Origin of the sequence: Flavobacterium sp. WG21 (genome assembly GCF_000335775.1) — a bacterium.
Taxonomy (GTDB): Bacteria; Bacteroidota; Bacteroidia; order Flavobacteriales; family Flavobacteriaceae; genus Flavobacterium; species Flavobacterium tructae.
Genome location: NZ_AMYW01000028.1, coordinates 1 through 57671, shown reverse-complemented (window position 1 = coordinate 57671; position 57671 = coordinate 1). Strand labels below are relative to the sequence as shown.

49 protein-coding genes (1 of these 49 running past the window's edge) are annotated in these 57671 nt (G+C 36.1%); 16 read left to right on the top strand and 33 right to left on the bottom strand.

All coding sequences use genetic code 11. The features are described 5' to 3' along the window. The 3 genes from C245_RS0117600 to C245_RS0117590 all read right to left on the bottom strand — a co-directional run. Positions 1-144 carry the beginning of a DUF4249 domain-containing protein gene (locus C245_RS0117600; protein WP_017497927.1) on the bottom strand. Its footprint begins 699 nt before the window's first position, so the window shows 144 of its 843 coding nt (coding positions 1-144); its start codon is at positions 142-144; its stop codon lies beyond the left edge, outside the window. Between the two features lie 5 nt (positions 145-149). Next, a complete protein-coding gene (locus tag C245_RS0117595) occupies positions 150-2429 on the bottom strand; it encodes a TonB-dependent receptor (protein WP_017497926.1) in 2280 nt (759 codons plus the stop codon). Positions 2430-2654: 225 nt separating this feature from the next. Next, complete coding sequence (locus tag C245_RS0117590) at positions 2655-3368, bottom strand: pyridoxine 5'-phosphate synthase (RefSeq protein WP_017497925.1); 714 nt, start codon at positions 3366-3368, stop codon at positions 2655-2657. Between the two features lie 116 nt (positions 3369-3484). Here C245_RS0117590 and C245_RS0117585 point away from each other — a divergent pair, with 116 nt between their 5' ends. The 8 genes from C245_RS0117585 to murI all read left to right on the top strand — a co-directional run bounded on the left by C245_RS0117585 (position 3485) and on the right by murI (position 12224). After that, complete coding sequence (locus C245_RS0117585; RefSeq protein WP_017497924.1) at positions 3485-4144, top strand: CBS domain-containing protein; 660 nt, start codon at positions 3485-3487, stop codon at positions 4142-4144. A gap of 95 nt (positions 4145-4239) precedes the next feature. Further along, positions 4240-5127, top strand: coding sequence for an NAD kinase (locus C245_RS0117580; RefSeq protein ID WP_017497923.1), 888 nt, complete (start codon positions 4240-4242; stop codon positions 5125-5127). Between the two features lie 173 nt (positions 5128-5300). After that, the gene (locus C245_RS0117575) at positions 5301-5990 is read left to right on the top strand and encodes a DUF6089 family protein (RefSeq protein ID WP_017497922.1); all 690 of its coding nucleotides are present in this window, start codon (positions 5301-5303) and stop codon (positions 5988-5990) included. 5 nt (positions 5991-5995) lie between these two features. Next, a complete protein-coding gene (locus C245_RS0117570; protein ID WP_017497921.1) occupies positions 5996-6736 on the top strand; it encodes an isoprenyl transferase in 741 nt (246 codons plus the stop codon). Then, a complete protein-coding gene (locus tag C245_RS0117565; RefSeq protein WP_017497920.1) occupies positions 6669-9416 on the top strand; it encodes an outer membrane protein assembly factor in 2748 nt (915 codons plus the stop codon). The genes C245_RS0117570 and C245_RS0117565 overlap by 68 nt, the downstream gene beginning before the upstream one ends. Before the next feature lie 44 nt (positions 9417-9460). Further along, a complete protein-coding gene (locus C245_RS0117560; protein ID WP_017497919.1) occupies positions 9461-10474 on the top strand; it encodes an OmpH family outer membrane protein in 1014 nt (337 codons plus the stop codon). 15 nt (positions 10475-10489) lie between these two features. Next, positions 10490-10993 carry an OmpH family outer membrane protein gene (locus C245_RS0117555; protein ID WP_017497918.1) on the top strand — a complete coding sequence of 168 codons (504 nt, stop codon included), beginning with the start codon at positions 10490-10492 and terminating at the stop codon, positions 10991-10993. Positions 10994-11447: 454 nt separating this feature from the next. Continuing rightward, positions 11448-12224 carry a glutamate racemase gene (murI, locus tag C245_RS0117550; RefSeq protein ID WP_017497917.1) on the top strand — a complete coding sequence of 259 codons (777 nt, stop codon included), beginning with the start codon at positions 11448-11450 and terminating at the stop codon, positions 12222-12224. A 4-nt stretch (positions 12225-12228) separates the two neighbouring features. Here murI and C245_RS0117545 read toward each other — a convergent pair whose 3' ends face one another. Next, entirely contained in the window at positions 12229-13464 is a 1236-nt protein-coding gene (locus tag C245_RS0117545) for a hypothetical protein (RefSeq protein WP_017497916.1), read from the bottom strand. Further along, positions 13465-14793, bottom strand: a complete 1329-nt coding sequence (locus tag C245_RS0117540; RefSeq protein WP_157495900.1) for a DUF4270 family protein — start codon at positions 14791-14793, stop codon at positions 13465-13467. 440 nt (positions 14794-15233) lie between these two features. Between C245_RS0117540 and C245_RS0117525 the strand changes: the two genes are divergently transcribed. The 4 genes from C245_RS0117525 to C245_RS0117510 all read left to right on the top strand — a co-directional run bounded on the left by C245_RS0117525 (position 15234) and on the right by C245_RS0117510 (position 18522). Further along, the gene (locus tag C245_RS0117525) at positions 15234-16238 is read left to right on the top strand and encodes a kelch repeat-containing protein (protein ID WP_017497913.1); all 1005 of its coding nucleotides are present in this window, start codon (positions 15234-15236) and stop codon (positions 16236-16238) included. Then, a complete protein-coding gene (locus C245_RS0117520) occupies positions 16228-16560 on the top strand; it encodes a DUF4907 domain-containing protein (RefSeq protein ID WP_017497912.1) in 333 nt (110 codons plus the stop codon). Before C245_RS0117525 ends, C245_RS0117520 begins: the two co-directional genes overlap by 11 nt. After that, positions 16561-17667, top strand: a complete 1107-nt coding sequence (locus tag C245_RS0117515; RefSeq protein ID WP_017497911.1) for a sensor histidine kinase — start codon at positions 16561-16563, stop codon at positions 17665-17667. Positions 17668-17805: 138 nt separating this feature from the next. Continuing rightward, positions 17806-18522 carry a LytTR family DNA-binding domain-containing protein gene (locus tag C245_RS0117510; protein WP_026110134.1) on the top strand — a complete coding sequence of 239 codons (717 nt, stop codon included), beginning with the start codon at positions 17806-17808 and terminating at the stop codon, positions 18520-18522. A gap of 81 nt (positions 18523-18603) precedes the next feature. Here the strand turns inward: C245_RS0117510 and C245_RS0117505 are convergent, their stop codons facing one another. Both C245_RS0117505 and C245_RS0117500 read right to left on the bottom strand, forming a co-directional pair. Then, positions 18604-19128: a gamma carbonic anhydrase family protein gene (locus tag C245_RS0117505; RefSeq protein ID WP_017497909.1), complete on the bottom strand. Its 525-nt coding sequence runs from the start codon at positions 19126-19128 to the stop codon at positions 18604-18606. A gap of 9 nt (positions 19129-19137) precedes the next feature. After that, a complete protein-coding gene (locus C245_RS0117500; protein WP_017497908.1) occupies positions 19138-20127 on the bottom strand; it encodes a type IX secretion system membrane protein PorP/SprF in 990 nt (329 codons plus the stop codon). A gap of 144 nt (positions 20128-20271) precedes the next feature. Here C245_RS0117500 and C245_RS0117495 point away from each other — a divergent pair, with 144 nt between their 5' ends. The 3 genes from C245_RS0117495 (at position 20272) to C245_RS0117485 (ending at position 22641) form a co-directional block, all read left to right on the top strand. Further along, a complete protein-coding gene (locus tag C245_RS0117495) occupies positions 20272-21171 on the top strand; it encodes a NifU N-terminal domain-containing protein (RefSeq protein ID WP_017497907.1) in 900 nt (299 codons plus the stop codon). Between the two features lie 162 nt (positions 21172-21333). Next, positions 21334-21741, top strand: a complete 408-nt coding sequence (locus C245_RS0117490) for a YtxH domain-containing protein (RefSeq protein ID WP_017497906.1) — start codon at positions 21334-21336, stop codon at positions 21739-21741. A gap of 87 nt (positions 21742-21828) precedes the next feature. Then, on the top strand, positions 21829-22641 hold the full coding sequence (locus C245_RS0117485) for a mechanosensitive ion channel family protein (protein WP_035746896.1): 813 nt from the start codon (positions 21829-21831) through the stop codon (positions 22639-22641). A 6-nt stretch (positions 22642-22647) separates the two neighbouring features. On the opposite strand, the gene tsaB is transcribed toward C245_RS0117485, so the two are convergent. The 7 genes from tsaB to C245_RS0117450 form a co-directional block, all read right to left on the bottom strand. Further along, the gene (gene tsaB / locus C245_RS0117480; protein WP_017497904.1) at positions 22648-23322 is read right to left on the bottom strand and encodes a tRNA (adenosine(37)-N6)-threonylcarbamoyltransferase complex dimerization subunit type 1 TsaB; all 675 of its coding nucleotides are present in this window, start codon (positions 23320-23322) and stop codon (positions 22648-22650) included. A 34-nt stretch (positions 23323-23356) separates the two neighbouring features. After that, the gene (locus C245_RS0117475; protein ID WP_017497903.1) at positions 23357-24649 is read right to left on the bottom strand and encodes an efflux RND transporter periplasmic adaptor subunit; all 1293 of its coding nucleotides are present in this window, start codon (positions 24647-24649) and stop codon (positions 23357-23359) included. A 6-nt stretch (positions 24650-24655) separates the two neighbouring features. Next, positions 24656-26038 (bottom strand): TolC family protein, encoded by a 1383-nt coding sequence (locus C245_RS0117470; RefSeq protein ID WP_017497902.1) that lies wholly within the window; start codon positions 26036-26038, stop codon positions 24656-24658. Between the two features lie 80 nt (positions 26039-26118). Continuing rightward, complete coding sequence (locus C245_RS0117465) at positions 26119-27231, bottom strand: efflux RND transporter periplasmic adaptor subunit (protein WP_017497901.1); 1113 nt, start codon at positions 27229-27231, stop codon at positions 26119-26121. A gap of 40 nt (positions 27232-27271) precedes the next feature. Further along, on the bottom strand, positions 27272-28537 hold the full coding sequence (locus C245_RS0117460; protein WP_017497900.1) for an ABC transporter permease: 1266 nt from the start codon (positions 28535-28537) through the stop codon (positions 27272-27274). Between the two features lie 2 nt (positions 28538-28539). Continuing rightward, positions 28540-29784 carry an ABC transporter permease gene (locus tag C245_RS0117455; protein WP_017497899.1) on the bottom strand — a complete coding sequence of 415 codons (1245 nt, stop codon included), beginning with the start codon at positions 29782-29784 and terminating at the stop codon, positions 28540-28542. Next, a complete protein-coding gene (locus tag C245_RS0117450; RefSeq protein WP_017497898.1) occupies positions 29777-30478 on the bottom strand; it encodes an ABC transporter ATP-binding protein in 702 nt (233 codons plus the stop codon). The genes C245_RS0117455 and C245_RS0117450 overlap by 8 nt, the downstream gene beginning before the upstream one ends. Positions 30479-30657: 179 nt before the next feature. On the opposite strand from C245_RS0117450, the gene C245_RS0117445 reads away from it, so the two are divergent. Further along, positions 30658-32064 carry a DUF4403 family protein gene (locus C245_RS0117445; RefSeq protein WP_017497897.1) on the top strand — a complete coding sequence of 469 codons (1407 nt, stop codon included), beginning with the start codon at positions 30658-30660 and terminating at the stop codon, positions 32062-32064. A 71-nt stretch (positions 32065-32135) separates the two neighbouring features. On the opposite strand, the gene C245_RS0117440 is transcribed toward C245_RS0117445, so the two are convergent. From C245_RS0117440 to C245_RS0117350, 19 genes are all read right to left on the bottom strand, one after another. After that, on the bottom strand, positions 32136-32438 hold the full coding sequence (locus tag C245_RS0117440; protein WP_017497896.1) for a hypothetical protein: 303 nt from the start codon (positions 32436-32438) through the stop codon (positions 32136-32138). Then, on the bottom strand, positions 32431-32970 hold the full coding sequence (locus C245_RS0117435; protein ID WP_017497895.1) for a DUF420 domain-containing protein: 540 nt from the start codon (positions 32968-32970) through the stop codon (positions 32431-32433). The genes C245_RS0117440 and C245_RS0117435 overlap by 8 nt, the downstream gene beginning before the upstream one ends. 2 nt (positions 32971-32972) lie before the next feature. Beyond that, complete coding sequence (locus tag C245_RS0117430; RefSeq protein WP_017497894.1) at positions 32973-33662, bottom strand: SCO family protein; 690 nt, start codon at positions 33660-33662, stop codon at positions 32973-32975. A 10-nt stretch (positions 33663-33672) separates the two neighbouring features. After that, a complete protein-coding gene (locus C245_RS0117425) occupies positions 33673-34314 on the bottom strand; it encodes a hypothetical protein (RefSeq protein WP_017497893.1) in 642 nt (213 codons plus the stop codon). A 78-nt stretch (positions 34315-34392) separates the two neighbouring features. After that, positions 34393-34743, bottom strand: coding sequence for a cytochrome C oxidase subunit IV family protein (locus C245_RS0117420; RefSeq protein ID WP_017497892.1), 351 nt, complete (start codon positions 34741-34743; stop codon positions 34393-34395). 18 nt (positions 34744-34761) lie between these two features. Further along, on the bottom strand, positions 34762-35748 hold the full coding sequence (locus C245_RS0117415) for a cytochrome c oxidase subunit 3 (RefSeq protein ID WP_017497891.1): 987 nt from the start codon (positions 35746-35748) through the stop codon (positions 34762-34764). A gap of 42 nt (positions 35749-35790) precedes the next feature. Continuing rightward, a complete protein-coding gene (locus C245_RS0117410; RefSeq protein WP_017497890.1) occupies positions 35791-36390 on the bottom strand; it encodes a cytochrome c oxidase subunit 3 in 600 nt (199 codons plus the stop codon). 2 nt (positions 36391-36392) lie between these two features. Beyond that, positions 36393-37295 (bottom strand): heme o synthase, encoded by a 903-nt coding sequence (cyoE, locus tag C245_RS0117405; protein ID WP_017497889.1) that lies wholly within the window; start codon positions 37293-37295, stop codon positions 36393-36395. Positions 37296-37454: 159 nt separating this feature from the next. Further along, on the bottom strand, positions 37455-39578 hold the full coding sequence (locus tag C245_RS0117400; RefSeq protein ID WP_017497888.1) for an energy transducer TonB: 2124 nt from the start codon (positions 39576-39578) through the stop codon (positions 37455-37457). A 14-nt stretch (positions 39579-39592) separates the two neighbouring features. Continuing rightward, positions 39593-40339 carry a deoxyribose-phosphate aldolase gene (deoC, locus tag C245_RS0117395; protein ID WP_017497887.1) on the bottom strand — a complete coding sequence of 249 codons (747 nt, stop codon included), beginning with the start codon at positions 40337-40339 and terminating at the stop codon, positions 39593-39595. 371 nt (positions 40340-40710) lie between these two features. Further along, entirely contained in the window at positions 40711-41082 is a 372-nt protein-coding gene (locus C245_RS0117390; protein ID WP_232424379.1) for a VanZ family protein, read from the bottom strand. Positions 41083-41086: 4 nt separating this feature from the next. Beyond that, a complete protein-coding gene (gene gcvH / locus C245_RS0117385; protein ID WP_026110132.1) occupies positions 41087-41467 on the bottom strand; it encodes a glycine cleavage system protein GcvH in 381 nt (126 codons plus the stop codon). Positions 41468-41555: 88 nt separating this feature from the next. Beyond that, a complete protein-coding gene (gene sprA / locus C245_RS0117380) occupies positions 41556-48779 on the bottom strand; it encodes a cell surface protein SprA (protein WP_017497884.1) in 7224 nt (2407 codons plus the stop codon). A 24-nt stretch (positions 48780-48803) separates the two neighbouring features. Continuing rightward, entirely contained in the window at positions 48804-49385 is a 582-nt protein-coding gene (ruvA, locus tag C245_RS0117375) for a Holliday junction branch migration protein RuvA (RefSeq protein WP_017497883.1), read from the bottom strand. Positions 49386-49462: 77 nt separating this feature from the next. Continuing rightward, a complete protein-coding gene (locus C245_RS0117370; RefSeq protein ID WP_017497882.1) occupies positions 49463-51754 on the bottom strand; it encodes an NADP-dependent malic enzyme in 2292 nt (763 codons plus the stop codon). A gap of 160 nt (positions 51755-51914) precedes the next feature. Further along, positions 51915-52340 (bottom strand): CBS domain-containing protein, encoded by a 426-nt coding sequence (locus C245_RS0117365; RefSeq protein ID WP_017497881.1) that lies wholly within the window; start codon positions 52338-52340, stop codon positions 51915-51917. Between the two features lie 470 nt (positions 52341-52810). Continuing rightward, positions 52811-54751, bottom strand: a complete 1941-nt coding sequence (locus tag C245_RS0117360) for an OmpA family protein (protein WP_017497880.1) — start codon at positions 54749-54751, stop codon at positions 52811-52813. 11 nt (positions 54752-54762) lie between these two features. Further along, positions 54763-55668, bottom strand: a complete 906-nt coding sequence (locus tag C245_RS0117355) for a type IX secretion system membrane protein PorP/SprF (protein ID WP_026110131.1) — start codon at positions 55666-55668, stop codon at positions 54763-54765. A gap of 49 nt (positions 55669-55717) precedes the next feature. Beyond that, on the bottom strand, positions 55718-57671 hold a 1954-nt coding region (locus C245_RS0117350), incomplete at its 5' end, for a gliding motility-associated C-terminal domain-containing protein (protein WP_017497878.1).

The window sequence follows — 57671 nt, the reverse complement described above, 5'->3', positions numbered from 1 at the left end:
GCTCGATAGCAAAACCTGAGCATAATCGCCTTCTTCAATCCAGCCTTCTACTACAATTTTAGATTCTGCTTTTCGGTCGCCAAAATCATCCTTAGAACAACTTGCCATTATCAAAACTACCAGAAATAATATATATTTTTTCATCTTTTTTAAAATTTAAACCTCCAGCTCACAGAAGGCAATATGCGATACAAAACCTTTTCTTCCTGTTTTACAATTACACTGTTTTTATCTTTATTCTCTTTAACACTCAGTACCACATAAATCGGATTTTTGATATTGAATGTATTGTAAATGGAGAAATTCAAAGCGCTTTCTTTTTTGTTTGTTCTTAAGAAAAAATAATTCACCGAAAGATCGGTTCGGATATAATTAGGCATTTGTGCATTGTTATATCCTGAATATTCTTTAACCGGATTATTATTGATGAAATACCAGGATGTTGGCATGGTAAAACGGTTTCCGGAACCAAACAGTTGTGTAACTCCGAAATTCCATTTAGCATTCAGATCATACATCCCGACAATTGACAAATTATGTCGTCTGTCGTATTTGGCAAAATAGGTTTTCCCGTTGTTGAGTTCCTCAAAATTTCGATCAGACCAACTCAGTGTATAACTCAGCCAGCCTGTAAACTTTCCATTGCTTTTACGAAGCATTACCTCCAATCCGTATGCTTTACCTTTTCCTGTCAACAAGTCGTTTTTGAATGTGGTTACCTCATTAAACTGTGTGATACCGTACGGATACTCCAGTAAATCTTTCATCGAACGATAAAAACCTCCCAAAGAAGTACTGAAATTTTTCGAAATATTCTGATTAGAACCGATCGAAAACTCGTCTGACGATTGCGGTTTTATACCGTCTGAACTGGCAATCCAAAAATCAGTTGGAATTCCAACACTTGAAGTAGTTATCAGGCTCAGATATTGATATTGTCTGTTATAAGATCCATAAAAAAAATATTTTTCGCTTAACTGATAATTCAATAATACTCTGGGCTGAAAATGCAAATAAGAATCACGGGAACCTGAAGTATAATAATTAACCCGAATACCCAATTCGGCACTTAAACGATCTGTAAATCTCGGCTTTACAGTCGTAAAAATAGCCGCCTCATTGGCATTAATTGTACTATTTTGAAAAGTATTATTAGCATCTGTCAAATTCTCGACATTCACTTTTTGAGGCTGTAAATTATGATGTACATATTGTATTCCGGATTCTACAGGAACATTTTTTATCTGATATTTAAAAGCGTTATTAAATCCAAAATCTTTTACATACGACGAAACTCCAAACTCAATTGTAGCCTGTTCCATATTCAGCTCATTAGAATATTGGCTGAAATATAGGGCATTTGACATACTTACATTTGGCGAAATTGCAGTAATCAAAGTTGGCGAAATGGTGACATTACTCCATTTTAAACTGGTTTGCAAAGCAAGGTTTCCGTCTTTGATTTTCAATTCATCCCCGCTAACAAAAGCATCGACAGAAAGCAGGTTATTTTTAGAAAGCTGAGAAATAAAAGTTAGATTTCCGTCTGAAAAACCGTATTTCATATTCTGAACATCATTGCTTTCTGAACCGGAACGCAATAATGGCGCAACAATTTCGTCTATATACGTTTTCCTTCCTGAAATGTACAAGCCTGAGTTTTTACCAACAGGAGCGGTCAATGTAAGCTGTGAAGCTAAAATTCCAACATTTCCCTGAATCCCCAATTCTGAAGGTATTTTTTTATTCGGTATCAAGAGTGTAGTTGAACTCAAACGTCCTCCATATTTTGCATTCGAACTTGATTTATCAAACTCGACACCCTTTATATGATCGGTATTGTAAAAAGGAAAAATCCCTAGCAAGTGTGACATTCCATATACAGGAGCTCCATCGTACAAAATGGCATTATGCCCCGGATCCCCACCTCTAACATACAAATATCCGTTTGCATCTCCTGAATTTTGCACTCCTGGTGTCAGCTGCAAAAGTTTTATAATATCAGTAGTTCCTAAAACAGTCGGAACTGAAGTCAATTCCTTTAAATTAAAGGCTAATTTCCCCCCTGATAAAGTGGTTATTGGGCTTTTTTTATCATTGTTCACTATAACTTCTTTCAGATGAGAAACATCTTTATCCAGCACTATTGAAAGCACCGTATCTTTTTCGAGGTTAAGATTAATGATTTTCGTAAGATAACCCAATTGGCTGATTGCTATTTCTACAGGTCCCGGCGACAGCTGTTGCGAGAAATTACCAACAGAGTCAGACAACGTATAATACTGTTGGATCGCTGTTTTTAGAGAAATACTTGCTCCAATGAGATTCTCACGTTCAGAAGATTTTAGATTTCCACTTATACTGACTTTAGATTGCGCAAATACATTGGAAAAACAGAATAAAAAAAGGAGGATAATTGGTTTTGGCACTTGATTTTAATAAGAAAAGTGCGAAAATAAGCAATTATAAAGTGTTTTTTGAGAGTATGCGCGATTTTATTTCAATTTGCGTACTGCTTTCTTGCGGTCTAATCTGAATCATTTTAGATCAATTTCAATCTGTTGCTTTTCTCAGCGATTAAAAACCTTCAAAGCTAGTTCCTTTTCTAAAATTCGTGACTAATCTTTACTATTAGTCACGAATTATTATCTCAATTACTTCAATTTATTCAGATACATGTTTACTACGTTATCCAAGCCCAGATAAAGAGCTTCTGAAATCAAAGCATGGCCAATAGACACTTCTAACAATCCCGGGATATTTTGTTTGAAGAACTGAATATTATCCAAACTTAAATCGTGACCTGCATTAATCCCTAAATCCAATTCATTAGCCAGTTTTGCCGCTTCAACATAAGGATCAATTCCGTTTTTATTCCCTAAACCGTATTGATGCGCAAAAGCTTCCGTATACAACTCAATGCGATCTGTTCCTGTTTTTTTTGCTCCTTCTATAACTTCCAGCACCGGATCGACAAAAATCGAAGTTCTGATTCCGTTTCGTTGAAACTCCTGAATAACTTCCGTCAGATACGATTGATTGGCTACAGTATCCCAACCTGCAGACGAGGTAATCGCTCCAATTGCATCAGGAACCAGAGTCACCTGTGTTGGTTTACATTCTAAAACCAAATCGATAAAATTATGCTGAGGATTTCCTTCAATATTATATTCGGTATATACAATTGCTTTTAAATCGCGTGCATCCTGATAGCGAATATGACGTTCGTCCGGACGCGGATGGATTGTGATTCCCTGGCTTCCGAAATTCTGAATATCTGTCGCAACTTTTAATAAATCAGGAACATTTCCGCCGCGTGCATTTCGCAACGTTGCAATTTTATTGATATTTACACTTAACTTTGTCATATAAATAGATAATTAATTCTGGTAACACTATATTTGTTACGACAAAAATACAAAGTAAAACGTAGCGTTTTTTGCTATTTTTTGATTATTTTGCATGAAATATCTTCAATAGATTTATGACAGAAATTACAAACTATATCACCAATGATTTCAGAGCGATTGATAGTCAGGAAACGATAGCATCGGTTCAGGACTTTTTTGCTGATTTGAGTTTTTCGCATTTTCCGGTTTTGGAAAACGGAATTTTTATTGGAAGTATCGCCGCCGATGATGTCGAAACTTTTGATACAGACAAAAAAGCCACTGACTACAAATATACTCTGGAACGTTTTTTTGCCCGAAAATCTATGATTTGGCTTGACGTTCTGGAAGTATTTGCTAAAAATCATACCAATACAATCCCCGTTCTTGACGAAAACAACACCTACGTTGGTTATTATGAAATGGAGGACATCATGAAGTTTTTTCAGGAAACTCCATTTTTAAAAGAGCAAGGCGGTATTATGATCGTTCAAAAAGGACTTTTAGATTACTCCATGGGTCAGGTTACTCAAATTATAGAAAGTAATAACGGTAAAATCCTGGGCTGTTTTGTCTCTGAAGCTGACTTAGAAAATGTTCAGATCACCATAAAAATTGGTGTAGGACCTATGAATGAAATCATCCAGACTTTTAGACGATACAATTATGAAATCATCTCCGAACATCAGGAAGATGCTTATATCAATAGCTTAAAAGAACGTTCTGATTATCTGGACAAATACCTTAACATATAAATTATTAATGTGTCAATAAGCAAATTAGTTGATTAGATAATCTTCGCATTGACAAATTATCCGATTAACACATTGACAAATTATCTAATTAACGAATGAAAGTAGCCATTTACGGGCAGTATTACCAAAACAGTACAGGCCCCATTATTAAAGACATTTTTATTTTTTTCAATTCCAATAATGTCGAAATGGTAATTGAAGAAGACTTTCTGAAAATGCTCTACGAAAAAGAACTCGTTAAAAAGGAATACAAAACCTTTTCTTCTTCTACTTCGTTAGACGATAGTTATGAAATGCTCATTAGTATTGGTGGTGACGGAACTATTTTAAGAGCCGCAACTCTGGTTCGCAACTCAGGAATTCCAATACTAGGTATCAACGCCGGAAGATTAGGGTTTCTGGCAACAGTTCCCAGAGAAAGTATCGATAATTTTTTACAATACATCATCGACAAAAATTACACGATCTCCGAAAGAACTTTATTAAGCTTGACCTGTGATCCTAAAAATGAAGCCATCGAAGACGACTTAAACTTTGCAATGAATGAAGTCACCGTCAGCCGAAAAGACACCACGTCTATGATTACAGTTGAAACGTATTTAAACAACGAATACTTAAATTCATACTGGGCAGATGGTCTAATCATTTCAACACCAACCGGCTCGACTGGCTACTCCTTAAGTTGCGGTGGTCCTATTCTGACCCCAAATGTTGAGAGCTTAGTGATCACTCCTATTGCGCCGCACAATTTAAATGCAAGGCCATTGGTTATCCCGGACAATACCGAAATAAAACTTCGCGTTACCGGAAGAGAAGACCAGTATTTAGTTTCTTTAGATTCCAGAATCACCTCTGTAAAAAATGACTCCGTTCTAAAAATTAAAAAAACTGATTTCAAAATAAAAATGGTGGAAATACCGGGCGAAACTTTCCTGAAAACACTAAGGAAAAAACTGCTCTGGGGAGAAGACAAGAGAAATTAAGCGCTTTTCTGAATTACCACTATACGATAATACTACATTTTCCCGTTCTGCATATAGCGAATCATTACCAAATAGCTCAAAATCATATTGTAAATTGAAAAAAAAGCACATTTAGCTAAACAAACTTTGATTCGAATCGATAATTATTATATTTGCACGCAATTTTGAATTAAATGAAGAAAATTTTTAATTTATTGTTATGTTTTTTCCCCTTTATCACACTAAATGCTCAAATCAATGAGATTGGTGTTTTTTTAGGTGGAAGCAACTTTGTAGGAGATGTAGGCAAAACTACCTATATTGCACCGGAAAAACTGGCTTTTGGCGTCTTGTACAAATGGAATAAAAGTCCGCGTCACTCCTATCGTTTCTCGTATACACAATCAACCGTTACAGGAAACGATTTCGATTCATCTGAAACAGGAAGAAACAGAAGAGGCTATAGCTTTAAAAATAATGTAAAAGAACTTTCAGCGGGTCTGGAATTCAATTTTTTCGACTTTAATCTGCATGATTATCACAGAAAAATAACTCCGTATATCTTCTCCGGGCTTAACTTTTTTATGTACGACAAATTGTATCGCTTTACATCAAGTCCAACCGTAACACAATCTATAAGTTCAAGTTCGTTTGCCATACCTATTATATTAGGTATAAAATCAAACATAACTCCAAGTATTGTTCTGGGAGCTGAAGTTGGAGCACGATATACTTTTACAGATGCTATGGATTCCAGTAATCCAAATACAAAAAACACAAACATATTACAGTTTGGAAATTTAAATAATAATGATTGGTATGTCTTCTCTGGTATTACTTTAACTTATACCTTTGGAGAAAAACCTTGCTATTGCGCAGAATAATAAAAATGAATTTACTAGAATCAATAGATAAAACAAATTTACCTCAACACCTGGCCATTATTATGGACGGGAATGGCCGTTGGGCAAAACAACAAGGTTTTTTAAGAGCATTTGGTCACGAAAACGGAACAAAATCTGTAAAAAACACCATAAAAACATGTGCCAAACTTGGTATTGAATACCTGACACTATACGCTTTTTCGACAGAAAACTGGAATCGTCCGAAACTGGAAGTCGAAGCACTGATGAAAATTTTGATCAATTCCTTAAAAAAAGAACTTGGAACCCTGCAGGAAAACAACATCAAACTTAATGCTATAGGGAACCTTGAAAAATTACCAAAATCAGCTCAAAAAGAGTTGTTGGATGTAATGGAAAAGACCAAAAATAATACCCGTCTGACCTTAACTTTAGCATTAAGTTACGGATCAAGAGAAGAATTGGTACAAGCCGTTAGAATCATCAGTGATAAAGTTAAAAATAATATAATTTCAATAGACTCTATTGACGATTCAATTATAAATGAGCATCTTTACACGCAAAATTTACCTGACGTAGATTTATTAATAAGAACAAGTGGAGAGCATAGAATAAGTAATTTTTTGCTATGGCAGATCGCCTATGCAGAACTATATTTTACTAATGTCTTATGGCCAGACTTTAAAGACCAAGATTTATATGAGGCTATTATTAGTTATCAAAAAAGAGAACGTAGATTTGGAAAAACCAGTGAACAAATTAAATAATTTTTTAGTGTTGCAAAAAAGAATACAAATAGTCTTTACCCTACTTCTTTTGGGTAGTTTTTCACAAATTAAAGCGCAGGAAAGAGTTCCTTTTGATCAGGGGAAAAAATATATTCTTGCCAAAGTTTCTGTTGTTGGTAAAATAAGCTTTAACGAACAAACAGTTGTTACTTTTTCCGGTCTTCAAAAAGGACAGGAAATTGCCGTTCCGGGTGAAGAAATTAGTGGGGCTATTAAAAAATTAGGCAAACTTGGCCTTTTTGACGAAATCTCTTTTTATGTTAACAAAATCGACAACGACAGTATCTATCTGGATCTGAACATTGTCGAACTCCCTAAATTAAACGAAGTTAAATTCGTTGGTATCAAAAAAAATAAAATCGAAGGGTTAATTAAGGACAATAATCTGACCAAAAACAAAATTGTCAACGAAAACTTAATCACGACAACTAAAAATTATATTGAAAATAAATATAAAAAGGAGGGATTTTACAACACTAAAGTTACCATTACCAATACTCCTGACAGTACTGCAGGCAATCATGTAAACATGCTTGTACGGGTAGATAAAGGAGACAAGGTCAAGATTAGCAGTATCGATTTCATCGGAAACAAACAGCTTAGTGGAAATCAGCTGCGAGCTGCTATGAAAGATACCAAACAAAAGAACGTACTCCGTATCTTAAAGTCTTCTAAATTCATCCCTGAAAAATACAAAACTGACTTAGAAAAAGTCGTTGCTGCTTATAAAGAAAAAGGATATCGTGATGCCCGTATTATTTCTGATTCTGTTAAATACGACAAGAAGAAAAATATGCTGGCCATCAAAATCAATGTGGAAGAAGGAAACAAATACTACTTCGGAAACATTAAATTCTTAGGAAATACAGTCTATTCAGATCAATTATTAAACCGTTATTTAGGAATCAAAAAGGGGGAAACTTACAACGGTGTTTTACTGGAAAAACGTATTGCCGACAAGACAAAACCTGATGCTGAAGACATCACAAACTTATACCAAAACAATGGTTATTTATTCTCTAACATCAATGCTGTAGAGGTAAAAACAGTAAACGACACCATTGATTTTGAGATCAGAGTTACAGAAGGTCCAATTGCTTACTTCAACAAAATATCAGTTGTAGGAAATGATAAAACAAACGATCACGTTATTTATCGTGAATTAAGAACTAAACCGGGAGAAAAATACAGCAAAGAACAGTTAGTTCGAACAATTCGTGAAATTGGACAATTAGGATTCTTTGATCCTGAAGCCATTGATCCAAAATTCAAAAATGTTGATGCTGCAGCAGGAACTGTTGACATTGAATACCACGTTGTAGAAAAAGGATCCAGCCAGGTAGAACTTCAGGGAGGTTACGGCGGTGGAGGTTTCATTGGAACCCTTGGATTATCATTCAACAACTTTTCAGCAAGAAACCTGTTCAATAAAGAATCTTATAAACCATTACCAATGGGTGACGGTCAAAAAGTAGCACTTCGTTTACAGGGAAGTACTTATTTCCAAACCTATAGTGTGTCATTTTCAGAACCATGGTTTGGAGGGAAAAAACCTGTACAATTTAGTTCTTCTATTTCATACAGTAAACAATTCCTAAACAATTTCGCGACCAGACGTGTAGATAAAAGCAAAAGTTTCAACATCCTGACTTTACAGGTTGGTTTAGCTAAAAGACTTACCGTGCCGGATGATTACTTCGTATTATCACAATCTGTAAGTTACCAACATTATGATTTGAACAATTATAACACAGGATTGTTTACCTTTGGTAACGGAGCGTCGAGAAACTTAGCGTATACTATTGGACTTTCCAGAAGTAATAAAGGGGTTAACCCAATATTCCCGACTTATGGTTCAGACTTTAGTATTTCAGCAAAAATAACTCCTCCATATTCATTGTTTAACGGAATTGATTACGGTGACCTACAAAATCAAAAAGAATATAAAACACAATATACAGGAGCTCCAAAATCTGGTGATGATGGCAAACCATTGAACACTGGAGATTACACTAAAACGGAAATCGTAAACGGAACACCAAGAGTTATAAGTGTTGGTTCTGATTACGCAAGTGCAGATGTTGACCAGGGGAAAGTGGATCAAAAAAGATACAATTGGCTGGAATATTATAAAATTAAGTTCAAAGGAGAGTGGTTTACCAAACTTTATGGTAAATTAGTACTACGTACGCTAACAGAGTTTGGATTCATGGGAGCCTACAATCAGTCGAGAGGCCTTGTACCGTTTGAGCGTTTCTATTTAGGTGGAGACGGAATGGCAAACTACTCGATGGATGGTAGAGAAACGGTACAGTTGAGAGGTTATGAAAACAACTCTTTAACTCCTGTAAATGCAAATGGAGAACAGATTGGAGCTACAATCTATAACAAATTCTCTATGGAGTTACGTTATCCGATTACATTAAAAGCTTCTGCATCGATTTATGCATTGGCGTTTTTAGAAGCTGGTTCATCATACCCAACTTTTAAAGCTTATAACCCATTTGATCTGAACCGTTCTGCGGGTGTTGGTTTACGTGTATTCATGCCGGCATTTGGATTATTGGGTATTGACTGGGGTTACGGTTTCGATCCTCAACCGGGAGAAACTAAGGCACATGGTAAAGAAATTCACTTTATCATCGGGCAACAATTCTAAAAAAAAACAATAGTTGGTTAAAAATTTTCAAATAAAGTAATGTTATGAGAAGACAATTTTTATTTATATTTTTAGCCCTGATTGTAGCAAATACAAGTCAGGCTCAAACAAGAACGACAAGGATTGGCTACATCGATATGGAGTATATTTTAGAAAATGTTTCCGATTACAAAGAGGCTAAGGCTCAATTAGAGTTAAAGGCTCAAAAGTGGAAACAGGAAATAGAAACCAAAAAACTGGACATCAATAACCTTAAAGAAAGCCTTAAAGCCGAAAGAGCTTTACTGACAAAAGAGCTTATTGATGAGAAAGAAACCGAGATTAAATTTCTCGAAACTGAAATGATGGATTATCAACAAAAGCAATTTGGTGTTGACGGAAATCTAATGCATCAGAAAGCAGGTTTGGCAAAGCCAATACAAGACCAGGTTTTTACTGCAGTTCAGGATATTGCCGAAGCAAAAAATTATGACTTTGTCTTTGACAAATCATCTGATTTAACCATGCTTTTTAGCAATAAGAAATTTGACATCAGCGATCAGGTAATTCGTATTTTAAACCGTACGGACAAACGAGAGCAACTGACTAAAAAACAATTAAAAGATCAGGAAGCCAAAGAAAAACTGGAAAATGCAATTGATGAAAATCCGGCAATGGCAGACCGACAAAAAGCTCTTGATGACAAAAAAGCCGCCAGAGCAAAACTAATTGAAGACAGAAGACTTGAGCAGGAAGCCAAGAAAAAAGAATACGAAGACAGAAGAAAAGCATTAGCCGCTGAAAGGGATGCTAAAAAAAATGGCACGGTTTCTGAACCTGCCAAAACAGAGCCTGCTAAAACGGATGGTACAACAGCTAAACCTGCTACCACCGTTACGCCAACTGAAGGAACAGCACCGGCTCAGCCTGCTGTAAATAAAGCCGAAGAAAGACAAAAGCTTTACGAACAGCGCAAAAAAGAATTAGAAGACAGAAGAAAGAAAATTTTAGAAGAAAGAGAAGCGGCGAAAAAAGCAAAAGAAGCCGAAACACAAAAATCAAATACGACCAATAATTAATTAATATTTTTAAAAATGATGAAACAAATCAAAACTTTACTAATTGCTGCAATACTAGTTTTAGGAGCAAGTAACACGATGAACGCGCAAGCTAAGGTAGCTCACGTTGATGTTAGCGAGATTATGTCGAAAATGCCTGCAATGCTAGACGCTCAAAACCAACTGCAAAAATTAAGTGGTACATATGATGCTGAATACAAAAAAATGGTTGACGAATATCAAGTAAAAATCAAAAAATACGAAGGTGAAGCTGCAACTGTAACTGACGCTGTAAACGGAGAACGTTCTAAAGAAGTTCAGGACATGCAAAAAAGAATTGTTGACTACAGAGACAACGCTCAAAAAGAATTACAACAAAAAGAAACTGACATCGTAAAACCATTAATGGAAAAAGTAAAAGCTTCTATCCAAAAAGTTGGAAAAGCTAAAGGTTTCCAATACATTTTAGACGGTTCTACTTTATTATTAGCTGATGGTCCAAACATTACTGCTGATGTAAAAAAAGATTTAGGATTCTAATAAACGAATTCCTTACATAAAAAACGGTCCGTACGATTTAAAGTACGGACCGTTTTTTTATACATCTCACCGAAATAGGATAAATGCTTCTCTTTAGAGATCAGGCTTGTGCCCTTTCAGGGCTTTTACTATGATTATCCATATTCATAGTGCATTGCACTATACTGTTGCTGGGGCTCTTTCAGAGCAATGAGTTTCGAATAATTCAATCTGAGAGTCAAACCATAAACCAAATGCTTTTTAAAAAGGATTCTGAAAAACTTCTCTTTCAATCACTCCGATATCTAACTCCCCATCCACAAAAACATGGCGAACCTTGCCGAAATCTTTACGGTCTTTGCGGTTAAACCGTCACAGTTTTACTTGAGTTAAAATGCCGTTAAAAAACAAAACATCCTACGATTTCCTTTCAATTGGGATATGCATTTATATCAAAAAACATTAAATTTGTCCTATGACAAACAACAATCCTATAGGCGTTTTTGATTCCGGTATTGGAGGAACTTCCATCTGGAACGCCATTCATGACCTGCTTCCTAACGAGAAGACTATTTATTTAGCCGATAGCAAAAATGCTCCTTACGGTCAAAGAACAAAAGAAGAGATTGTTGCTCTAAGCAAAAAAAATGTAGATTTTTTACTGGAACAAAACTGCAAACTAATTGTGGTTGCCTGTAATACTGCTACGACCAATGCGATTCGCGAACTTCGTGCTGATTATGATATTCCCTTTATCGGAATTGAACCGGCAATTAAACCGGCTGCCAACAATTCGAAAACGCAGGTTATTGGAATTTTGGCCACGCAAGGAACGCTGAACAGTGAACTGTTCAATAAAACTGCCGAAATGTTTCAGCATACCACTATTATCGAACAAGTAGGTCACGGGCTCGTTCAGCTTATTGAAGACGGGAACTTATATTCTCCGGAAATGACTCAGTTACTGGAATCCTATTTGCGACCTATGATTGAGGCCAATATCGATTATCTTGTTCTGGGATGCAGTCACTACCCCTACCTGATTCCGCAAATCAAAAAGATCCTTCCGGAACACATTCATATTATCGATTCAGGAGAAGCGGTTGCCAGACAAACGCAAAATATCCTGCGCGAAACTGTTGGTTTTACTGCTAATCCGAAAAGCGAACCCGTATTTTATGTCAATTCAAATCCCGAAGTTTTAAAATCAATTTTAGACCACAAATATCCTGTTATCGAGAAGGATTTTTAATTCTTTACTCAAATTTTCGCTTAACGAACCAAATTCCGTCTAAAGATAAATTAAGGGATATTTTATGATAATTTTCTTTGATCAGGTTATCCGAAACCCTTCCTCTTTGTCCGTAGGAATAGGAAATATTTAAAGACGAATAGGTATTTTCAAGAGGTAAATTAAGTCCTATTGAAATTGCGGCATTGTGGATTCTTTTACCATCAATTTCCAAATAACCGGTGTCAAAGTTTGCTCCGGCAGCATACTGAACTCTATCCCAATATTTACGGATATTTTTCCTTCCACTGTATGTAAATCCCAAGGCAAACCGATCCTGATTTACGAAATTGCCATACAATTCAGATTGATTGGTACTGCCCCACAAGCTTTTTTCATAATCCAGCGTCATGTTTAAGTTGTTCTTAAAACGTTTACTTATCCCGATCCCCATTTCCAAAGGCATATAATAATCGTCTGTATCTGAAGCCACATCAGACTCTATAGTTGTCACAACATCATCGGCAATAGTTTGAACGGTTTGAACTTTGGATGCTTTAATCTGGGTCGGCACTTTAAATGTTGTTGCAACGGTAAGAGTAGAATCAACTTGGTACTGTGCCCCTAATGTTGCCCGAAGACCGTTGTAATGTGTCTTTTTCTGAATGCTTGTAATGGAATTCATAATTAAGAAGCTTCTGTTGTCTTTTGTATTTCCAAACAACACAGCTGCTGAAGCTCCAACAGACCATTTCTTACCAAATCGGTAGCCGTAAGACAAATCCAGATTATTTAATCCTCCGGAACCAGTCGCCGTTAAATAGTAAAAATCCTGGCTGTTTTCGATAGGTAATTTTAAATTCGAGATTTTAAAAGCAGCACTCGAATAAGGGCGAATCGCAATACTAAATCCTGAATTCTTAGTAACCGGAAAGGCAAATGCCAAATGCGAAAACTGAAAATTATTGCGACTTTCGCTTCTTAAACTGCTTTGATAAGTAGTCGAAATAGATTTTCCTCCAATATCAAACATAAAATGATTCTGTGGCAAATATCCCAGTGATGCCGGATTTAGATTGTTGATAAAAGAGGCAGAAGGCAAAGCAATTCCTGAAGATCCAATGGAAGGAATGTTTCCAAAATCAGAATCATACACACTTCCTAAACCATACAGCGAGTAAGGTGAACTTGAAATGCTTTGAGAAAACGACGTTAGCGACATCAAAATGAAGCAGCTTAAACAGGCAATTTTACTTTTCATTTAATAAGAGATATAATAAATTTTAAGCTGGAGTTTATTGTTCAAATGTTTCTGATCGCCTAGAACAATCCGGTTAACTGTCTTAGAAATCCCGGGTAAAGAGAGAATAAGAGAAGATCTGGAACTAGATTGCTTCAGCATTTCTTTCTGCAGGAAATAACCAATCGGGACCGAGTATCCCACATTTTCATTGAATTCATCCTTCTTCTTGTTGAGAATACCAAATACGGCAGTTCCAGCCGAATTGACCAACGAAGTACTGATTCGGTTTAAATTATCGCTTACATAAACTTTTAAAGAATCTTCCAGAGGATATTTTTCTGAGTACGTATTGTTTACCGGCTTTAAAAACAATTGCGCGTCTACAATTGCCCCGTTAGCCGAAATACGTTTCAATTGTTTGATGTTCGGGAAATCAATCCGACAGGCAACTCCGGTACCGGACTGAATAAATCCCTGACGATTGGTTAGTACGCTGGAAAGCTTACTATTCGGAGCGGGTAGATTTTGAATTAGGGTTCCTGTCTTATCTAACGAGATGGAATTAAATTGCTTTTGGGCGTCCGAAATCTTGAAATCCATGATATACGGAACTTCTTCAGTATTTGCCTGATATTTGGAATAATACAACCGTACTTTACTCGATGCAACATGAAAGCCAATAACGTTTGCCGAATTTGAAACAGAAGGAACCACAACAAGCCCTTTTAAATATTCACTAAAACTATCAAAATCTGTGATTTCTCTTTTTTTGAGTTTCTGAAAAAGAGCTGCCCCGAAAGTACTGCTCATCTTAATATTAATAGAATCTTTCCCGGCTGGTCTGGGTTTATACGAAATGCTCCCCAGGCTCTCATCACTATAATTTAAAACCGAATTATTATAGAAGTTTTTGTCATTAGTATTCGGCTTTACTTTCTCTGTTAAGCGATGAATATCAAATGTCTGAACTTTCGTGGTATCTCCGTAATAATATTTATCATATTTCAGAATCATCGAAATAGAATCAAAAACATAATTGGTGGATTCTGTATCAGATCCGTCATTTTTTAAAGAATAAGAATCGGAAGCCAACTGAAAATAACTGTTCGATTTTACTTTTCCATAAATAGGATCTTCATAACTTCCAATTAAAATACGGTTTTTCCCAGAAGTAATCAAAGAGTCAAAATTTATGGTAGACATCTCCACAGTCATGGTATCAATCAAAATAACTTTATTGCCTACAGCCAGATAATCAGACCCCACTACAAACTCACCCGCATCTGAGTCGGTTCCGCATGAAAACAGGGTCATTGCCAAAAATAACATTCCTATATACTTGTGCATATTCTAATTTTTTGAGCAAATATAAATGGCACTCTTTCGCGCCACATCATAACATATACCGTCATGCATTTTTACACTATAAACAGCCAAAAAATATCTATAACAGATCTACAGCATCAAATACCCCGTTCGGCTTTGAAATCGGCTGTTTAGTCTATCAAAAATCGCCATACATATATCTTCTTTTTTTTAAAACCACTAGCCTCCTACTTTTGAACCCATAAATAAGTAATGAAAATAAGGATGCTAATTCGTGCGGTTTTTTTGATTTCGTTTTTCAACAATATTCGTAACACTTTCAATCTGACCAATAGTTTCAACAGTAATTTTTATCATCTGGATGATGCAAAACAATCATAAAGCCTATGATTTTGATACCGGTAACAGCTATGTCTTAGGAATTGGCATCAAATACAAACAATAAATAAACTCAATACATTATGAATAATTTAAAAAAAGGAATACTATTCGTGACGCTGTTTTCAGGTCTCTTTTTTATAAGCTGTAGCAATGACAGCAGCGAGGAGCTAATAGGAAACTGGGTTAAAAAATCGGCATTCGACGGACCAGCAAGATCCAGTGCTACCAGTTTTGTCATTGGCGATTATGCTTATGTTGCAACAGGTTATACCGGAGATGTTTATCTGAAAGATTTATGGTCGTATAATTCAACGGGAGATTACTGGGAGCAAAAAGCGGATCTTCCGGGTATCGGAAGAAGTTCTGCCTCGGCTTTTGCCTTAAATCAAAAAGGATATCTTGGCTTGGGTTATGATGGAACTAATAAATTAAAAGATTTTTATCAGTACGATCCGAGCAGCAATACCTGGGCCCAAAAGACTGATTTTGCCGGAACAGGTCGCTACGCAGCGGTAGGTTTTCAGGCGGGTGGAAAAGCCTATTTTGGAACCGGTTATGATGGAAATTACCTAAAAGATTTCTATCAGTACAACGATCAAGCCAATAGCTGGACGCTTGTAAATGGTTTTAGCGGAAATAAAAGACGTAATGCCACTGCTTTTGTAATTGCCGATAAAGTTTATTTGGGAACGGGAATTAATAACGGAGTATATCAGGAGGATTTTTGGGAATTTGATCCCGCCACTGAGGCATGGACCAGAAAACGAGACATTGATAAAGATACCGAAGACGACAGCTCCTACAATGATGATTATGCCGTTGTTCGTTCAAATGCCTCTGCTTTTGCCATGAATGGTTTGGGCTATGTTGTGGGAGGAGATAATATCAAAACCATCTGGGAATATAACCCCACCACCGATTTATGGTCAGAAAAAACACCAATGGAAGGTGCAACCAGAACAGATGCCGTTGGCTTTGCCATCAACAATCGTGGCTTTTATATGCTGGGAAGAACGGGTTCAACCTATTTTGATGATGCGTGGGAATTTAAACCGTTAGAAGCACAAACAAGTAATGACAACTAAAATAAAAATACCGTTCTTCTGGAATAAAATCCGGAAGAATGTATTGCTTACGGCACTTATTTTACAATTTTTAGCCTGCGCGAAAAATGAAACTTTTAAAATCGAAGCCTTCAAAACTACGTCAGGTTGGGGTTATTCGATTGCTACAAAGAACAAAATCATTATCAAGCAGGCTATTATTCCCGTCATAAACGACTCTAAAAGTTTTGCCTCAGAAAGAGATGCTTTAAAAGTGGCACATTTAGTCGTTACCAGACTCGATCAAAATAGATCGCCAACAGTAACCAAAAATGATTTAATTTTATTAAAAATAAAATTATAGATGAAACTCGATACGATTAGAAATACAAGTTCAAACAAAATTTTACTGCACACTATCATCTGGGTTTTCTTTATTCTGACTTCATTAATTCAATTTTACGAAAGTCCGTTTAAGGTTAGCGCCGATTTTTATGTACAATGGAGCACAGGAATTGTTTTGTTTTATCTGAACTTTTTCTATCTGGTTCCTGTCTTGCTTTTGGAGAAAAAATACTGGCTTTATTTTGTATTTGTATTTGCCCTTATTTTACTTTTTATGATTATCAGAATCAATTATTTTATTCCTGATTTTAGTCAGGCAAGGCCTTTAAAAAATTTACCGCCACCGGAAGATCTTAAGTTAATGTATAAAGGAACAAGAGTAAGGGCTGTTTTAGCAACAAGACAGCCTTTATTTTTTAAAATTGGCCCTTCGTTTTTCTATATTTTAATCATTACCATCAGTGCTATTATCAGAACGCTAACCGAATTTTACAACAATCAGCAAAACAAATTAATCGCCGAAACACACCGAACCAATACAGAGCTGATCTATCTGCGCAAACAAACCAATCCGCATTTTTTATTCAATTCATTAAATAGTATATATTCTCTGGCACACAAAAAATCAGATTTAGTTCCCGATGCCATCGTAACCTTATCAGAATTGATGCGCTATATGCTGTATGAAACGGATAATAAAACGGTCGATTTAGAAAAAGAAATCAATTACATCCAGAACTACATTGAATTGCAAAAACTCAGATTAAACAATATTGAAGACATCGTAATCAATGTTCATGGAGACACCAGAAACAAATTTATTGAGCCTTTATTATTGATTTCGTTTGTTGAAAATGCGTTCAAATACGGAACCGATTACAAAGGTGCCGCTCACGTAAAAATTAAGATATTCATTCTAAACAGCAGTCTGGATTTCTGGATTGAAAATACGATTGAAGACTATAGTAAAGATCCTGACAACTCAGGAATTGGGCTGGTCAACATTCAAAACCGACTGGATTTGCTTTATCCCAATGCGCATAAACTTGATATCACACAAGACGACGAATTTTTTCGCGTGCATTTGAATTTGGAATTGGATAAAATTCAAACCGCGATAGATTAGACCTTTTTACCTAAGGTTACTTTACAATAAAAGCCGAAAAGTTCTTCTACGTATTTTTATGATAATTTTAAAACTTATTTTATTGGTTTAAAAGTACTTTTGACGCTAAACAAAACTTTAAAATTAAAACTTCAACAGATGAAATGTGTAATTATAGACGATGAACCTTTAGCAGTTGAATTACTGGAAGATTTTGTTCAAAAAGTAGATTCTCTCGAATTGATCCATACTTTTAACAATGCCATTGATGCCATTTCTTTCATCAATCAGAACAATGTTGATTTGATTTTTCTGGACATCCAGATGCCGCATTTCTCAGGAATTGATTTCTTAAATACGATCGAGAAAAAACCATTAGTTATTTTTACAACTGCTTTTTCTGATTATGCCGTTGAAGGTTTTAACCTCGGAGCAGTGGATTATTTGGTTAAACCTATTCCGTTTCACCGGTTTTTGAAATCGGTCGTGCGAGCACAACAAGTATTAAATCCGACCACAACGGTTCAGGCTATTTCAGAACACACTACCGCACCAGAACTGGAACAGGATTTTATGTTCGTAAGAGCGGAATACGAAAATGTAAAAATGAATTTCTCTGATATTCTATTTATTGAAGGACTAAAAGATTACGTAAAAATTTATACTATTGATAACAAATTTACTCTCACACTAATCAGTTTAATTAAGCTAGAAAATCTGCTTTCGAACAAAGGATTCTCCCGAATTCACCGCTCTTATATCATCAATATAAAACACGTGAAATCCATTCAGAAGAATAAAGTTTTGATTAGCGATAAACGCATTCCTATTAGTGAAAGTTATAAGACTTCTTTCTTCGAAAGAATCAACCTTTAGATTCAATTTCAAAAATCGAAATTCCAAATTCCAATATGTTGCGTAAAACTTTTGGAATTTGGAATTTGAAACTTCTAATATTTACAACGTTTCTTCATTTTTAAACCAGCCGGAATACATGACGTAATTGTTTGAAATACGCTCAATTTCGCCTGCAAAATCAGACTGATCAATGTCTTTTACTTTTTTAGCCGGGACACCTGCATAAATACTTCCCGAAGTTATGACCGTATTCTGAGTAACGACAGCACCGGCTGCAATAATCGAGTTGCTTTCAACCACACAGTTATCCATAACAATAGCGCCCATACCAATCAAAACATTATCGTGAATCGTGCAGCCGTGAACAATGGCATTGTGTCCTATAGAAACATTGCTGCCTATAATAGTAGGGTGTTTTTGATAGGTACAATGGATGATGGCACCGTCCTGAATGTTCACCTTATTTCCAATAGTAATAAAGTTAACATCACCACGAATAACGGCATTGAACCAAACACTGCAGGAATCTCCAAAAGTCACATCACCCACAATGGTAGCATTTTCGGCCACATAGCAATCTTCTGGAATCAAAGGTGCTTTTCCGTTTACAGATTTAATCAGCATAATATTTTTTTAATTAATGGCAGGACAATTACAGTCGTAACGTTCCTTTTTACAAAATAAATTAATTCCGAGGGTAATTTGGTGATAGCCACCTGTGTCAAATTTCACATCACCTGTAACCTGAGAATAGGTATAAGCAAACATGAAATTTTTATAGTTCACCCCAACGATTGGCGTAATATACTGTAGTTTTTGCGCGGCTACTCCACTATTAGTGCCGTACTGAGTACCATTAAAACCTTTTCGATAAGACAAGGCAGCCCACAGACTTCCAAAATCCATATTTTTATAGGCTTTAAGGTTTAAATCGATAGTTTTTTCTTTGGTTTTATCGAACACTTGAAACATTACGGAAGGTTCCCAGGTGATCTTACTTTTTTTCCCAAAAACATATCCTGCACTTAAAAGTAATTTTCTTAGATTATTACTTTCATATTCGGTGTACAATTCTCTTCTGGTTTCCAAAACGCCCTGAACTGTTGCATGGGCATAAAAATCAAGATAATTGTAGGACGCCCCGATATCAAGATTAAAATAAGAATCTTTTTGAATAGAGCCAAAGACGATAGGATCAAAAGTGGTTCCAAATTTAGTTTCATCCAATTGACTCTGAATCACTCCCCCGCTAATACCAAATGAAAGCTGATTTAAATCGAGTTCATCTCTGGAAAACAAGATATGATGCGCATAGGTAAGTTTTACCCCTTTTTGAGAATGATAACCGTTTTTATCATTAAAAATAATAATTCCGGCTCCTGACCGCTCTCCTATTCTGCCATTAAAAGTCAACGTTTGCAAAAACGGAGCATCCTCCTGTCCAAACCATTGTTTTCTCGCAGTCAGTCTTATCTTGGCACAATTCGCCGCTCCCGCCATCGACGGATGAATTAAGTAATAATTATCTGACAGATAATCAGAATAAACCGGTATCCCTTCTTGTGAATAAGAGTATGCTGATACAATTAAAAAAAACAATAAAACTCTGATTCTAAATTTCATAGGAATAACATATTGATCATAAATTTAAGGCGCTACAAATTTAATAAGATTTATTGGAAAAGAGTCTTAATTCTTTTATTAAAAAATCGAATAGTAGGTATACGCAAAAAATAACTTTACTAAATTTGTAAAAAATTACAAATCATGACAAAAATCACCATAAAAGAAACTCAAAATCCAACGATATTAAAGTTCGAATTCGAGGATTTCATCACTCAGAATCAAAGTTTCGAATTCAAAAATATTGACGAAGCACAAGCCTCTCCTTTAGCACAACAATTGTTCTATTTACCGTTTGTAAAAACCGTTTATATTTCAGGAAACTTTATCGCAATCGAAAGATATAGTATTGTAGAATGGGATGATGTGAAAGATGCGGTTGCGGAACAAATTACTTCATTTGTAGACAAGGGAGGCGTAATCATTAAAGTTGAAGAAACCCAAGCCAAAAAACAACCTATTACGGTTTATGGAGAAACCACTCCTAATCCTGCAGCTCTAAAATTTGTAGTGAGTAGAATGCTGACCAGAAATGCTGTTGAGTATAAAAACATCGATCAGACTGCTTCTTCTCCATTAGCCAAAGAATTATTCAAATTTCCTTATGTAAAAGAAGTTTTTATCGATGAAAACTACATTTCGGTAACCAAATACGACATCAATGACTGGCAGGAAATCACACTTGAAGTACGAACTTTTATCAAGCAATTTATTGAAAACGGAGGAACTGTTTTAGATGAAAGTCTAATTGAAGTGGCTACAAAAAATGACATCACAAAAGACGAAGCATTTGACAAACTGGATGTTACTTCGCAGCAAATCATTAACATTCTTGAAGAATACGTAAAACCTGCAGTTGCTGCTGACGGTGGAAATATTGCTTTTGACTCTTATAATGAAGAGGATAAAACAGTAAAGGTAATTCTACAAGGAGCTTGTAGTGGCTGCCCATCCTCAACTTTTACTTTAAAAAGCGGAATCGAAAATATGCTAAAAAGCATGTTAAATGACGAAGCCATTAAAGTAGAGGCTGTAAACGCTTAATTTTTTTATCCTTTATAAAATACAGAAAGCGTCTGCCATTGGCAGGTGCTTTTTTCATTAAAACACATATCTCACTAATTATCAGTAAATTATTAATCAAATAACGTTGTACTATTTTAAAAATAGTTAATATTGTATTCTAAACCAATCAATATCAAGACTATGGGATTATCTTCATTCTTTAAGAACTTATTTGGCACAGCCAAAGATTCTGCTACTGATCTGGCACATCAGGCCGAAACCACTTTTGAACAAGCCAAAGAGGCCGCTGCTCCTTATATTGATAAAGCAGAAACCTTCGCCGAAGAAACTTTCGCAAAAGCCAAAGAAGCATCAGAACCGCTGATTGAAACAGCAACGGATTATGCACATCAGGCGAAAGACATCGTTAGCGAATATGTTGAAAAAGCATCTGATTCTATAAGCGATGTGATTGATTCAGTAAAAGAAAAAACCAGCGAACTAACCGGAGAAACTAAGGCAATTGTTTCAGAAACCGTAACTGATATCAGCGAAAAAACGGTTACTAAAGCTGATGATGTTATTGATGGGACTACTAACAAGGAATAAAACTCCTTTTTCTTATCCCGGGAATTATTTTTATATTTGCACAACTAATATACCTTCTCTTTGGGAAGGTTTTTTTATTCTAAAAATATGTACAATTCAGAACAGATTAGCAATTATGCTACTAAATTTATTAACGTATTAATTGATTATTCTCCAAAATTAATCTCGGCATTCATCATTTTATTTGTCGGAATCTATGCCATCCGATTAATCAGCAGAATCATCACAAAAATAATGATCCAAAGAAATCTGGATCCCACATTGACCCGATTCCTCTCTGACATTTTGATTTGGGCACTTCGAATTTTATTGTTTGTGACTTTTATTTCAAAATTGGGTATCGAAACATCATCCTTTGTTGCCATATTAGGAGCAATGGGTCTTGCCGTAGGTTTGTCTTTACAGGGCTCTCTATCTAATTTTGCAGGAGGAATGCTAATTATTGTATTCAAACCTTTCAAAGTAGGCGATACGATCGAGACCGCAGGAGGAGTTATTGCAACAGTTGTAGAAATTCAGATTTTTGTAACAAAGATGTTAACCGCTAACAATCAAACTGTTTTTGTTCCAAATGGAGCTTTATCAAACGGTACTATTATCAATTATTCAATGCAGGGAGAACGAAGAGCCGATTTGACTTTTGCTGTTTCGTATGATTCTGATATAAAAAAGGCAAAAGACATTCTTTTGAACGTTTTAAACAACAATCCAAAAGTACTTAAAAAACCTGCTCCTGAGGTTTTTGTAAAAAACTTAACCGCAAGTTCTGTAGAGTTTGCTGTACGTCCGTGGGCAAAAAACGCTAATTACGGAGCTGTTTTTTCTGAGACTTTAGAGAATTGTAAAGCAGCATTAGATGAAGCCGGAATTTCGGTTCAGCCGTATACTCTTCAAAAATAAAAAGTTTTATGCTTTTTTTGATGGAGGAGCCATCATAAAATCTTTTAAATAATAAGGTTCAAAATAAGCGACATCAACAGTGTCGCTTTTTTGATATTTATCATAACTGATTTTACTCATTGCAGCAGCCGAAGGATATTTGATCTCTTCTAAAAACACAAAATTTGATTGGGTTAAAACTGTTTTACATTTTTCGGCACAATCACCTACAAAATACACAGTCTCTGCATACCCCTTAAAAGAATCCTCCGTAATAATTTCAGCCTGAATGGTTCTTTCCACTTTTAAATCAGCTGTAAATACTTCGCTATACACTTCCATTCTTCTGGCATCCAGCATCGGAATAATTTTCCCTTCGGAAACCTTAGCCTGTGAAGCTAATGTTTGCAAAGTATCAACTGCAATCAAAGGAATGTTTAAGGCAAAACACAATCCTTTAGCGGCCGAAACCCCAATACGCAGACCGGTATAAGACCCCGGTCCCTGACTCACGGCAACAGCCACTAAATCCTCAATCGCTACACCAGCTTCAGCAATTACCTCTTCGATAAAAACATGCAGTTTTTCAGCATGTGAATAACCTTCTTCGGCAATTTCCCTGCATATAATGGTTTCTCCGTTTTTAGCAATGGATACGGAGCAATTTTTGGTAGCGGTTTCAATATTGAGAATAAAAGACAATGTATGTAATTTTAAATTTTTATTAGGATGCAAATTATTTCTTAGAAGTATCTGCTTTTTTGAGTTTTACTTTATCTCCGGAATTCAAATCTTTAGAGACAGTGGTATAAGGTCCTGTGATGACAACATCTCCTGCTTTCAATCCTGACATTACTTCAATATTCGTATCGTCCTGTATACCTGTTTTGATAATTTTAATTTTGGCTTTGTTTCCTACTTTCACAAAAACGCACTCAAACTTTTTATCGCTTTTCGGAGCTGCTTTTTTGTCTTCGTTTGGATCTTCTACCTTAAAGTCTTTTACTGCAGCGGTATCTGACTTAACCACAACTGAGCTGATTGGCACTGCCAAAACATTATTCTTAGTTTTGGTACGAATATCAACCGTAGCCGTCATTCCGGGTCTGAAAGGAGAATAAGTACTTGGTTGCCCTTCCAGTAAATCCTGATAAGATTCTTTTAAGATACGTACCTTAACTTTAAAATTTGTTACCTGATCAGAAGTCAGTGCTGTACTGGCCGAATTAGAGATACTGGTTACAATACCTTTAAATTTCTTTTTCAGATAAGCATCAACTTCAACGTTAGCTTCGTCACCAATTTTTACTTTAACGATGTCATTTTCGTTTACGTCAACTTCAACTTCCATATTGTTTAAGTTGGCTACACGCAAAAGTTCTGTTCCGGCCATTTGCTGCGTTCCTAAAACACGCTCTCCCAGCTCTACATTTAAAACCGAAATGGTTCCGTCAGCAGGAGCATAAATTAACGTACGCCCTAAGTTGTCTCTGGCCTCTGTAACCGATGCCGAAGCACTTTTAACATTGTAATATGCATTTTGCTTGGTGGCCTTGGCTACTTCGTAAGTCGAAATGGCCTTATCCCAATCTGATTTTGAAATTACTCCTTTTTCGTATAACGTTTTGTTACGGTCGTAATTTGCTTTTGCTTCATTAAAACTAGCCTCAGACTGCGTTAAACCGGCCTTAGTTCCTGACAGATTAGCCACAGAACGATCTAAACCGGAGGTGTACAAATCAGGATTTATTTTTACCAATAAATCTCCTTTTTTAACCACCTGGCCTTCTTTTACATTTAACGCAATAATTTCTCCCGAAACCATTGACGAAAGCTTCACTTCAATTTCAGGCTGGATTTTTCCGGTTGCCGAAACTGTTTCAACAATTGTTGAAGCTATTACTTTTGAAATTTCTACTTCTGTTCCTTCATCCTTATTCCCAATGACTCCTGCTTTCGAAAGACCAACTAAAACTGCTATAAGCACTACTGCGCCACCTACTAAAAGATAAATCGTTTTTTTAGACATAATAAATTATTTTGTAACAATTGGAACAATTGGAATTCCAAAGTAGAATTCTAATATTTTTATTTTAAATATGTAATCGTATTTTGTTCGGATCACATCGGACTGCGCATTTGTTAACAATGTTTGTGCCTGAGTAAAATCAAAAGAATTCATTAAACCTACATCATACTTTTCTTTCGCGTAGTTATAGGCCTGCTGTCTTGCTTCTAATGTTACGGTAGACGATTCGTAAGTATTTAAAGCTCCTTTCGCATTTGTAAAAGCGGTATAAACATTACGTTGCAAATCTAAACTTTTTTGCTCTAAATCTATTTTAGATTTTTCTAAACTTACTTTACTGCGCTCTACATTATTTCGAACTGAAAAACCATTAAAAATTGGCACATCTAAACGAAAACCAAAATTATGTCCTTTATTATCACTGAACTGTTTAAATATCGGATCCGGCCCTACAGAATAGGGTTTATTATTTTCATCCAGTCTGGTTCGGTCACTGTAACTCGCTCTGGTATCGAATCCATAAAACCCTCTTAATGTTGGCTGATAAGCTCCTTTTGCAATAGTAACACTTTTCTGTGCAATTTCAAGATTGGTTTGCGCCAGTTTTAGTTCAGTTCTTGTTTCTTTTGCTTTGTTGTAAATCTCATCCGGAGTTTGAGCCATAATGTTATTTTCATCTTTTGCGTTAGTATCATCTACCACATCAAAATCTGTAAATTCTTTTAGTTGTAAAAGTTGGGCCAAACTCAATTTTGAGATTAAGAAATTATTTTCTGAAACGGTGATATTTTGTTTATCAGTTGCGACAGTTGCTTTTAAATCAAACAAATCACCTCTGGGAATAGTCCCGGCATTAACCATTTCTTCTGAACGAGCCAAACGTTTTTCATCAATGGTTAGCTGTTCTTGTTTTATTTTTAAATCTTCTTTATTCGAAAGGATCTGAAGGAAGGCATTGGCCACATTCAGTGAAATATCTTCCTGCATTTTCAGCAATTGATATTGTGAAGCGATGATGGCAAGTTTTGTTCTTCTATACGTATTTTGAATTTGCAAACCTTTATAAATATCAACTCCCGCACTTAAACCTACAGAAGAGTACTGCGTTGTTTGATTACGCAAAAGACCGGTTGTAAGATCCTGATTCAAACCAATGTTCCAGGAATGTGATGCATTACCACTTACTGACGGAAGATAACTTCCAAAGGCAGCCCTTTTGTCAATCGCTGCATTTTGAACATCCAGTTCTGACAACTTTATCGTAATATTATTTTCTAATGCATAACGAACACATTCTTCCAAAGTCCATTTCTTTGTTTGCGCCTGACCCGATAAGCCAAACCCGAATAACACTGCAAAAACCAGACTATTACATTTATTTATTTTCATATATTTTGAATGAAAGCATAGTAACCCTACTACGCAAATTTAACATTTTTTAAAAACCAAAAATTCTTTATTTGCTCAAATTACTTCTTTTCTTCACTGATCAAACCCTGATTCCAAATTTTAATTTTATCCGAAGCTTTGATTCCGCTTTTTACCTGAACGTAAATTCCGTCACTTACTCCTAAAACTAAATCTTTTCTTTGAAATTTCTGAGGATTAATTTCAATCTCAACATAAGGCTTTTGTGTCTTTTTATCAAACTGTACCAGTGATTCTTTTATTGCCAGAACTTTATCTGCTTTTTCTAAGATAATTGAAGCGTTTGCACTCAAACCTGCTCTGATAAAAGTAGCATCTCTATTCACTAAAGCTGCTTTAATTTCAAACTGAATTGCTCCGTTTTCTACAACACCTTTAGGCGCAATATCGGTCAGAGCAGCTTCAAATTTTTTATTCTCGATCGCTCCTACGGTGATTTCAATTGGCATTTTTTCTTTGATTTTCCCTACTTCAGATTCATCAATTTTTCCAATAAAAATCATTCTTCCCACATCCGCTACGCTCGCAATAGTAGTTCCTTCATTAAAATTATTACTCTCAATAACCTGATTTCCTACTTTAACCGGAACTGCCAGTACCATTCCGTTTACTGTGGAACGGATTAACGTATTGGCATAATTCCCAAGTGAAGTTGTTGTTCCTGTTTTAACAATATCTAAACTTTGCTTTGCTGCCAGATAGTTTTGTTTGGCTTGTTTGTACGCTAATTGTGCTGCATCAAAATCATTTGCTGAAATTACGTCTTTATCGAACAATGTTTTTTGTCTTTGATATATTTTTTCCTGATTGTCTAAAGCAATTTTGGCAGTCTGTACCTGATTCTGGGTACTGCTTACATTAGAAACATTGGCGACAACTCTAATTTTGGCAATCATATCGCCGGCTTTAATTTTCTCTCCCGCTTTGATATACACTTCTTCGATAATCCCTGAGATGTTTGGTTTGATTAGGACCTCTTCATTAGGCTGAATATTACCGGTTGCAATGGTATTCTTGACGATAGTTTTAATCTCTGCTTTCTCCGTTTTAAATACAATTGGAGACTCTTGATTCTTAGCGTACAAGTAATACAGTGCGCCAAAGAAAACTATAGCAATAAAGATTAAAATGGTTACGGTTACTCCTTTTTTCATTGTGTTTTCAGTTTAATTCGATTATATTCTGATTGATAATTTATTCTGTTCGTAAAGCATCTACCGGCTTCACATTAATTGCGGTTTGTGCCGGAATAAACCCTGCCAGCAAACCTGATCCTACTAATATTATTAAAGCCACAAATACTACTCTCAAATCGACACTTGGATTTGCAAACATGGTATTGCTATCCGGCGGCATTGAAGCTAATGCCATGTTTAAAAGTGCAATAATTCCGGTCGCTACAGCAATACCCAACATTCCTGAAATAATGGTCAAAAATATAGACTCTGCTAAAATTTGTCCCCGAATAGCAGCTGGTGTCGCTCCTAAAGCTCTGCGGATACCTATTTCTTTGGTACGTTCTTTCACTACAATAAGCATGATATTTGAAATACCGATCACTCCTGAAATCAGCACTAAAGTCCCCACGAAATAAGCAATGATTTTTAAGATACTGAACAAACTCTGTACTTTGTTGAACTGCTCGTATAAATCAAAATTACCTACAGCACGCTCATCTGTTGGATTTATAGAATGCAGTCCTTTAATAATCTCGAGGATTTTTGGTTTTAAATCGGTAATAGACGTTTCATCTTTTGCAGTAAGTGCCATCCATCCCACTTTATCTCCGTAATTGAAAGCCTGTTGAAAAGTGGTAAATGGAATAAATATATTCTTTTGCTCCTGCTCTGCATTTCCTCCCTGTTGTTTTGAATTGTAAACTCCTACCACCATAAAATTGATTCCGTTGATTTTCACATAAGTTCCAATCGCTTCTTCCTCTTTTCCATAAAGTTCACTGATAACACCTTTACCTACCACGGCAACTTTTCGTCTTTCAAGGATGTCCTGCTGATTTACAAATCGCCCTTTAATAATATCCATCGGCTGCTGCTTGATCAGCTCCGGGTAATCTCCATAAATAGTAAATGCCGAAGTTTTGGTCCCTCGAACCACATTATTAGTCCCATTAAAATCACCCAGTTGATTTCGAGGCGACACATATAACAAATCCGGCAAAGCTGCTTTTAAAGCTCCGACATCACTGTTTCTAAAATCATAACGACGTGTTTTAGGCAAACCCTTGTAGGCTTTCGATGTGGTCTGACTCCACATAAACATGGTGTTTGTGGCAATTCCGTCAAAACCTTTCTTAACTCCGTTCTCTAAACCGTTTCCGGCAGCCAGCAATATCACCAAAATAAAGATACCCCAAAATACACCAAACGCTGTTAGCACCGTTCTAAAAACGTTGGCTGTTAAAGCCTGTAAAATCTCGTCCCAATTATCTTTCTTAAACATAATTATTCGTCTCTAAGTGCTACAATAGGTCTAATTTTTGCCGCATGATAAGCCGGAAAAAATCCTGCCAAAGCACCTGCAAATATGAGCAGCGCCAGTGTAGTTAAAGCCACACTAAAATCGACTTCAGGATTTCTAAAATACTCGCTTTGTACCATCGGCCCAACAAATTCCAATAACGCTAAACTAGCCAGTAAACCAGTGAATCCGGCAATAGTGGTTATAAAAATAGATTCATGCAGAATCATCGAAATGATGGAAAACGGAGAGGCTCCGAGTGCTTTTCGTATTCCAATTTCCTTTGTTCTTTCTTTTACAATAATCAACATGATATTACTTACCCCAACAACTCCCGCAATGATGGTACAAATACCTACCCACCAAAAGAACAATCTTATGTATAAGTTTAAATCATAAAACTGTTTTGCATCTTTAACGGAATTGTAAACTCCAACTCCACTGTCATCATTCGGAGCAATTACATTTTTACTTTTCAAAAGGTCTTTTAAATCTTGTGTGAATTTTTCAGATTGCGCCAAAGCTTCATTGTAATCATTCGTTTTCTTTAACGTAAAAAACAGATTACTGATTTTATCCCCTCCGCCGTAAGCTCTCTGAACAGTAGTTTTAGGCAGATAAGCTCTGGTTTCTTCTCTTTCTCCTCCCGGATCAGTAAAAACTCCTACTACTTTAAAATTGATATTATTGATCGAAATTTCTTTTCCCAAAGGATCTTTGTCCTTAAACAAATCTGTTTTGACTTTCATTCCAATGCAAGCTACTTTTTCATTATTCGCCAAATCATTACTGTTTATGTATCTTCCCTGAACAACAGTAAGATTCTCGATTCCTGAATAATCCGGATCAACTCCTCTGTATTGATAACTTCCGGATTCTTTTCCATAGGCAAAGGTTCCTCCCCAATAATTTTGTGTTGCGGCCTTCAAGTCCAGTTTATCATTAAATTTCTGTACCGATTGTGAATAATCACTATTTCTAAACTGAATTTGTCTTCCCGGATTCAGCCCTTTATATTCTTTTGTTGTTGTTCCCGACCAAACCTCAATAATCCCAGCAGCATCACGTTCAAATTGTTTCTCAATTCCGTTTTGAAGTCCTTTACCTGCTCCAAGCAAAATCACCAAAATAAAAATCCCAGACGCTACAGAAACTCCGGTTAGAAATGTTCTCAATCGGTTTTTAGAGATTGCCTCAAATATTTCCTGCCAACGCTCAATATTAAACATAAGATGAAGCTCTAACTTGTTCTACCTTTTTATCATCGATAATTAATCCGTCTTTCAGGACCACATTTCTTTTGCACATTGCGGCAATATCAGGTTCGTGAGTTACGATCAGGATTGTTTTACCTTCATCGTTAATCCCCTGAATCAGTTCCATAACCTCATAAGAAGTTTTAGTGTCCAATGCTCCTGTTGGCTCATCTGCCAATAAAACTTTTGGATTCGAAGCCAGAGCTCTTGCAATGGCAACACGCTGTTTCTGACCTCCTGAAAGTTCATTCGGTAAGTGATGAGAATGCGAGCCAAGTCCTACTTTCTCTAAATATTTCATAGCGATATCGTAACGCTCCTTTCTCTTGATTCCCTGATAATACAAAGGCATTGCAACGTTATCGAGAGCGGTTTTATAATTGATCAGATTGAAAGACTGAAATACAAATCCCAAAAATTTATTGCGGTATTTAGACGCTATTGTTTCGTTTAACTTTTTGATCGGGGTTTTATCTAAAATATAACTACCGGAATCAGCCTCGTCGAGAATTCCTAAAATATTCAAAAGTGTTGATTTCCCAGATCCTGATGATCCCATAATTGCAACCAACTCACCTTCTTCAATATTAAAATTAATTCCCTTTAACACGTGTAACTCCGAACTACCCATTTTATAGGATTTGTGCAAATCTTTGATCTCAATCATTGTGGTAATTGTTAAATTTTAAAACAATAATAACGTTTTTCTTAACTTTTTTATGATAAGAAAACGTTAATAATTATCCCTTCTTCTTTGAATAAGACTCACTTTCTTGCTAATTGTTACACATTTTTACAATAATATAATTGTTTTATTAATTTTGTCAGACTAAAAAAATCATACCGATGAAGTTTTCTTCCATTATCTCCTCATTCACGCTACTTGCTGTACTTGCAGGCTGCTCTACAGCCCAAAAACTGGAAACCCTAAAACCGGAGCCTGATGACGCAAGTCCGTTAGTTTACGAAGCAAACCCCTCTTTTATCAATTTACCAATTACAGTAAAACTTAGCGATATTGAAAATCAGACCAATGCCCTTTTAACCGGATTGATTTATGAAGACAATACGATCGACGACGACGATATCGAAATGAAAATCTGGAAGCAGGCTCCTATAAAAATTCAGAATGACCCTGCAAGCCCAGACAAGAAAATAAAAACGATCCTACCTTTAAAAGCCACTATTAAATACAGAATCGGAACCAAAAGACTAGGTGTTGAACTTTACGACACCAGAGAGTTTAATCTGAATGGTGTAATTACCCTTTCCAGTGAAGTGGCGCTGACAAATTGGAAATTAAACACTAAAACGGAGTTTAAATCATTAGACTGGAGCGAAAGTCCGACCATGCAGGTTTTTGGTAAAAACATGCCTATTACTTATCTGATAAACCCGGCTATTTCTATTTTTAAATCAAAAATTGAAAAGAAAATAGACGAGGCTATCGAAAAATCGATGGATTTTAAACCTAATGTTTTAACTGCTTTAGAGAAGATATGCACTCCCTTCCAACTAAGTGACACTTATGAAAGCTGGCTTAGAATTGTTCCTGTTGAAGTGTATTCAACCAATGCTAAATTAAAAAATGATCAGTTTTTACTGGACATGGGAATGAAATGCAACATGGAAACCATCGTAGGCAAACAACCCGAATCTAAATTCAGTGCCAATAAAATTATACTGAAACCTGTCGCTAAAATTCCTAATCAGATTTCAGCAAACATTGCTGCCATATCTACCTATGTTGATGCTTCAAAGATTATGACGAAGAATTTTGCAGGTCAGGAATTTGGTTCGGGCAGCAAAAAAGTGACGGTAAAAAATGTATCCATCTGGCATAAAAACGGAAAGATGGTTATTGCTCTTGATGTTTTAGGTTCTGTAAACGGAACACTTTATTTAAACGGATTTCCTCAATACAATCCTCAGACTAAAGAAATTTACTTCGAAAAACTGGATTATGTTTTAGATACCAAAAGCAGGTTAATGCGCACTGCAAGCTGGCTGGGGCAGGGTTATGTTTTAAGAAAAATGGAAGAGAGCTGTCGTTATTCGATACAACCCAATTTAGAGGAAGGCAAGAAAAACATGGCGGCTTATCTTAAAAACTATTCTCCAATGCCGGGTGTTTTTGTCAATGGAAAAATGGAAGACATTCAGTTTGATAAAATTCAGCTAACCAATCAGGCCATTATTGCTTTTATCAAAATAAACGGAACTGTGAATGTCTCGGTTAACGGTTTGAAATAATAACTAGGTAATGAGATAATTAGAAAATTAGATAATGAATGAATTGCCACATTATCTAATTTTCTAATTGACTAATTGTCTGACTTTTTCTTTTTTGACTGGTACATTCTGTATATCAGAACACCTATTACTGCCACCAGTAAATACGGAATAACCATTAAATATACGATTCCATTGTTTACTGCTTCTGCTTTTTTAACATTTGAATCTCCACCAAGCGCTGCACGACACATCGCACATTGCGCATTCGCGTTTAGAGAAAAGAGAATAGACGCCAGAATATAAAAGCATTTCGTTGACAAAAAATTCAAAAACCTACTTCTATTTACTTTTCTATTTTCTTTATTCTTTAATCTATTTTCCATTTTAAGCATAATAAGGAGAAATCATTAGGTAAACCACAACACCGGTAACCGCAACATACAACCAAAGCGGGAATGTTATTTTAGCAATTTTTTTATGTCGGTCAAAGCGTTTTGCCAATGCACGTACATACGTAATTAATACCAATGGAATAATGGCAATAGACAATAAAATATGAGTCACCAAAATAAAGAAATAGATATAACGAATTGCTCCTTCACCACCAAATTTAGTAGAATCAGAGGTCATGTGATACGCCACGTACATAACTAAAAAAGCTACCGAAAGTCCAATCGCTAAAGTCATTAAGCGTTCATGGAGCTTACGTTTTCCATTTTTAATGGCCAATACAGCCCAAACTAAAACTACAGCGGTAATACCATTTGTTGTTGCGTAAATTGGAGGCAGAAACGAAAGCGGTTCTACTTCAATCCCTAAGTCTTTCAATTTTACTCCAAATAAAATGGCAACCACAAGTGGAATTACAATTGAAACCGCAACAATAAACTTACTGAATTTTTTCTCTAATGAATGATCTTCCATTTCTATTCTTCTAATAATATTTTAATATCTTCCTGTATGTCTCTAACTCCTTTTTTATCTAATCCGTCATAATAGATATTTGGGTTTCCGAATTCATCTTTTCTGCAACGAATATTTCCTTCTTTATCAATTAAAGCGAACAAACCTGAGTGTTCAAAACCACCGCTCACTTTTTCATTCTCTCCGGCATATAAATTGAATCCTTTATTAGACAATTCCATGATCGTATTTTTATCCCCCGTTAAGAAATTCCAGGTAGAAGATTTTACTCCTAATAACTTCGCATGTTCTTTTAAAACCTGTGGTGTATCATGTTTAGGATCGATTGTGATGGATACGATTCCGAAATTTGGATTTCCGAAAAAAGTCTTTTCGATCTCCAGCATGCTTAAATTCATTTTCGGGCAAATTGACGGGCAGGTTGTGAAGAAAAACTCTAACACATACACTTTTCCTTTGTAAGTATCATTCGAAACTTTAGCATTGTCCTGATTGGTTAATTCAAATTTCGGCGCTGGTCCAATTTTCATTAATTTACCATCCGATTTTGAAGTTTTCAATCCTACATTGTCCAGACGGTTTCCTTTTACAATGTCTCCGTTTTTAACTCTGTCAACAATTTTAGGAACTGCATAAATTCCAAAAATTAAAATGATAAACGAAATACCGATATATGATTTATTCTTAAACATGATAGAAAGATTAAAGTTGTTTAGTTGCGTTGTGATTCTTTTTTAGAGCAGCACGATATTCGTATAGAATGATTTTAAAATCATCCAGCATTTCATTGCTTAGCTCTGAAGGATGAAAAGTGTCATATCCTTCTTTATATTCAGCTGCATCTTTTCTTCCTCTAAGATTTCTTTCTTTATCGACGATAAAAACATTCGGAGTTCCAAGATTCTGATCTAATTTTCCTTTTAACTTTAGCTGATTGTAGAATGTTTGAATTTCTTCCGGTGAAGCGAAGACGAAGTTCCAGCCTTTCACGTCTGTAAAAGGTTTAAGAGCATCTACTACTTTTTGCGCATCGGCTTCAGTTCCCAACGGGCAAAGTATTACAAACTGAAGATCTTCAAAACCATTATAGCGTTTGTAAATTTTTTCGTTTAAGTTAAAATAATTCCCGCGATTGCTTAAAATTTCAGATCCTGAAAAACCAAGAACCGTGATCTTTTTATCCAGCAAAACTTTCTTTCCGTTCAGGGATTTCCAATCACCGAAATCTTTAATTTTTGGTGTTATAACAGGAAGTGTAGTAAAGCTGTTAACCCCTGAAGCAAAAAACAAATAGGCTACAATTGGCAAAACAAAAAGAGCAAAAAGAACTATATTTTTTTTCATTATATCTGTACAAGTTATTGAGGTACAAAAATAAAAAAATCCCGATGTTATCGGGACTCTTTTCGAATTAATATCATGTTAAAAATTCCATTTAATAGTAGAATCTTTAAAAACCCCATAAATATAATGTCCTTCTGTTAACAGAATAAACAATAAATATAATACCAGGAAAATAACCGGTGCTACAACAGACCATCTAAGGCTGCTTTTTTCACCTTCCATGTGCATAAATGCCCATACTATATAATATGCTTTGAATATTGTAAGGATGTAAAAAATCCAGTTCAATAAATTCAAGCCAACAAAATGATTAAACTCTAATGATGCAGGTTTGTAGATACCTAAAATAACCTCTACTGTAGTTACTACTGATAGTAATGCAAAAACAAACCAGATTCTTTTTGTATTTGATACGTGCTCGTGTGACATAATAATTAAAATCTAAAATTAAACTAAGTAGAAAACTGTAAATACAAATACCCAAACTAAATCGACAAAGTGCCAGTATAAACCAACTTTCTCTACCATTTCGTAGCTTCTTCTTTTCTCGTAAGTACCTAATAATACATTAAAGAAGATAATGATATTAATGATAACTCCTGAAAATACGTGGAATCCGTGGAATCCTGTGATGAAGAAAAAGAAATCAGCAAATAATTTATTTCCGTATTCGTTTCTAATCAAATTAGCACCTTCCACAACATATTTAGCACTTGCTAAACGAGCTTCAGACTCTTCTCTTGATAAAACTGTTTTTTTCTTTTTGTCTGTAAGATGTTCTGTTCTGATTAAAACTTCAGGATGAGCTTTAAAACCTGCCTGAATTTCTGCAACTGTATAGGTTGGCTGTGCCTGAGCATCTTCCATAAACCATGTTGAATGGCTTCTTGTTAAAGCTTCTCTTTGTTCCGGTAATTTAACCGCAAAATCAGCAAGAGCAACTCTTTTACCATCTTTATCAACAAACTGCAATAAACTTCCACCTGCTGTTTCAACTGCTCCATACTCTCCTTTAATGAAGTTTTTCCACTCCCAGGCCTGAGACCCCACGAAGATTAAACCTCCAATAATAGTTAAGAACATATAAATTGCAACCTTTGTTTTTTTCAATTGGTGACCTGCATCAACGGCCAAAACCATTGTTACAGATGAGAAAATCAAAATAAAAGTCATTAAGGCTACATAATACATTGGTGCCGCAACGCCATGCATAAAAGGAAAGTGAGTAAACACTTCATCAGCCAAAGGCCAGGTTTCAATAAATTTAAATCTTGAAAAACCATAAGCAGCAAGGAATCCAGAGAATGTTAAGGCATCTGATACGATAAAAAACCACATCATCATTTTACCATAACTTGCTCCTAATGGCTGGATCTCATGACCGCCTCCCCAAGTTTTTTCGTCGTTGTTTGCAGTAGTAACTGTCGCTCCCATAAAAGATATTCGTTAAAAAGTTCCCAAATTTACGTTTTTTTCTTATTTAAAGAAATATAAAAATAAAAATAAATACAACCATAATAAATCCAAAAAGTGCCAATACATCGCACCTAGTTCTATACCAAGAGTTTGAGTCGAATTGTATTTTTGTTTAAAATGATTATAAATTATAATTAAAAGTGAAATTAATCCTCCAGCCAAGTGTAACAAGTGTGTAACGGTTACTACATACAAAAATGTTGTAGTAATTGAGCTACCTTCTCCTGTAAAATAATACCCGCTTTCAACGATTTGCCCAAAACCTGCAAATTGCAGTACTACAAACAAAATCCCTAAAGCTAAAGTTCCCAAAAGTAAAGCTGTAGTAGCACTTCTATTGTCTTTCTGAATGGCTTTTTTAGCCAGGTAAAAAGTAACACTACAAGCCAAAATAACCGCTGTACTATAATAAAATGCCGTTGGCAATTCAAAGTTTTTCAACCAGTCGGCTCTTGATTTACTTACCACAAAAGCACTTGTAAGTCCGGCAAACATCATGGTCATACTTACCATTGCAAACAAGAGGATAAGTTTTGCCGATTTGGCTTTCCTTAGCTTCTCTTCAGCCGCCGTTTCTGTTTTTGTCATTGTCATTTCCATAACTATCTTAAAAATTTATCTACTATAAATACGATTTGCAGTAACGAGATATACGAAACACTTACCAGCATTAAAGTTCTCGCTGCTTTTGGTGTTCTTAACTGATACAAACGTACTGCATAAAACAACATCCATAAACCTAACAAAAACACTAAAATTGCTGCTATTGGCGAGATAAACAATTGCCCTGTATATCCTAAAACCGGTAATAACGAAGCAACAATCAACCAAACTGTATATAAAATAACCTGCAAAGCGGTTCCTTTATCTTTTTTTCCTGTTGGCAACATGAAGATTCCGGCTTTCTCATAATCTTCATACAAAAACCAGCCAATTGCCCAAAAGTGAGGAAATTGCCAGAAAAACTGAATTAAAAACAGTGTTCCGGCTTCTATACCAAATTCTCCTGTAGCAGCAACCCAGCCTAACATGAAAGGAATTGCTCCCGGAAAAGCGCCTACAAAAACAGACAATGAAGTTACCGTTTTCAAAGGGGTATAAATACTGGTGTATAAGAATATGGAGATTGCGGCAAACATAGCCGACTTAGCATTTATAGTGTAAAGCAAGGCGATACCAATAATAGTAAGCAAACTTGCTACAAACAAAGCCATTTTTGGAGACATGCGTCCTGAAGGAACCGGGCGATTTTTGGTTCGATCCATTAAAGCATCGATATCTTTTTCGATCACCTGATTAAATGCATTCGAAGCTCCAACCATGCAATATCCACCGATTGCCAAAACTGCCAAAACACTCCATTTAAAAGGATGTTCCTCATTAACTCCCAATAAATATCCGGCTACGGAAGAGAACAATACACTGATTGCTAAACCAGCTTTGGTAATCTCTTTGAAATCGGTAAATATTGATTTTAGTGAAAATGTATTTTTAGTCGCGTTCAATACAGTAATTATTTGTATGTTTTTTTTGAGTGGTGCAAATGTACAAATTAGATTGTAGAATTTAGACCTATAAAATTAGATTTTTTTCAATAAAACCTTTACAAAATAAGGACTTGCAAATCTTTAACACTATTATATCAAAAAATCTTATTAAAAACACTAGTAATCAAAATACCAATTGAAGATATCGGAACGCAATCCGATAGAAAACCAGGTAGTACTTTGCTTAAAAGTTGTTGGTGTATTTTTCGTAGGATCAAAATTTCGATATAAAAAACTTCCGAACAGTTTCAGATTCGTCATCGGATTTATCAGGTATCCTCCTTGTATATCTGCTATAAAAACGTTTGTTTTATTTCCCTGCCCTACTTTTACACCTTTATCATACGGTCGTTTCTCATCATAATTCTTATAGATGTTACTTCCGTAATTAAAACTATCTTCAGCGGTATCAAAGTCTAAACCTCTTTTTCCAACGGTAAATTTCGCATCAGCAAAATAACGTCCTTTATGGTAACGTCCGATTGCAACCAGTTCCGAAAAATTACCTCCCCATTGATGCCCTATACTCTGATTGTTGTGCCCGTAATTGGTAATCACCGCACTGTGTGCATATACATACGGACGTACATGATTGTATTCCAGCTGCAGCAGCAAATCTTTCACTTCAAATGCATTGAAATATTTTGCTCCCAATTGGTATCCAAATTTATTTTTCCAACTGCCGTCTCCGCTTTTCATATCTCCTAATGAGAATTCATCCAATAAAAACTGAGCATACAAATTAATATTATTGCTCCACTTGTATTTAGACGTTACTCCCAATAATGCATTTCCACTTCTTGATGACGATGCAAACTCGACAGAACGGTAGAAAATAATTGGATTCACAAAATTAATATCAAAACCTCTGTTGTTATTATCTGTCCAGACTACTGATTCAAAAAAACCTAAGTTCAGTTTGTTAGACACGTTCCAGCTTAGGTAATGATTGGCCATGAATTTTGTGGCATAAGTTCTTTCCAATGTTACATCTGGACGAACATCTTTGAGCCACATATATGTATTGGTGTATTTTATTTTCCAGAAGGTCGTATTGATTTTAAAATACGGATACGGACTTGCTCCGTCACTTTCAAGCAATGAGCGGTATCCATCACCAATAAAATTTCTTCCATAACCCAATTGTAAATCAAAAAATTTACTTGGTGCGTAGGTAATATTTGCTTCTGCTAAAGGGAAATCATAAGCATCTGTTTTAAATCGTTTCGCAATTCCCATTCCCGGAAGAATGGCCGGATTTCCTCCTGACGGCTTTAAGGTTTCGGCAAAATCATTATAATAACCCGCAAATCGTCCCTGACTTTCAAAGATCGTTGTGGTAAAATTGATTTGTTTTCCTAATCCTCCTCTAAAATTTAAGGCACGTGTATTTACGTAGGTATAGGAAGCATCCAGATCTGAGGCTTTCCCCATTTGTAAATCCACAATAGGATTTAAGGACAGCCAATAATCTTCTCCCTGAATCTGAACCATATTTTCATTCCAGAATTTTCTCCCCAGCCAAGTGGAAACATTTTTCTGAAGGGATTGATTTACTGCTTTTAAATTATAATACTTTGAAACTTCAGCATACGTATACGGCTTTGATGCGGTATGGTTATTACTTCCCACCTGATTCATTGCTTTATCAAACTGTGCATAATAACTGTGTGAAAACGGAATATTCAAATGACTTTCAAATTCCGGATTGTTGTATTTTTTATATACAATACTATCCAATTCTGTCATTGGTTTTTCGATAGGCTTTAAAATTTGGGCAGCAGCCAATGCTTCCTGAGCAATCTGATCGGCACTTTTTAAAGGAATATCGATCGAAATTGTGTATTTGGAATAAGTTGGTTTTCCGTTATAGGTAGAAGGTTTTATTTTGGGAAACTTCTTAAAAACACGTTTAGCTTCTTCTGATAACGCATCGTTTAACGCGTTTACATAAATTACTTTGAACTCGCCATTTGCATCTACTTCGAATAACACTTTTACTTCTCCTTTATAGTTGGCTTGTTTTAGATTTTCAGGTACCTGATAATTCTGAAATACAAAATCCTGCACTTCTTTATAAAAACAATTTTCAAGTTGTTTGGATTGAAGATTTTCACAGTTTGGAAAAACCGGAAACTGTTCGGCAGTAAAACCAGGTTTGATTGAAGTATTGTTACTTTCCTGCGAAAAAGCAAACAAAGCGGTTAAGGTTAAAATAAAAGACAGGGCAATCTTATTCACGTAAATTTAGGTTTTTATTTAATATTGATTGAGGTATTCCCTCCATCCGCAATTGTTTTTGCAGCAGAGGTTCCGATTCGTTTTACACCTAATCGAATCATTTCTATGGCATCCTGATAAGACCGAACTCCTCCGGCAGCTTTAACTGGCAGAGGTGATGCGTTTTCCAGCATCATTATAATTGTTGGAAGGGTAGCTCCGTTTGGCAAATCGTTTTCGGTTTTATAAAATCCGGTGGATGACTTCACGAAAACTGAACCGTAGTTTTCTTCTTTAAAATGAGACATCACTACATTTTTAATCAATGCCGAAAGCTGAATGATCTGTGTATCATTTAAGGCAGCAACTTCAATAATCCATTTCACTGTTTTATTGCTTGCAAGACCAATTTGTGTTCCCACTAAAATTTCCTGTTTGACCAGATCCACATCCCCTTCTTTGAATGCCTTATAATTGCAAACAAAATCCAGATCATCTGCTCCGTCTTCTATTGCTTTGTTGGCTTCTTTTAATTTAGACTCTAAATCTGAGTCTCCTTCAGGAAAGTCAATGACTGTACCTATCAGCAAAGTCGAATTGGCTTTATGAATCATTTCTTTTGCCAAAACTACCTGTTCGGGCCGAATCATGATGAGTTTAAAACCTTCGCGAATTGCCTCTTCAATAGCATTTTTAACCACAAGGGTATTTTCTGCTTCCGAAAGTCCTGCCTGGGAGGCTGTTTTTAAATACGTAGAGTCCAGATATTGCTTAACATTCATGATTTGTGCGTGTTCTGAGAATTCTGCAAAAATACATTTAAAATTAGAATGAATCACAAAGGCTGGGAAGATTTACGTAAAGTAGCCAGGGGTTTCTTTTAAAACAAAGCAACATGAAAAATAATCTGACAATGTGCTATCATTAAACTAATAGATTTTTGAATGCAGAGTAACGATTGCTACTTTTTAATTTGATGTTTCTTAATGATACGATCGTCGGTTTTATAACATTTGAAATCAAAAATCGTTAATCTTTTTATCCATTTTTTCCGGACAAAATAACATTGCTCGCAAAGTCACAAAGTTTTAACCAACCTTGAAAGCGTTAAGATTAGAGCACAAAAAAACCCACCGAAGTGGGTTTTATATTCTTAAATTTTATCGATTTGTTTTTTAAAAACTATAGCGGCAAAAATACCAAAAATAGCTCCAAGTGCATTGGCTAAAACATCTGTTACATCTGATGCTCGTGTAACCGTTAAAACACCTTGCAGAATTTCGATTGTAATTCCGAAAAAAACAGAAAATATAAATGAAATTAAATAGGCCTTGTAATCGTCTGGTGCTTTTCCTTTCAGCTCTTTTTTGAAAAACAAAATCCAGGAAATTGTAAATCCAAAATGAAAACAAAAATGGACAATCTTATCAATACTCGGAAAATTTACGGCCGGAATATTACTGGAATCTGTTAAACAAAAATAAGTAATGATTCCTGAGCAGATAATTGCCCAGATTAAAAGCAATTGTTTAGGCACCTATAAGTTCTTTATAAGCATCAGCAGACAATAAAGAATCAATTTCTGATGCATCAGCAATTTTAATTTTAATCATCCATCCATCTCCGTAAGGATCAGAATTCACAGTTTCAGGCTCGCTTTCAAGATTTTCATTGAAGGCAATGATTTCTCCTGTTAATGGTAAAAACAAATCTGATACTGTCTTTACAGCTTCAACTGTTCCAAAAACCTCGTCTCTGTCAAGTTTTTGATCTAAAGTTTCTACTTCAACATACACGATATCCCCTAACTCTTTTTGTGCAAAATGAGTAATTCCTACTGTTGCAACATCTCCTTCGATGCTAACCCATTCGTGATCTTTTGTGTACTTTAAATTTGCTGGTATGCTCATAATAGTTGTGTGTTTGAAAATTGATAGTTTAATAATTGAGGCACAAATGTAATAATCTTCTAATAAAATCCTCTTTAGAAATTCAAAATTAATTCCCAAAATTATATCGAAGTGTAAATCCTGATCTAATATTCGTTAAAGGGAATGCTGTCGAGATTACCGCTTTCGAAAACGAATGATCGTAATAGAATATCGCGGTCAGGTTTTTACTGAATGCATAGTCTGCCGTAAGTTTTAACGACCATATATTTTGTCCTGCTGCTAATTGGTTGTTGTCATAATCTAAATAACGCACTAAGGTTTCATTATTTCGATACGAAAAGTCACACTTAATATTGATATCACTTTTTATAATTCCCGTTGGAGAATCAGCAAGTCTTGATGAGAAAATTACATCTTTAAAACGATAGCCCAGACCTACAACATATTCCATCCCTTTTACTTCGGTCAATAAATTATTATCAAAACTCATAGACAAAGCTCTGTCTTTTTTAATCTCTGTCAATACACGTAATGAGCTTTTCAATTCAAAATCCATTCGGATTAACGGACTGAATTGCTCCACGAGGTTAATATTAGACATGATGGTTTTGTTAAAGAAATTGGTATTCACATCCTGTCCGTTAGGCTTCTCTATATAGTCAAAATTAGATCTGAACTGGTTGATGGTATACGATGCTCTATAATTATGCTGTAAAGAAAAACGCTTGAATTTGTCTTTAAAATATTTGTAACGCATTAAACCGTTGTACTTAATACTCCAGTTTGGAATTGGGAAGCTTCTGAAAATATCTGTCGAGCTGCTTGATGCACTACTTCCTGTATAAGCTGCTAAAAATGCAGGCAATAAAACCGCCTGATTGCTTTTGGTAAATCCTATCGGATACCCTTCATTAGCCGTATATACTTTATAATTAGGATCTGTAGGAGCCGGAATTGGGTTATTAGCATCTCCATATCTCGGAATTGGTGCTCCTGCACCATAACGCTCCTCTGCCAGACGGTTTGCTATAATCATACGGTTGTTTCTGAAATCATCAAATGCGGCAGACTCTGTTGCAGTGCTGGTCGAAAATGCTGTTTTTATAAGCACTGTTGAAATAGAGAACATCCCATAATTATAAGGTGACAAAGCCTTATAATCTAAATCTCCGGTCACATTATTTTTAACAACACTATACTGCTCTGAATTATTTTCAGAATAATTGCGATCCATGTTCAGATCAATTTTCAAATCAGGCAATAAGTCAATGTTCGCCGTTACTTTCAGGAGCTTATTGGTTACCTGAGTAAAACTTTGATTAAAATCCTGGTAAGAGGTTAACCATCCTCTTTTCGCCGCTTCAAAACGAATGTCATCCTGACTTCCGAAAACAAATCCCAAAGTAGGTCTCGATGTTCCGAAGAAACCAACACCCGGTGTATACCCCGGTAAAACGGTTCCACTATTCACGGTATAATTGACCTGAACATTTTTTATACTGGTCAGAATACCAATCATGCCATCATAGAATGGACTGCTAGTAGTAGCCGGTTTTGCCGTATTTACAATTTTCTCTCCCGGTTTTGGCGGTGCAGCAGCTTTAGGTTTTGCTCCTGTTTTTGAACCTGGTGTTAATCCTAAATACTTGTACAACGTGTTCATATTAAGCGTTGTCGTAAATGTATTCGAATTGGCATTCTGAATAGTGTTTCCTAAATCAAACGTACTTCCGCTGACAGGATCAACATATTCAGATAATGCAGTCGAAGCACGCTGCCAGCTATAATCGGCGGTATACGAATAATTTGCTTTGATGAAGCTCAGTACCGGAATTTTATGAATTGGAATATCATAGTTCAACACTAACTGTTGTACGTGCTGATTTGGCGTTCCAATATCAAAATAATCGTCCCAGATATTAAAATCCTGTTTTGGTGTATTGTCATCATTTAGAAAATTCCTTACGATATTATTGGATGCAGCTGTATAGTTAATTTTTAAAGATTTCGTTAAATTGAAACCAAAACCGTACTGATAATTAAAGGCAAAGTTTCTTCTGTACAACGGATCAAGACCAATTCCTTGTACCTCCACTTCTCTAAATTGCTGACGGTTACTTTGTCTCAAAATATTTGTGTTAAAGGAAACATTTGAAGGCAGATAATTAAAATTAAAATCGCTCAGCATTTTCCAATACTCACTTTTCTTCATGAATTTAGTCTTCTTGAACGGAACCACTTCTTTTGGCTGGAAGGTGTACGCATAATTCACGGCACTATTCGATTGCTCGTCTACGTAATCTGCCACTTCATAATCGTGGCGTTCTACCTGATTGTACGATTGTGAAAAGGTGAAATTTTCAACGTCATAAACATGCGGTTTCTGTTCCGGTGCTCTGTCTTTTCTTACGCCGATAAAGTTGATACTTCTTCTTTTGGTATAGTCAACAGCTCTGGTTCTGATGTTCTCTTTCTCTGCCTCATCGGTCGTTTCTTTAATCAGCTGTTTTAATTTTATATCCTGATTGAACGGGTCGTATTCCGGTGTGATAACTTCTTCTCCAATTGCGTAATTAAATGGCAAATTGATTCCCCATCTGTGTGGTAATAATTTCCCTAAATTCAAATTGGTAACAATATTATACTGCTGTAGATCTTCACGGCTTCTCTCGTTTGCTCCTTGTTCTAAAGATCCAAAACCAATGGTACTCTTTTTACCGGTAGCCGATACGGTAGCAAAATCTGCCATATTGGTATCGATATTTAAAATTGCCGCCATACCGCCTTTGTTCTCCAGATCGGCCATTCGAAGTTCGTTGAACCAAATCTCTCCTTTAATGGTTTTATGATCTGCCCTACTCTTAACTCCTACCATCAATGTTCGGACTAAACCAAAATTAGGATTTCCTTTGATTCCTAATCTTAATCTGCCGTCTCCATCACCTCCGCCAACACTTAGGTCGTCATCCGGATAGTAAATCCCGTTAACGTCTCTTTTATCAGAATTAATATCAACAGTCATCCCCTTAATTTTCATTCGGGTCAATAACTCCAGTGCTAAATCAATATTGTTCTCTTCCAGCCAAACCTGATCCGGACTTATGCTACAGGACCCTCCGGTTCTGGTCACTTTTAAAGGAACCTCGACCTGATAGAAGTTTTGTGTAAAGTCATTTCCAAAACGGATAAAACCTACCATTTCATCATCGAGTAACGTGTTTTCGTTTGGCAATGATTCAGCATGTAAAAACATTTTCAGTTTTTTGTACTGACGCATGTCTACACTTACATTCTTAAAAACCGCTCTTGAATCCTGATATTGTAATCCTGAACCGCTAACTCTAACCGCTAAGGCTTGCTCATTTTGATTGATAATGGTATTGTTATTATACAGCTGCTCTCTACGAACGCCAGGTGGCACAACGTAATTCACAGGACATTTTGTACCATTCTCCTGAATGTTTACTGCCGCAACATCAAACTCTGTTCCGTCGTCAGCCGGATTTGTATCGTTGGCATCAAGTGTACCGGTATATCTTCTCCATTCTCCTCTCACTAAATCCAAAGCTCCAAAACGAACAGTCATCTGATCACTAAAGCCGGTCATGAACATACGCATGAAACGAATCGATCTGAAATCGGTAATATTTCCGATAGTATTTTGCGGTTGAGCAACCGGAATTTTAAACTGTATCCATCTTGCTGTTGTCGTTGATCCGTTTGGCAATTCAACATTACTTACTTCACGAATGTCCGTAACGAAATTCTGCCCCACCTGCATTCCCGGTTTTACATCGATGCTATATTCATAATATGCATTGATGGTACTCATAGTGTTGTCACGGTTGATATCTTCAACATCCGGCAAAGTTGTTGATCCACGGTTTGGGGAATCGATACTTACGGGAGAGTTTCCTTCTGTACCATTGTAATTTTTATAGCGGTCTAAAACGCCTCCATCAGTATTCAAATAATAGGTATAATCGTCTCCGGCCGGATCTGCTTCTCCACCGTAATTTGTATATACTGAAGCTTCTTTCGAATTGGGTAAACCGTCTAAACCAACATCCTGATTGCTACGATTACCGGCATTATTATCGAAGGCATAAATTAAAGACTGTGATGCAGGAACGTCTCCCCAAAGCGGTCTAGGATTTACCATGATCTGATCCGGGCCTAATCCGTTTTCGTATTGTTTTCTTCCGTCTTTTAAAACGTCTTCCGAGATTTCTCCTAAGTTGAAATAAATTTTTCCGGTATTACCAACTGCTGCTTCTCCATTACCTACATAAGGATCCATTACCCAAAACTGAATGTACTCGACATTCCCTTGTTCGAAGTTGGTCGAATTCAAAGCACGCATGATTCCTCCAAAATTAGAACTGGCGGGACTTGCACCAAAATTCGGATTGTTGTTATAAGGTCCGCGGTTAGAAGGGTAATACGTTAAGTCTAGTGTATTCACTACCTGAATCTGTCCCTGAGCAATATCTGTATTTGGATATAATTCCCGACTATAAATACGTCTCGTGGTATTTAATGACAAATCATCATTTGAAATACCCGATGGTTTTGAAGCGTAAAAAACAGGGTCGATAGTATACCAGGACAATTTTGCACGTTTAAAGCCATATTCTAATGTAGTTGAATTGGCATTAAAAGTATTATCATTGATAGAATTTACAAATGGTGTCGAAGCCAGACTCCACGCATACGCTGATCGCATGTCGATGGTAGACTGAGAACCTTCGAAGTCATCAATATAAATGGTTGCCTCACCTTCAAAATCACTGGCTTTTGGAGCATCCGGTTTTAAGAAAGCTACTTCTCCTCTTATCGAAAGATTGGAAGGAACATCTGTATCTATGTTTGGTAATTTGTTAACTAATCTGGTGAAGAAAGGAACTTCGGTAGAGTAATTCCCATTGAATCCAAAGATCGTATTGTTTACAGATTCCTGACCGTAACTTGATTTTTGAGTAAACGGTCTTTCGTTCATTTTCAAATAAGTTCCTCCTACAATAAATTTATCTGAAATTTTATGTTCAACATTGAAACCTATAAATCTTCGAGTCTGTTGTCCGAAAATTGAATTGTTCTCCAATGACACCTCAATTGGTGTATTAGAAGCCTGAAGCGAAGGATCTAAAATCTGAACACGTCCTAATTGGTAATCTACGCTATAATCGATCCCTTCCACCAGTCTTCTTCCGGCTGCCATAACAACAACCGATCCCTGCGGAACATTAAACGCTCCGATTGGAATACCATTGCTTCCTGATGATTTGTATTTTCCTCTTAATAAAAATTTATTCTTATCACTGTCCTGCAAGGCTCCGGACTGTGTATTTCGATACATGTTTCTGAACACATATCTTTTCTGATTGGCATTATAGGTAGTCGGATCGTCGTAGTTCTCGCCCGAACCTGTATTTTGCAACTTTTTAAATAACAATTCTCCAAAAGGCTCTTTGGTACTAAAAATAATTCGAGCATTCTGAACGTCTACTGTAATTCCCGGAATGTAATCAAAGAAACCATCTCCTCCGGCTTGCGGATCATTGTTATAATTCAATCGGTCCAGATTAAACACATTCAATAAAGGGGTCAGCTCAACTTTATTATCTGCGGTAGGATTTGCAGGGAATGTTGTTCCCGGTACCGGTGAAATATAATTGATTGGAGAAGGATCTGTATACAGTATGTTTAATCTGAAATCATCTTGTTTGATTTGATATGCCTGAGGAATTTGATACACGTTTTTCATCATCAGATTCCAAACCGGATTCTGAACGTTCGTCAAATTACTCTTCAGCATTTTTAACACTAAACTCTGAGTGATGATCGCTTTATTGGCATTGTTGTTTCCGGTCACTACGGTTCCGTCTACCCCGTCACTTCCAAACTCTCCGACCTGATACACTTTTCCTCCAACAGTGTACTCAAATGCTACTGCTAAAATTTCGTCATTGGCCAAACGCTGCTGTAAGGAAATGTATCCCAACTGCGGATTGAAAGTAAATTCGTTTGCGGTTAATTTCCTGGCGTTTTCTAACACAGAATAATCTGTTCCTTCGCTGGTATTCGCGTTATTAAATCCTGATTTTGCCGTTACGATTTCTCTAATATTAGAATTTAGGTAAGCTCCCGGTTTTCCAATAGTAGCCGGATCGTATTTATTGTTGGTGTTATTTGTTGGTGTATCGATAGGGTTATTAAAAAATCCGACAGGATTGCTTATCACCACCACCTGATTGTCCGGAACTCCCGTAACCTGTCCTTCTCCTAAATCCTGAAGTGCGATAATGTTACGTAAGTTATTGTTGTTGGTTGCTACCCTGTTTTGTTTGTTGGTTACCCAAACTTCTATTCTGGTAACCTGAACACGGCTATCGATAAAAGGATAGCTTTTTAATGAAGCATCGTATTTATTTCTGAAATACTGAGATAAGAAGAAATGTCGGTCATTATCGTAATCCAGTGCATACAAATCAAAGTTCTGAACGGTACCGCCACCTTCTGCAACTATACTCTTGGTTTGTGACTTCTGTTCTGAGAAAACTCCGGTAACGGTTGTCTTACCAAATTGCAAGACTGTTTTAACCCCGAACAAACTTTGAGCACCTCGAATAAGGGTACTGTTTAAAGGCATACTCACGTTACCTACTTCCACTTTCTGAACAATATCATCTTCTGAAGGTGTGTAGGCAAGTTTAAATAAATTTTGAAAGGCAAAAGTAGACTGGGTATCATAATTAGCATTTACCTCTAATCTGGTTCCTACTTTCCCCAGCAAACTCATACTGATTCGCTGATCGAAATCAAACGTTAGGCTGGATCTGTTTCTTGGTGAAAAAGCCGGATTATCCTGTTTGGTATACCGAATCCCCAAGTCCATTTCTACTGAACCTGTTGGCTTTACGTCTATGGTATTACTTCCGAAGATACTTTCGAAAAGTCCTGAATTGATATAATATCGCGGTAGTAAATTCTTTTTGGCGGCCTCACTTCCTGATTTTTTACCATCAATAGCATCTGATTTTTTTCTGAAATAATCTCTTCTGGATTCTTTCAAAACTAAATCTTCGTATTCTTTTGGGGTTAATACAATTGGATAATTGATATTAAAACCGTCTACCGAACTGGTGTAAATGTAGCGATCGGTTATGGGATCATACCGATAGGCTGAAAGTATGCTTGGCGGATTTCCTATTTCTACTTTACCAACGGAGAATTGTGTTTTAGTTGTATCTTGAACTGTTGGGTTTACTTGCGCACGCAAAACATTACCGCAAAATAAAAACAGTAAAAAAATACAAATTTTACGCATACTCTTGGTTTAAATAAATTGGTTTTATAGGCTTTTTAGTGCTTTCTTGATAATGGTTTCTACGGTAGCTTCCGGGTCTTCTTTTACGATTTTCTCCACTACTTTTTCAGAAGTTTTACGAACAAAACCTAAAACCTCCAAAGCAGATAACGCTTCATCTCGATTTGTATTGTTCTGTACGATAGAAACTTCGTCCAAATCGTACAATTTTAACACTTTTTCTTTTAAATCTAGTATAACTCTTTGTGCTGTTTTGTTCCCAATTCCTTTTATGGACTGGATTATACCTACGTCTCCTGAGGCGATAGCATTGATAATTTGTCTTGGCTCTATGGATGACAACATGGTTCTGGCAATGTTTGCACCAATTCCTGAAACCGACAATAACATTCTGAATATTTCGCGTTCTGATTTTTCTACAAAACCAAATAATGTATGCGCATCTTCTTTAATTTGAAGATGCGTATACAATTTTATATTTTCTACATTGGGAATTAATGAAAAGGTATGTAAAGAGATGTTTACCTGATAACCTACTCCGCCACACTCAATGATGACTTCTGTTGGATTTTTCTCTACTAATTTCCCCTGTAAATGTGCTATCATAGTATAATTTATTAAGGTCAAATATAACAAAAATGCATTAAAAATACGACATTATTATTTGACCTTAATTATTTCTACTATTTCGCTAATTTAATCTTTTTACTTTCTTTTTCCTGAGCGTCAATAACTGCAATTGCAGCCATATTTACCATTTCTTCAACGCTTGCTCCTAATTGAAAAATGTGAACCGGTTTACCCATTCCCATCATAATTGGTCCAATAGAATTTACTTTGTAAAGTTCTTTTAGCAATTTATAAGTAATGTTAGCCGAATCTAAATTAGGAAAAATCAAGGTATTCACTTTTTTACCTGCTAATTTCGAGAAAGGGAATTTTTCTGCAAGCATTTCCTGATTCAAAGCAAAATCTGCCTGAATTTCTCCGTCAACAATCATTTCCGGATGGTTTTTATGCAAGTAAGCTACTGCTTCTCTCACTTTTGAAGCACTTGGACTTGTTGAGGACCCGAAGTTTGAATAAGAAACCATTGCAATAACAGGCTCTACACCAAACATTTTAGCCGTTTTAGCCGTCATGATTGCAATGTTAATCAAATCTTCTGTTGAAGGATTGATGTTGATTGCTGTGTCTGACAAGAACATTGGTCCACGAGAAGTCAACATCATATTGGCTGTAGCTACTAATGAAGCTCCCGGTGCTTTTTCAATTAATTGTAACATTGGTTTCACAACAGTCGGATAACTTCTTGTATGACCTGTTACCAAAGCATCTGCTTCTCCTTCGTTCACCATCATTGCGGCAAAATAGTTTCTTTCGCGCATGAATTTTTGTGAATCTAATAACGAAACTCCTCTTCTTCCTCTTGTTTCCCAATATGAATTAGCAAATCGGTTACGTCTTCCTTCTTCTTCATTGGTTTTAGGATCAATAATCTCAAGTTCAGCATCAAAACCTAATTCTTCCTTAAGTTCTAAAATGACTTCTTTGTTTCCTAATAAAATTGGATGACCAATTCCATCTTCGTGTACAATTTGCGCTGCTTTAAGTACGTTTAACTGATCTGCTTCTGCAAAAACAATTCTTTTTGGACTTACTTTAGCACGGTTGGTAATCAAACGTACCATTTTATTGTCGTTCCCCATACGCTCGCGAAGCACATCTTCGTATGCAGCCCAGTCTGTAATAGGATTTTTTGCTACTCCGGATTCCATTGCTGCTCTTGCAACTGCAGGTGCAACCACGGTAATCAATCTAGGATCAAATGGTTTAGGAATGATATACTCTTGTCCGAAACCTAATTTTGTTGCTCCGTATGCTACGTTAACCTGCTCCGGTACCGGCTCTTTTGCCAAAATAGCTAATGCTTTTACGGCAGCCATTTTCATCGCTTCGTTAATTTTTGTAGCACGTACGTCTAATGCTCCTCTAAAAATATAGGGAAATCCAAGAACGTTATTTACCTGATTAGGAAAATCTGAACGTCCCGTAGCCATAATAATATCTTTACGAGTTTCTGTTGCTAAGTTATAATCGATTTCCGGATTTGGATTTGCCATTGCAAAAACAATTGGATTCTCGTTCATTGTCAATAACATCTCAGGTGACAAAATACCTCCAGAAGATAATCCGATGAAAACATCTGCTCCTTTCACTGCTTCTGCTAAATCAATTTTAGCTCCGTCAACTGCATATTTCAACTGCAATTCTGATAGTGAAGAATTATCTTTTGTTAAAAGTCCTTTACTGTTAAACATCTTGATGTTCTTAACCTGAACTCCTAACAAAACATATAAATCAGTACAAGCAATTGCTGCAGAACCTGCACCCGAAACTACGACTTTTACATCTTCTGCTTTTTTTCCTGCTAATTCAAGGGCATTAATTAAAGCTGCTGACGAGATAATTGCAGTACCGTGCTGATCGTCATGCATTACCGGAATGTCTAATTCTTCTACCAGTCGTCTTTCGATTTCGAAAGATTCCGGTGCTTTAATGTCTTCCAGATTTATCCCTCCAAAAGTTGGAGCAATATTTTTTACGGTCTGAATGAATTCTTCGATATCTTTTGTACCGATTTCGATATCAAAAACATCAATATCAGAGAATATTTTAAACAACAATCCTTTTCCTTCCATTACTGGCTTAGAAGCCTCTGGACCAATGTCCCCAAGTCCTAAAACTGCTGTACCGTTTGAGATCACGGCAACTAAATTTCCTTTTGCTGTATATTTGTAAACGTCTTCTACGTTTGCTGCAATGTCTAAACATGGCTCTGCAACTCCTGGCGAATAAGCCAAAGATAAATCTCTTTGGGTTGCATATTTTTTTGTTGGAACTACCTGAATTTTTCCTGGAGTTGGTTCTGAATGGTACAGTAACGCTTCTCTTCTTTTACTCTCTTTGTTCATTTATTTTTAGCTTTTATTCTAGCTTACAAAGATATAAGTCTTGTTTTAAAATGGCCTATTTTTACTGCTTTCTTTTACTAAAAATAAAATTCGGAGCGAAAAAAAAATAGCCCAAATTAATTTGGACTATTTTTTTGATATGTTTTATTTTTTGCTTGTTTTATTGCGAAATATAAGAGTTTAAATGATTAATAGTATCTTTCTGAATTTCTATAATGGCCTTAACTACATCACTTATAGATATTATTCCTACTACAATTCCATCTTCCAGAACCGGTAAATGTCTGATTCTTTTGGTACTCATCAGTTCCATACAATCTTCAATCTTATTTGAAAGTTTTACCGAGAAAACATTGCTTTCCATAATTTCATGCACAAAAGTTTCTTTTGATGATTTATCTTTCAAAACAATTTTTCGAGCATAATCCCTCTCAGACAATATCCCTTTTAAATCGGAACCATCAATAACCAGAATGGCACCTATGTTTTTCTCTCCCATTACCTTTAAGGCTTCATAAACCGTTGTGGTTGAAAGAACTGAATAAACATTTTTCCCTTTTGCGTTTAATATTTGTTCTACCGTCATAGCTGAAAAATTTTAGATTTATAAAGTTAGAAAAAAATGCAGACACACGACAATGAAAAACGGTTTTTTAAAACCATAAAACATTCATTTTAAGTAAAATAACTAATATTTTGTGTTTTATAAATTTTAGTTTAAAGAAAGGAATGATTTTTAGGACTTTTTTGCGAATTATATTACGTAAGGGATGTTTTTTGCTCGCAGAGACGCTAAGGCGTAAAGTTTTTTATTGTTGGCTGCTGCTGTCAATGTGTGTTTTACGCATCGTTTTGTCCTTGCGATGAAGGAAACTTGAGCAATAACGACTGACGAAGTAAATACATTCGAAACTCTATTCTTGATATCGTCAATCTTTGTCGAATTACTAGTGTGATCCCTCGTTCCTCGGGATGACAAGATTGTGAATAATTTGATAACAACGAAAAAAGCCCTTTCTACAATTTAGAAAAGGGCTTTAAACTATTACTTTTTATTTACAAATTGGTGATTACAAATTCGCTTCTTCGGTTACGTTCGTGTTCTTCATCGGTACATTTTACACCATCAGAACATTGGTTTACCAATTGAGTTTCGCCGTATCCTTTTGCGGTTAATCGGGCTGGGTCTACTCCTTTTTGAATCAGCCAGTTTCGGGTTGATTTGGCTCTCTTGTCGGATAAAACCTGATTGTATTGCTGAGTTTGTCGACTGTCTGTATGGGAACGGATATCCAATTTTAAGGCTGGGTATTGTTTTAGAATTTCGACAATTTTCTCTAACTGATAAGCGGATTCCTTTTTAATAGTGGCTTTGTCAAGATCAAAATAAATGATCGGAATATCGAGTGTTTTTGCCAGATCTGTTCCCACTTCAATGGGTTTAATTCTTTTTTCCAGCTGAATCAATAAAGTCGTTTTTCCGGAATTTCTTTTAATTACTACCGGTACTTCCTTACTCTCATAATCTGTTTTCGACGTTCGTACGAAATAGTTTTTTCCACATTTTACATTCGGAAAAATATAATTTCCATTGTTGTCAGTGATGACTTCTGCAACGGGTTGGAAATTTTCATCAAACAATGCCACATTCGCATTTGAAAGTATAACATTGGTTTCTGAATCGGTGACAGTACCTGTTAATTGTTGTTCGCAATTTAGTTTTCGTCTTTCGGTAAATCGATAAACATCGTCAAATCCATGTCCCTTATCTCTGTTGGAAGAAAAAAATCCGTTTCTGTCTTTACTATTGATTATAAAAGCAAAATCGTCCTGCGGACTGTTAATTGGTTCTCCAATATTTTGTATTTCTTCAAAGGTATCCTGATCATTTATTTTTGTCACAAATACATCAAGTCCGCCCAATCCCGGTCTTCCGTCTGTTGCGAAATAAAGTTCGTTATCTTCAGAAATAAAAGGAAATGTTTCTCGTCCTTCAGTATTGATTGCTGATCCCAAATTTTGAGGTTTTCCAAAGGTTCCATCCTCATTTATGGCTACTTTAAACAAGTCGGATTGCCCTAAAGTTCCCGGCATATCTGAAGCAAAATAGAGCGTTTTTTCGTCTACACTTAAGGTAGGATGCGCTACACTATACTGATCACTGTTAAACGGAAGTGCTTCGATATTTTTCCATTCTCCTTCTACTAAATTTGCTTTGTACAACTTTAATAAGGTGACTTTGTTCTCGTCTCTGCCTCTTTTACCGTTTAAGAAATTGTTTCTTGTAAAATACATTGTTCGGCCGTCTTTTGTAAAAACGGGTGTCGATTCGTTGAATTTTGTATTTACTTTCTTCTGAAAACGCTGCGGTGTTCCTAAACTTCCATCCGGTAACAATTCGGCGGTGTATAAATTGGTAAAGGATCGGTTGGTCCACTTGAAATTTTTCTTTGCGACTCCGCCAGTATCTCGTGCGGATGTAAAAACTAGTTTATTATCAAAAATAGTACTCCCATAATCTGAATACTTAGAGTTTATTCCGGCATCGGCAATTTCAAATCGTCCTGAATTTGCTTTTATCTCGTTCAAATAATTTTTATTGGATTCGAATAAGATCCCTCTTTTATCTGTTGCCTGTTTTTGATTGAATTTTTCTAAGATTACATCTGCTTTAGCGTAATTTCCAGAAGCTTTAAGACATTGTGCGTATCGGTACAAATACTCAGGCTCTTGTTCTTTGTTCATGGAAAATAATTCATCGTACCATTTTAAAGCTTTTACCAATTCTCCATTAAAATAATAGGAATTCCCCAGACGCTGGAACATTTTTTCGTCTTTGTATCCTTTTTCAGCTACATTTTCATAGATTTTTATAGCATCAATATAGGCGTACTTCTCGTATTTGGTATCGGCATACTTTATACTGCCGGTTTGTGCAATTGCATTAAAAAAGAGGAATAAAAAAGATATGGTATAGTGTAGTTTTTGGCTTTTCATGTAGGGCTTTTTTAGAAGAATCTTGGTGAGGTAATTCTATTGTAATTATTAAGAAACTCAAAACGCAGGAAGACTTCATGCGACCCCGAATTGTATCTTCTTAAATTAGTAGTTTCATGATCGTAACCATAACCCACATATAAACCATCTGTAATCTGAAAACCTGCCATTGCACTAACTGACGCGCTCCAGCGATAAGCCAGTCCGATTACAAACTTATCATTGAACATAAAATTCCCTGAAACATCAACCTGTAAAGGGGCTCCCTGAACCATCTTGGTCAACAATGCCGGTTTAAATTTGATGTAATAATCCAGATCAAAAACGTAACCTGCCATTAAATAATAGTTGATTTTATCCTTAAAAATAGCGGTATCATCATCATTGAATCGATTGGTTTCGATAAAATTCGGAATTGATAATCCTAAATATGCTTTGTCAGAATGCCAATAAACCCCGGCTCCAATATTGGGTGTGATTCGATTGTTTAAATTCTGAAACTGTGGATCTCCCTGATTTTCAGGATTCAATTTATTTACATCCAGATTAAAAAGATTTGCTGTGGCTTTTATCCCAAAGGAAAGTTTAAAGGTTTCTGAGGTTGGAACACTATACGACAAATCGGCTGATAAAGTGTTCTCGTTGGTTGGACCAATTTTATCGTTTACCAAAGAAACTCCCAATCCTAAATTGCTGTTGTTTAAAGGTGTATTTATAGCAAAGGTGCTGGTTTCGGGTGCTCCGTCCAGTCCGACCCATTGTGTACGGTACAGTCCGAAAACACTTAGCGCACCACGGGAACCCGCATAAGCCGGATTTATTGCCATGGTATTATACATGTATTGTGTGTATTGCGCATCTTGCTGCGCCGAACACACCACTGTAAAAAACAGGAACATTACAATTATCTTTTTCATTTGAATGGCTTTTAAGAAGCGGCCCGGGATTACCAAGCCGCCATAGTTTTTACTTGTTGATATATAAATAACCTGATTGTTCATGCAAATTAGATTCGTTGTCTTTGTACTTTAAGATGTAGAAGTAAGTTCCTACCGGTAATCCTTCGGATTGTTTTATAGTAGTACGTCCTTCTGAGAAACCTTTAAAAACACGATCTTCATTATTGTAGTTGTCTTTTTCGAAAACCAGAACTCCCCAACGATTGTATATTTCAACTGTATTGCTAGGATAACATTCTAAGCCCTGAATATAGAATCTGCTGTTTTTGTCATCTCCATTTGGTGAAAACGCATTAAAGACTTTTATAACACAACCGGTTAAAGGCAATACGGTAGGTTTATCTTCCAAAATACTTTCGTCATCAGAAATATCATCTACAACAACTCCTTTATCACTTCGTCCCTGAACGCTTGCCTGATTGCTTACGCTACCTTTATTGATATCACTTTGCGTGATTTTATAAATGGCTTTAAAGTTATATTCGTCAGATTCGTTTACACCTAAATCAATTGCCTGTCCTGAAACGACAACTCCCGGTAAAGGATCTGAAATGGTGATTCCTTTTAATGGAACGTTTCCGGTATTGGTTACTTTAAATCTGTACGTAATGGTTTCGCCTGCATTTGCAAATCCGCTTCCGTTTTCGTCATTAAATACTGCTGTTTTAATTACTGCAATAGCAGGAACTTCAACAAAAACAGTTAATGTCGCGGTACCACAATTGGTTGGATGGGCTTTTTCACAAAGTTGATAGTTTAAGGCATAAGTTCCACCCGGTGTGTTTGGTTTCACATTTACAGTTCCGTCTGAATTAAACTCAAAATAAGGGTTTTTCGACAAATCGGTAAATATAACTTCCGAAGGATTAATTGGTAAACCTTTCAGTAAATCATTGTTGAAAACATTTATGAATTCAAGAGAACCATTTATACCGTCTACATTTACAATTCCATCATTTGTAACTACAATTTTCACTAAAGGTATCGGAGGATCCGGGTCTACTACATTAATTACCGTAATCTTCGCCACTGCCTGACTGCAATTAGACGGATTTAAAGCTTCACAAATTTGATACGTTAATTCATAAGTTCCAGAAGGAGTTCCCGATTTTACTTCGATTCTACCATCAGATTTTAAAGTTAAATTCGGATTTGGCACAATCGTCGTTAAAATAACGCTTGAAGGAGTCAGTAATACTCCGTTTAAAGTATCATTCTGAAAAATACTTGTTGGAGAACTTTGTCCTTTACTACTGTCAACAGTTCCGGCATTATCATTATTCGCTTTTATAACCGCTCCTGTTACCGGAACATAACTTTTTACAGTAGAACAATTCGTAGGATTCAGATATTCACAAATACTGTATTCAACTTCGTATCTGCCTATCGGTGTTCCGGCTTTTACCGTTACCGTTCCGTCCGCATTTAAAGTCAATCCTGTTGGAACATTTATTGCTTTTAAGATTACTCCTCCAACACTATTTTTAATTACTGCCGGATTTCCATTCAAAGTATCATTAGTAATCAATGAAGCTGTAGTTCCGCCAATACTTCCGTTTATCGAAAGGGTTTCTTCTGTCACTGCATTAATCACGGCTTTTCCAACTTCAACAGTTGCCGTAGCTGTAGCACAGTTGGCAGGGGTTGCTCCTTCTTCACAGATTTCGTATGTGATTTGGTAGGTTCCTGTTACGGTGTTTGGATCTAAAGTCAATACTCCGTTGGCGTCAATGCTCAATGGTCCTGTTTTTATTGGGGTTACATTGGTATTGGCTGCGGTTACCGGCTGTCCGTTTAGGGTGTCGTTTGCTGTTACGTTTCCAACTGTGGTTGCCGTTGTTGTACCCGGTGTTTGTACTGGGTAGCTGTTGTCAACATTGGCTACGATTGGGTTTTTAACTTCAACAGTGGCCGTAGCGGTAGCACAGTTGGCAGGGGTTGCTCCTTCTTCGCAGATTTCG

Coding starts and splice junctions, on each gene's coding strand:
- C245_RS0117415 (WP_017497891.1), bottom strand. CDS start 35,748: ATGGGAGCGACAGTTACTACTGCAAACAACGACGAAAAAACTTGGGGA.
- murI (WP_017497917.1), top strand. CDS start 11,448: ATGACAAACAACAATCCTATAGGCGTTTTTGATTCCGGTATTGGAGGA.
- ruvA (WP_017497883.1), bottom strand. CDS start 49,385: ATGATAGCACATTTACAGGGGAAATTAGTAGAGAAAAATCCAACAGAA.
- C245_RS0117505 (WP_017497909.1), bottom strand. CDS start 19,128: ATGCTGATTAAATCTGTAAACGGAAAAGCACCTTTGATTCCAGAAGAT.
- C245_RS0117525 (WP_017497913.1), top strand. CDS start 15,234: ATGAATAATTTAAAAAAAGGAATACTATTCGTGACGCTGTTTTCAGGT.
- C245_RS0117465 (WP_017497901.1), bottom strand. CDS start 27,231: ATGAAAAAAGGAGTAACCGTAACCATTTTAATCTTTATTGCTATAGTT.
- C245_RS0117590 (WP_017497925.1), bottom strand. CDS start 3,368: ATGACAAAGTTAAGTGTAAATATCAATAAAATTGCAACGTTGCGAAAT.
- gcvH (WP_026110132.1), bottom strand. CDS start 41,467: ATGAGCATACCAGCAAATTTAAAGTACACAAAAGATCACGAATGGGTT.
- C245_RS0117540 (WP_157495900.1), bottom strand. CDS start 14,793: ATGCACAAGTATATAGGAATGTTATTTTTGGCAATGACCCTGTTTTCA.
- C245_RS0117475 (WP_017497903.1), bottom strand. CDS start 24,649: ATGTCTAAAAAAACGATTTATCTTTTAGTAGGTGGCGCAGTAGTGCTT.
- C245_RS0117440 (WP_017497896.1), bottom strand. CDS start 32,438: ATGCTTAAAATGGAAAATAGATTAAAGAATAAAGAAAATAGAAAAGTA.
- C245_RS0117460 (WP_017497900.1), bottom strand. CDS start 28,537: ATGTTTAAGAAAGATAATTGGGACGAGATTTTACAGGCTTTAACAGCC.
- C245_RS0117510 (WP_026110134.1), top strand. CDS start 17,806: ATGAAATGTGTAATTATAGACGATGAACCTTTAGCAGTTGAATTACTG.
- C245_RS0117430 (WP_017497894.1), bottom strand. CDS start 33,662: ATGTTTAAGAATAAATCATATATCGGTATTTCGTTTATCATTTTAATT.
- C245_RS0117365 (WP_017497881.1), bottom strand. CDS start 52,340: ATGACGGTAGAACAAATATTAAACGCAAAAGGGAAAAATGTTTATTCA.
- C245_RS0117435 (WP_017497895.1), bottom strand. CDS start 32,970: ATGGAAGATCATTCATTAGAGAAAAAATTCAGTAAGTTTATTGTTGCG.
- C245_RS0117490 (WP_017497906.1), top strand. CDS start 21,334: ATGGGATTATCTTCATTCTTTAAGAACTTATTTGGCACAGCCAAAGAT.
- C245_RS0117570 (WP_017497921.1), top strand. CDS start 5,996: ATGAATTTACTAGAATCAATAGATAAAACAAATTTACCTCAACACCTG.
- C245_RS0117560 (WP_017497919.1), top strand. CDS start 9,461: ATGAGAAGACAATTTTTATTTATATTTTTAGCCCTGATTGTAGCAAAT.
- C245_RS0117580 (WP_017497923.1), top strand. CDS start 4,240: ATGAAAGTAGCCATTTACGGGCAGTATTACCAAAACAGTACAGGCCCC.
- C245_RS0117585 (WP_017497924.1), top strand. CDS start 3,485: ATGACAGAAATTACAAACTATATCACCAATGATTTCAGAGCGATTGAT.
- C245_RS0117455 (WP_017497899.1), bottom strand. CDS start 29,784: ATGTTTAATATTGAGCGTTGGCAGGAAATATTTGAGGCAATCTCTAAA.
- sprA (WP_017497884.1), bottom strand. CDS start 48,779: ATGCGTAAAATTTGTATTTTTTTACTGTTTTTATTTTGCGGTAATGTT.
- C245_RS0117410 (WP_017497890.1), bottom strand. CDS start 36,390: ATGGAAATGACAATGACAAAAACAGAAACGGCGGCTGAAGAGAAGCTA.
- C245_RS0117420 (WP_017497892.1), bottom strand. CDS start 34,743: ATGTCACACGAGCACGTATCAAATACAAAAAGAATCTGGTTTGTTTTT.
- C245_RS0117495 (WP_017497907.1), top strand. CDS start 20,272: ATGACAAAAATCACCATAAAAGAAACTCAAAATCCAACGATATTAAAG.
- C245_RS0117515 (WP_017497911.1), top strand. CDS start 16,561: ATGAAACTCGATACGATTAGAAATACAAGTTCAAACAAAATTTTACTG.
- C245_RS0117355 (WP_026110131.1), bottom strand. CDS start 55,668: ATGAAAAAGATAATTGTAATGTTCCTGTTTTTTACAGTGGTGTGTTCG.
- C245_RS0117520 (WP_017497912.1), top strand. CDS start 16,228: ATGACAACTAAAATAAAAATACCGTTCTTCTGGAATAAAATCCGGAAG.
- C245_RS0117555 (WP_017497918.1), top strand. CDS start 10,490: ATGATGAAACAAATCAAAACTTTACTAATTGCTGCAATACTAGTTTTA.
- C245_RS0117485 (WP_035746896.1), top strand. CDS start 21,829: ATGTACAATTCAGAACAGATTAGCAATTATGCTACTAAATTTATTAAC.
- C245_RS0117445 (WP_017497897.1), top strand. CDS start 30,658: ATGAAGTTTTCTTCCATTATCTCCTCATTCACGCTACTTGCTGTACTT.
- C245_RS0117425 (WP_017497893.1), bottom strand. CDS start 34,314: ATGAAAAAAAATATAGTTCTTTTTGCTCTTTTTGTTTTGCCAATTGTA.
- C245_RS0117360 (WP_017497880.1), bottom strand. CDS start 54,751: ATGAAAAGCCAAAAACTACACTATACCATATCTTTTTTATTCCTCTTT.
- C245_RS0117545 (WP_017497916.1), bottom strand. CDS start 13,464: ATGAAAAGTAAAATTGCCTGTTTAAGCTGCTTCATTTTGATGTCGCTA.
- C245_RS0117565 (WP_017497920.1), top strand. CDS start 6,669: ATGAGGCTATTATTAGTTATCAAAAAAGAGAACGTAGATTTGGAAAAA.
- C245_RS0117500 (WP_017497908.1), bottom strand. CDS start 20,127: ATGAAATTTAGAATCAGAGTTTTATTGTTTTTTTTAATTGTATCAGCA.
- deoC (WP_017497887.1), bottom strand. CDS start 40,339: ATGAATGTTAAGCAATATCTGGACTCTACGTATTTAAAAACAGCCTCC.
- C245_RS0117370 (WP_017497882.1), bottom strand. CDS start 51,754: ATGAACAAAGAGAGTAAAAGAAGAGAAGCGTTACTGTACCATTCAGAA.
- C245_RS0117470 (WP_017497902.1), bottom strand. CDS start 26,038: ATGAAAATAAATAAATGTAATAGTCTGGTTTTTGCAGTGTTATTCGGG.
- C245_RS0117575 (WP_017497922.1), top strand. CDS start 5,301: ATGAAGAAAATTTTTAATTTATTGTTATGTTTTTTCCCCTTTATCACA.
- C245_RS0117450 (WP_017497898.1), bottom strand. CDS start 30,478: ATGATTGAGATCAAAGATTTGCACAAATCCTATAAAATGGGTAGTTCG.